Raw genomic sequence first — 55,156 nt, 5'->3', positions numbered from 1 at the left:
ACGTTCCAGTCGCTGGAGAGGGCGAGGACCGCGCCGGCCGCGTGCAGGCTGCGCAGCGGCCAGGCCTTGTGCCAGCGCTCGGGGCCGACGTTCTCGGCCCAGTCCTGGCCGGGTCCCGCGATGTCGGGGGCGGCGTGCCGGGGCTGCATGCAGGCGACGACGCCGAGCTCGGCGAAGCGCGGGGTGTCGGCCGGGTCGAGGCACTCGACGTGGACGACCTGGTGGCGGGCGTCGCGCGGTCCGTTGACGGCGCGGGCCCGCTCGACGGCGTCGAGGACGGTGCGGATGCCCCGGTCTCCGGTGGCGTGGACGAAGCACTGGAAGCCGCGCGCGTCGAGCCGGGTGAGCAGCTCGGCGAACTCCTCGGGCGGGTAGAAGGTGTCGCCGCGGTGGTGGGAGCAGCCGGCGTACGGCTCCAGGAGGGCAGCGGTGCGGGGTTCGACGACGTCGTCGATGTACAGCTTGAGCGGGCCGACCCGCAGCCGGTCGTCGGCGTACTCGTCGGCCGCCGTCTCGAAGTCGTCCAGGTCCGCTTCGGTGGTGCCGCGCGGGTGGAAGAGCGCGGCGACGATCCGGGAGCGGAGCCGGCCCTCGGCGCGGGCGCGGTCGAAGAGGGCGAGGTCGTCGAGGGAGTTCTGCGGTTCGACGACGGTGGTGATGCCGTAGCCGATGGCGTCGTCCAGGCTCTTGGCGAGCCGTCCGTACTGCCGGTCGGGCGAGGCCCAGGGGAGACCGAGCTCGCGCAGGGCGCGGTGGCCCTCGCGGGACAGGCCCTTGACGGCGAAGTCCTTGACGAATCCGGTGGGCTCGCCGGTGGCGGGATCGGTGACGGCCCGGCCGAAGGGCAGCTCGGTGTGGTCGCGGTCGACGCCGAGGCGGCGGAGGGCGGCGGTGTTGAGCCAGGCGGTGTGGACGTCGTAGCTGAGGACGAGGGCGGGGGTGTCCCCGGTGGCCGGGTCGAGGTCGGCGGCGGTGGGCATCCGCCCGCCGGGGATCGCGGAGTAGTCGAAGGCCTCGGCCTCGATCCACCCGGCGTCCGGGTGGGCCGCGTGCCAGGTGCGGACGCGCCGGTGGATCTCGTCGAGCGTGCGGGCTCCGGCGAGCTGGACGCAGGCGTCGTCGGAGCCGAGGCGGACGTGGTTGTGGGCGTCGACGAAGCCGGGCAGGACGAGCCGCCCGCCGGCGTCGAGGATCCGGGTGTCCGGGCCCGTCCAGTCGGCCGCCTCGGCGTCGGCTCCGATCCAGACGATCCGTCCGGCGCGGACGGCGAGGGCCTGGGCCTCGGGGAGCGCCGGGTCGACGGTGTGGATGCGGGCCCCGGTGAGGACGAGGTCGGCGGGGGCGGTGCGGTTCATGGGGGTGTGGCTCCGTGTCGTACGAGAAGAGTCGGGGGTTGCCGGATCGGCGTTATCGGATCGGGGTCACCGTGCGGCGGGCGAGGAGGACGTACACCGCGGCGGAGACGACCGCGCCGAGGAGCGTGAGGTCCGCGCCGCCGAGCGGGGCGACGAGGGGGCCGGTCCACAGTTCGGAGTCGCAGGTGAGCGCGGAGAAGAGGAGGCCGGCGAGGAGGGCGGTCATGCCCGCCGGGTGCCAGCCGGAGCGGTACCCGTAGGCGCCGCCGGTGTCCGCGTGCAGGGCGGCGGAGTCGTAGGTGCAGCGGCGGAGCACCATGTCGGCGAGGAAGACCCCGCCCCAGGGGGCGAAGACGATGATCAGGAGGGAGAGGAAGGAGAGGAGGGAGGTGGTGAAGTCGGTGAGGAAGAGGGCGCCGAGGGAGCCGGCGGCGGTGACGGCCGCGCTGATGACGATGGCGCGGGCCCGGCTCCAGGGGATGCCGAGGACCTGGAGGTTCAGGCTCGACGAGTAGAGCGTGATGATCGAGTTGGTGACGGAGCCGCCGAGCACCAGGGCGAGGAAGAGGGGCTGGAACCAGCCGGGGAGGAGGCTCTCGGTGCCCGCGACGGCGTCGGTCATGTCGGTCTGGGTCGCGGCGGCGACTCCGGCGACGCCGAGCGCGACGGAGGAGACGAAGCCGCCGAGGGCGCCGCTCCAGGTGAGGGCCTTGAGGCTGGTGGTGCGGGGCAGGTAGCGGGTGTAGTCGGCGGGCATGGGGAGGTACGAGAAGGGGCCGGCGAGCATGACGACGAAGGCGAGGCTCCAGCCGGAGGCGCCGGGCGCGGCGGCGGGGGCGGAGGTGTCGGTGCCGGGCAGGACGAGGACGAGCAGGGCGGCGAAGCCGGCGGCGAGGACGTACGCCATCCAGCGCTCGGCGAACTGGACGGTGGCGTGGCCCCAGAGGGCGACGGCGAAGGTCAGTGCGAGGGTGACGGCGAGCGCGAGGGCGCGGGCGGCGGGTCCGCCGTGCCAGCCGAGGTCGGTGAAGAAGGCTTCGAGGGCGAGGGTGCCGACCACGGTGTTGACGATGGTGTAGCCGATGCTGACGATCCAGTTCAGCAGGCCGGCGGGCCAGTTGCCGCGGCGGCCGAAGGCCGCGCGGGAGATGACGAGGGTGGCGGTGCCGGTGCGCACGCCGCTGAGGCCGGCCGCGCCGATGGCGAGGAAGGAGAGGCCGCCGAGCACGACGACGGCGGTGGCCTGCCAGAAGGAGAGCCCGAAGGCGACGGCGAGGGCGCCGTTGATGACGTAGGTGAAGGTGAGGTTCGAACCGAACCAGAGCCAGAAGACGTCCTTGGCCCCGCCGTGCCGTTCGGCGTCGGGAATGGGGTCGATCCCGTGTTCCTCGACCTGGAAGACCTCGTCGGTCGCCGGCCGGCCCGTGGTCACGGGCGCCGTCTCGCGTTCGAGCACACCGCACTCCTGTCCTGATGATGCCCTGACGACATCTTGAATGCCGTTCTAAGTTTTAGAACGGCATTCAAGATGCGTGAGGGTTCTCGCCGCGTCAAGACCCCCGGAGGTTGCGGTTAAGGTCGACCCCGGACACGGGCACGACGGAACGGCAGGACGGGGACGGCGGCGGTGGCAGGCGCGGCACGACGACGGGACGGGAACGTCACCCAGGAGCGGATGCTGGAGGAGGCCATGGCGGCGATCGCCGAGGACGGCCTCGCCTCCCTCACCATGTCGGCGCTCGCCGAGCGGCTCGGCACCAGTGGCGGCCACATCCTGTACTACTTCGGCAGCAAGGACCTGCTGCTGCTCGCCGCCCTCCGCTGGAGCGAGGCCGCGCTCGCCGAGGAGCGGCGCGCGCTCCTCGCCCGGCGGATCACGGCCGAGCGCAAGCTCGACCTCTTCCTGCGGCTCTACCTCCCGCGCGGCCCGCGCGATCCGCGCTGGACCCTGTGGATCGAGCTCTGGGCCCGCACCCCCGGCAACGCGGCCCTGCGCGAGGCCCAGGCCGAACTGGACACGGGCTGGCAGGAGGACCTGGAGGCCCTGCTCGCGGCGGGCGTGGCGCGACGGCGTTTCGCCCCGCTGGACGCCGCCGCCCGCGCCTCCGAACTCCTGGCCCTCCTCGACGGGTTGAGCACCCGCGTGGTCCTCGGCCAGGAGACGGGCCGGGACCCCCGGCCCGCCCTGGAGACGGCGCGCTCGGCGGCGCGCGCCCTGGTCCCTCAGTATCCCCCAGGAGGGCAAGGTAAAGTGACGAGCCGTCAGCCCCGGTAGGCCTCCAGGAGGCGGAGCCACGCCTCGCTCAGTGTCGGGTACGCGGGGACCGCGTGCCACAGGCGCGCGATCGGCACCTCGCCCGTGACGGCGACGGTCGCCGAGTGGAGGAGCTCCCCGATGCCGGGCCCCACGAAGGCCGCGCCGAGGACCACCTCCCGGTCCAGGTCGACGACCATCCGGGCGTGCCCCCGGTACCCCTGGGCGTAGAGTCCGGCCCCGGCGACGGACCGCATGTCGAGGTCCACGGCCCGGACCCGGTACCCGGCGCGCTCCGCCTCGGCGAGGGTGAGCCCGACCGAGGCCGCCTCGGGGTCGCTGAACACGACCTGCGGCACCGCCGCGTGGTCGGCGGTGGCCGCGTGCGCGCCCCATTGTCCGGTGTCCAGGGAGGCGTCGCCCCGCGCGCGGGCCGCGATCGCGGCACCCGCGATCCGGGCCTGGTACTTGCCCTGATGGGTCATGAGCGCACGGTGGTTGACGTCGCCGACCGCGTAGAGCCAGTCGCTCCCGGCGACCCGCAGGGTGTCGTCGACGTCGAGCCAGGAGCCAGGCGTCAGACCGACCGTCTCCAGGCCGATGTCCTCGGTGCGCGGCTTCCGGCCGGTCGCGAAGAGCACCTCGTCGCCCTCCACGTGGTCACCGCCCTCCAGGACCACGGTGACCGGTCCGCTGCCCCCGTCGCGCACCACCGCGCTCACCGCCACGCCCGTACGGACGTCCGCGCCGCGCGTGCCGAGCGCGGCGGCCACGTGCTCGCCGAGGAAGGGCTCCATGCGCGGCAGCAGCCCCCCGCCCCGTACGAGCAGGGTCACCTTCGAGCCGAGGGCCTGCCAGGCGGTGGCCATCTCCACGCCCACCACTCCCCCGCCGACCACGACGAGCCGCTCGGGCACCCGGTCGGAGCTGGTCGCCTCCCGGCTGGTCCAGGGGTGCGCCCCGGGCAGTCCCGGCAGCTCCGGCAGGAGGGGGCGGGTGCCGGTGCAGACGGCGACCGCGTGCCGGGCGGTGAGCACGTGCCGCTCGCCCTCGGGGCCCGCGACCCCGACCCGGCGCGGCCCGAGGAGCCGGCCGTGGCCCCGGAAGACCCGGACGCCCACGGAGTCCAGCCAGTCGACCTGGCCCTCGTCCTTCCAGTGCCCGACGACCTCGTCCCGGTGGGCGAGGACCTCCATCGCGTCCAGCGGCCCGTAGACCGACTCGCGCAGACCGGCCACCTTTCGGGCGTCGGAGCGGGCGATCGCGGGGCGGAGCAGCGCCTTGCTGGGCATGCACGCCCAGTAGGAGCACTCGCCGCCGATCAGCTCGCTCTCGACGATCGCCGCGGTGAGGCCGCCGGCCCGCACCCGGTCGACGACGTTCTCGCCGACCGGGCCCGCGCCGATCACGACGACGTCGTAGGTGTGCTCGTCTTCCACCGTTCGTGTCATGGCTCCCAGTCTGGTGCCGGAGGCACGGAATAGCGCGGCTCGATACGCCGTTGTGCCGGGCGAGTCCCCAGGGGACCGTGAGGACACCGCCAGGAGACCCGAAAGGTAGGCAGCATGAGCACCGTAGAGCTCACCAAGGACAACTTCGACGAGATCGTGAGCGGGAACGAGTTCGTGCTCATCGACTTCTGGGCTTCGTGGTGCGGTCCCTGCCGTCAGTTCGCCCCCGTCTTCGAAGCGGCCTCCGAGCGGCACCAGGACCTCGTCTTCGCCAAGGTCGACACCGAGGCACAGCAGGAACTGGCCGCCGCGTTCGAGATCCGCTCGATCCCCACCCTGATGATCGTCCGCGACAACGTGGCCGTCTTCGCACAGCCCGGCGCCCTGCCCGAGACCGCACTCGAAGACGTCATCGGACAGGCCCGACAGCTGGACATGGACGAGGTCCGCAAGTCCATCGCCGAAGCCCAGCAGAAGTGACCCACCGCGAGAAGGGGTACGGGAGAACCTCCCGTACCCCTCTCGCATGCCGCGCGGGCCTCGACATGCCGTGCGCAGGCCTCGTGTGCCGTGTGCGGGGCGCCGGACGCGCCCAGCGAGGGCCCGTGCTCGCCGCGCGGGAGCGGTGGGACGGGTGAGTCTCACCGGCGGGCTCGTGGACGGCTCGTCGCTGCCGGGACGGACGGCCCGCACGATGGAGGGCGGAGGGTGAGCGGTCCGGTTCCGTGCCGCGCCGGATCCGCACGGCGGGCCCGGCGCGGCTCAGAGGAGCGGATCGGCCTCGGTGCCCGCGGGCTCCGGGGCGGTCGCGTCCTGCTCCCGCCACGAACGACCGGAACAGCCGGGCGGGAAGGCGGGAAACAGATGGCCGGCGATGTCGATGCGCCAGAGGTGGGCGCTGGAGCAGTCGCAGACGAAGGTTCCGGCCTTCGGCGTGTACGCGCCGGGTGTGTGCTGCTCGGTGGGGGTCACGGGGATCACCTCGTCGAATCGGAGGGGCGGTTCGGCACTGATTGGCCTGGTTCCCACCGCCCGGATGCACGGTGCGCCCGAACGGGTCCCTTTTCCGGCAGGCGCATCCGCGGGGGGCGGGAGGAGCGGAATCAGCCGGGCAGAGCCACCCCCTACGAGGAGGCAGTCATGCAGATTCTGATCGGCGTGGTCGTGGTCGCCGTGCTCATCGGTGCCTTCGTGTTCGGCTCCAGGGTCCGGGACGGGGAGAGCGGGCCCCCGTCCCCCTCGTCCCACCCGCTGCGGCCCTCCACGGACAGGCTGCCGGGCAGGATGTCGGAGTACCGTCGGCCGGCCGAAGTGCCGCGTACCGACGGAACGCGTCGGCTCCGCCCGTATCAGCTGAGGGCCGGCACGGAGACCTCCCCGCTCCCCCCGCGGGAGTAGGCGCCGCAGCCGCCCCCGGGAGCGGGGCGCGCCGTCCGTACCCGTACCGGTTCGGTCGCCGCGGGGCGCCGGGCCGGTGGTGGGCGCCCCCGCGGCTCGTCGTCCTCCCCTCGGCGGATGCGGGCGACGAGCGGTCGCGTCGTTTCCCGGGGGAGACGGGAGCTCGTTTCCCGGGGGAGACGGGAGCTCGTTTCCCCCCGGGGACAGGGGAGCTCGTTTCCCCCGGGGACACGGGGGCGTACCCGTCCCGGGGAAGTCGGTGACCCGTACGAGCCGCTGCCGCCCCGGAGGTCCCGCCTCGTGGCCAGGCGCCCGCCCGGCCCCTTCGGGCGGAGCCGTCGGGTGTCCGGGCGGGGCGAGCGTCTGCTGCTCGGGGGGTCACAGCACGCTCGACGTCCCCTTCCGCCGCCGGTGCCCGTGCGGATGCACGCGGAGGACGCGGTTCTCCGCCGCCCCGGCTCATCGATGGCTCATCGATCGAGGCGGACGAGGGAGGCGTTCAGCGCGGTGGCAAAGGCGCACCAGGCCGCGTAGGGCCACAGGGCACGTGCGGCGATCGGGTCGGTACGGGCGGTGCGGCGGATGAGCTCGGCGTTGCTCAGGTCGAGCAGCACGGTGCCGACCAGGCCCGCCCGAGGGCTGCGCAGACGGAAGAACAACCAGTTCCAGGCGGCGTCGAGCGTCAGGTTGACGGCCAGGCTCACGGCGAGCCGACGTCGCTCCCGGCCGTGGACGCGGCCTCCCGCATGGCCGCCCGCGAAGGCCACGGACGCGTACAGCGGGGTCCACACCGCGCCGAAGACCCACGCGGGCGGCTGCCACGCGGGCTTGCGCAGTGAGCGGTACCAGGGGGTGTCCGGATCGACGGCGGCGGCACCGGCCGTCGCCGCCGCGGCCACCGCGACCGCGGCCGTCGCGTAGCGCCGTATCGGCGCGTCCGCCGGCCGGGGGGCGGGGGCGCCGCCGGTGAGCCTCATGGGGACGTCCTTCCTGCCGCGTCGCCCCGCCGGGCCTTCCGCCCGGTCCGGGTGGCGCGGCGCCGTGTGCGTTCGCGGAGGCGCTTCCTCCCCCCGTGTACCCCTGCCCCGGTCGTACACCCCTCCGCCCGTCGGCGACAGGAGTCCTGCACACGGACATCGGACATCGGACATCGGACAAGCCAATGCAGAAACGATGCGAGTTGCCCCTCCGCATCGTTTCTTCCATGGTCGGAGGAGCGGCGCACCAGCCACTGAGGAGTAGCCATGAACGCTGTTCTGCAGGCCCCTTCCACCGCACCCGACGGGCTCGCCACCCCGCGGGTGCCCGCCCGGCCGTCGTCTCCCGAGGTGACGGACACCGAGCGGGACGACGCGGCGCTGGCCGCCAGGTTCCGCGACGGCGACGAGGACGCGCTGCGGGAGGCCTACCACCGCTGGGCTCCGACGGTCCACGCGCTGGCCCGGCGGTCCCTGGGCAACGCGCAGGACGCCGAGGACGTCACCCAGCAGGTGTTCCTGTCCGCCTGGCGCAGCCGGGAACGGTACCGGCCCGATCGAGGCGCCCTCGGCGGCTGGATCGTCGGCATCACCCGGCACGTCGCCTTCGACGCGGTCTCCGCCCGGACCCGCCGCTCCCGCATCGAGCAGTCGGTCGCCCTGGCGCAGCACGACGACATCGGGCAGCACCACGCCGACGAGAGCCAGAAGGCCGTCGACCGGATCCTCGTCCAGCACGGGCTGGCCGAGCTCTCCCCGGTGCAGCGGCGGCTCCTGGCACTCGCCGTCTACGGCGACCTCACCCACGCGCAGATCGCCGAACGGACCGGTCTCCCCCTGGGTACGGTCAAGAGCCACATCCGCCGCGGCCTCCTGGCGCTCCGCCGCATCCTCCAGGAACGCTGAAAAGCCCGGTGCGGGATTCTCGGACGGGAGGACGTCATGACGGACGGCACGACAGCGGGCAGCACGGACGGCCCGACGGGTGGCGGCAGGGTGCTCGTCGTGGGCGCGACCGGTGCCGTCGGAGGCCTGGCGGCCGGGATGCTGGCCGACCGCGGGGCGTCCGTCGCGCTGGCGGGCCGTGACCGGGCTCGCCTCCAGGAGCGCGCCGGCCGGTTGGGGGGCTGTCCGGCGCGCTCCTTCGACGCCTACGACCTCGACGCCTGTACGGACCTGGCGCCCTGGGCGGCACGGTCGCTGGGCGGTCTCGACGCCGTGGTCGTGGCCGTGGGCGTCGCGGGTTTCGGCCCGGCGGAGGACGTCCCCGACACGGCCGCCGAACACCTGATGACGGTCAACGCGCTCGCGCCCATGGCCGTGGTGCGGGGAGCCCTCCGGGTCCTCGGGGCGGCGAGCGTCCTCGCGGTCGTCACCGGCGCCGTCGTCGACAGGCCGATGCGGGGCACGGCCGACTACACAGCGGCGAAATCCGCGCTCGCGGCCTGGCTCGGGGTGGTGCGCCGGGAGCAGCGCGGCCGTGGGATCTCCGTCGTGGACGTGCGCCTGCCCCCTCTCGACACGGGCTTCGCCGACCGCGCGGTGATCGGCAGACCCCCCGTGCTCCCCCCGGGGCTCGATGCGGCCACGGAGGTCGATCGGCATCTCGTCACGCCGGTCCTGACCCACGAGGAGCCGAAGTGACCGACGCTCCGGCGCCGCACGCGCCCCTGTGCCCCGAGTGCATCGAAGAGCCTCTCGCGTCGTTGTCGCGTCCTATGGTGGACGACATGTCCGAAGTCGAAGCCGCCCACGGCATCACCACCGGCGCCGTCGCCCGTCGCCTCGGCGTCTCTCCGACCACGGTGCGTTCCTGGGAGCAGCGTTACGGAATCGGCCCCGCCGTCCGGAGGAGCGGGCGGCACCGGCGGTGGATGCCGCAGGACATCGCCCTTCTCGAGGAGATGTGCCGCCTGACGGCGACCGGCGTGCCTCCCGGCGAGGCCGCGCGCGTGGTCCTCGGGAGCAGCCCCTCCGCGGCGGGCGACGAAACCCCGCCTTCCGCCACGGAGCCCTGGGACGCCCCCCGTACGGACGGACGTCAGCCCGGCTCGGGCAACGGGCTGCCGCTCGGTGACGTGCGTCAGGAGTGCCGCGGTCTGGCCCGGGCGGCGGTCCGGCTCGACGCGCCGTCGATGGAGGCACTGCTGGACCAGGTCGTCCGGGACCACGGCCTCGTCACGGCGTGGGAGGAGGTGATGGTCCCCACCCTGCACGCCGTCGGACGCAAGTGGGAGTCGTCGGCCGACCGTTACGTGGAGGTGGAACACCTGCTGTCGTGGCAGGTGTCGACCGCCCTGCGGCGCGCGACGGTCACCGCGCCCTCAGCGGCGAAGCAGCCCCCCGTACTGCTGGCGTGCATGCCCTCGGAGTCCCACACCCTGCCGCTGGAGGCGCTCGCCGCCGGTCTGGCCGAACGGGGGCTGCCCCTCAGGATGTTCGGCGGCGCGGTTCCCGCCGAAGCCCTGGACGCGGCGGTACGCCGGTCGGGCCCCGCGGTGGTCGTGCTGTGGTCGCAGGCGCGCTCGACGGCGAGCCAGGCGTTGGCACGGCACGTGGCCGGCACGGCGTTCGGGACCCGGGGCGCCCGGACGAACCCCCTCGTCCTGCTGGCGGGCCCCGGCTGGGCGGGACCCGCCCCCGGCGGCGGCCTGCTGAGGCCCGGAGGCCTGCGGGAGGCGCTCGACGTGATCTCCGGTGTGTACGGGGAGGCCGCCCGCCCCGGCGAGGGGTGAGCGGCACCGTCCGGCGAAGCGGCGGACGCCCCGGTCCCGCCCCGCCCGGTCCGGCTATCCGTCGAGGTCGCCCCGGGCGACGCTCTCGCCGGAATGGGCCGGGTTCCCGTCGTACCGCTGCGCCGAGACGTCGATCACCGGGTAGCCGGACAGGTCGACGCCCTCGGGGAGGGGCAGGGTCGCGCCGCCGTCGGGTCCCAGTGTCCCGACGGCGATGAGCTTCCGATGGCTCCGGTCCATGAGCCACACCTCGAAGTACCCGTCGGTCTTGGGCAGCCCGCTGACGGACACCCGCACCTCGCGCCCGGTGCCGGGCCCCCCGACCACCTGCGCCGTACCGGTGACGGCCGGCGTTCCCGGGGAGGTGAGCCGGCTGAGCGGCGCGGCGGCGACTCCCGGCCGGTCGTCGTCGAGCTGCCACCAGGTCACGGAGCTTCCGACCGCGGCCCCCACGGCCAGACACACGGCGGCCGGCAGGAGGGCCCGGCGGGACGGCCACGTCCGTCGGCGCCGGGGCGGGAGTCCGGTGCCGGGCGGCCGGTCGCGTGCGGTGCCCGCCGGTGTCGGCTCCTCGTCACGGCGCTTCTTCCGCGGGTCGGCCGGGTGCGGGTCCGACGGCCCGCCGCGATGCGCCGCGCCGAGGTCCAGTTCGGCGGCGATGGCCCGCCACACCCGATCGGGCGGGGGCGCCAGGACGTCCTCGGTCGCCACCGCCCGTGCCGCGCGCACCACCGCGCGCAGCTCGTCGAGTTCACGACGGCAGCGCGGGCACCGGTCGAGGTGTTCTCGTGCCCGCGGGGGAAGCGGGCCGTCCGGCGCGAGCACGAGGTCGATGAGTTCATCGGCGCCGAGGTGTCCGGCCATGTCCGCCTCCCGGGGAGCCTTCGGCCTTCCTGTCGGCGGACCGCGGGGGAACCGCCGTGACGACGGGGGTCTTCCGGTGGCCGCCGGCGTCGGGTCGTACGGCGGCAGCCGGGTGGGGAAGCGTCGGCACCGGTCCGCCCGTCCCGGCGAAGGCGGCTGGGGGAAGGCGTTCCCCGTCCACCCGGGCACTGCTCACCACGCGGTGGAGGACGGTCGGTGCACCGGTCCTGTGGACCGCCGCCCGGTCCCCGGGCCGGACGTCGACGAGCGCGGCGAAGGCCCCGGGGTCTCCCGTGTTCCGCCGCGCCGGGGCGGCGCCGCCGTCCCGGAGAGGGACACCGGGATCGGTGGAGCACCCTCGCACGCGTCCTCCTCTCGGTCGGCCGTGTCGCGGTAGTGGTCGCCGAGCGCGCGGGCCATGGCCCCCACCGAATAGGAACTCCTGACCAGCAGCCTCGCCCTGCGGGCGAGTTCCGCGGCGCGCCGGTCGTCCGTCCCCACCAGACGTGTCAGACCGGCGCCGAGCGACCGCACGGAAGAGGTGTCGATCAGCAGGCCGTTGTGCCCGTCGACGAGGTAGTGCGGAACTCCGCCGCGCAGGGGGCCCGCGACGAGCATTCCGGCGTCCATGGCCTCCAGGACCGCCAGCCCGAATTCCTCCTTGGCACTCGGGCAGACGTACCGTGCCCGGATTCCGCTCGCCGGATCGGCGAGGGTCCGTTCGAGCAGCCGCACATCGGAGTTGGACAGGGCGGGCAGCATGAGGATCCGGTTCCTGGCGTCGGGACAGGAGGCGAGGGCCTCCTCGACATCGGTGCGCACGCGGTCCTCCGCCGGCCCCGGCGTCCCCGGGCTCCCGCCCACGAGGACGAGGAGCGATTCCTCGTGGCAGCCGGACTCGATCCAGGCACGGACCAGGACGTCCTGCTGCTTCACGGGATGCAGCCGTCCGACGCTCAACAGCACGGTCGGCGCCGGCACGCGGGCGTCCTCCAGGGCGGCCGAGATCGGCTCGACCAGCCGTCGGCGGCGGACATCGACGCCGGGCCCGGGCCGGTACGGCGCGATGCCCTCGGGCGGTGCGCCGATGCCGGCGGTCCCCCGGCCCCCGGCCAGCTGGGGAAAGTGGGACAGCAGTTCGGCCGCTCCGCCGTCGCGTCCCGCGATGCCGACCACCCGGTCGGCCCGTGCGGCCAGGCAGTCCCCCAGGAACACCCGGTGCAGATCGTGCCGGACGGCGGCGGGATCCGCACCCGGTGCGCCGTGGCGCTCGGTCATCTGCCGGTGCGGGTCGGGAGTGGCGGTGAAGACCAGGCGGGCGCCGATCCTCCGGGCGGCTTCGGCGAGGGCGAGGGAGCCGTCGTCGGAGTAGCGGACGTGCAGGACGTCGACCCGGGGTCGCAGGGAGCCGAGAAGCCGGGCCGCCCACCACGCCGTCTCCTCGCGGTGGTCTCCCGTGTCCTCGGGGCCCGGCGGGCGGTCGCTGTCGACCGGCAGCCTCAGGATCCAGTGGCCGGGCGACCGCCGGCGCAGCAGCACCGGGTCGGCTTCGAGTTCCGGTCGGCACGCGGTGACCGCGGTGACGACTCCCGCGATGCCGTCGGTGCGGGCGAGGGAGTCGCCGAGCGCGCCGAGGAGGACGCCCAGCCCGCCGCTCAGTCCCTCTCCCGGCCGGTCCAGGCTGCCCATCAGCATGGCCTGGGCGACGAGGACGCCGGGACGCCCGCCCGTCGTTCCGGCCCCGGCCGCACCCGGGTGGCGCAGGGCGTCCAGGAGCAACCGCTCGTAGGCGTCGTGCTCCCCCGTGGCGGACGCCGGCTCGGGCACCTCGTGCCCGGCGGAGACGAGCAGGCGCCACGCGGCGTGCCGGACCCGCCGGTGCGGGCCGCGGGCGAAGCGTGCGAGGTCCTCCACCGGCAGGGGCAGAAGGCGTCCGACGGCGGCCAGATCGAGCAGGAACGACGTCGTCTCCGGGTCGCGGCCGCGCGACAGGCCGCCGCGGAGGGCGGCGGTCGCCCGGTGGACCCCGTGCCGCCGCAGGCTGTCCGGCCAGACCGCCGCCACGGCGCTCCTCGCGTGGGCGCCTCCGGCGATCGACCGGACGCACGTCTCGGGCGAGGGGACGTCTCCCGTCCGTATCCCGCTGCGCAGCCGGGCGAGGGCGACGTCGTGGACGGAGGCCGATCCGGGGCGGGCCCGCGGCGGGTCGAACAGCGCGTACTCCGCCTCGACCAGCTCGGCCAGCAGACCACCGGCCGCCGGGCTCCGCCGGACCGGTGGCGCGTGACGGCCCGCGCGGACCGCGTGCCAGTAGCGCTGCCGGGCCGCCACGAAGGGATCCGGCTCCTCGGGACGGCCCGGCGCGCTCGGACGGCGTTCCGCCGGGGTCGGGACGTCCGGACCTGGACGGTTCATGAGGACTCCTGGTGACGAAGGGCGCGACCTGTTGTGTTTCGCCCGTGTCGCGACTCGTGGATGCGGCACGGGGCCGCGCACCGTCCCCTTCGTGGCGCGCGGGCCGGTCCGCGGGCCGCGGGGCCCCGCTCCTTCGCCGTGCATCCCGCATCCGTCCGACGTCCCCCGGGGGAATCCAGGCGGTGTGAGGGGCTCGGTGCGGTCCCCGTCCGACAGGAGGCAGGCATGGCACGCGTCGTGGTGGTCAGTCCCCCGTTCCACTCCCACGCACAGCCGATGTCGGTCCTGGCGGGCTCGCTGGCGCGGGCGGGCGCGGAGGCGTACCTGGCCTGCGGCCGGCCCTTCGCTCCCCTGGCCCGGGCGGCGGGGGCGCGCTTCGTCCCGCTCACCGTGACGCGGAACGCCAACACGGGCGTCGCCCGGAGCACCGCGCAGGGCGACCGGGAGGCGGCACGGCTCGAGGAGTTCCTCGCCTCGACCCGCGAAGGGGCTGTCGCCGCGCTCCTCGCCCAGTCCCGGCACCGCCGCGAGGACATGCTGTCCGATCCGGATCTCGTGCTGGCCGGGATGCGGGCGCTGCACGAGCGTCTCGCCCCGGACTGGTACGTGGTCGACCAGCTCAGCTATCCGGTGACGCTGGCCCTGCACTGTCTGGGGCTTCCGTTCGCGACCTTCTGCCCCGGCCACCCGACGTATCTTCCGCACGCTCCGGAGGCGCTTTTCGGCGTCCCGTACGCGTGGCCCTCGGCGACCCGCCCCGGGGACGACGAGCTGGCGGAGCTCCGGAGGGCCGCCCGGGCCACCGAGAGGGCGTTCACCCGCGAGTTCGCGCGGGTGGCGCGGCGGCACGCTCCGGAGCGCGAGGCACCGGGCCGGGCCTTCGCCCTCGCGTCCCGGCGGGCGGTCGTGTTCAACTACCCGCCGTTCCCCTGGCTACCGGAGCGGAAGGGGCCGGGGCCCCGGTACGTGTACGGCGGACACTGCGTCGTCCGGGAGCCGTACGGCCCGGACAGCGGCTGGGAGGACGGCTGGGAGAAGATCCTCGGCGCGCTGCGGGCGCGGGCCCGGCACGTCGTCCTGGTGGCCCTCGGCACGTTCCTGTCGGCCCGGGACGACGTCCTGGAGACCGTGGTCCGCGGAATCCTCTCCGAGGTGCCGGACGCCGCGGTCGTGGTCGCGGCGGGCGACGGGGTGGAAGCCCTGGCACACCTGGCAGGACCCAGGGTGCACATCGCGCGCACCGTCCCCCAACGCCGGCTGCTCGGGCACGTGGACGCGATGGTCCACCACGGCGGCAACAACTCGTTCACCGAGTGCGTCGCCTCGGGCGTCCCGGCCCTCGTGCTGCCCTTCTCCAGCGACCAGTTCTCCATCGCCCACGACGCCGAGCGGGCCCAGGTGGGCGTCTGTCTCAACCCGGTGCGTCTGACCGGGGCCGGGGCGGGCGCCGCGGTGCGGCGCCTTCTGCGGGAGAGGCCCCGGGGTTTGGGCCGCTGGACGGCGGCCCTGTCCGGACGGGGGCCCGACTGGGCGGCCCGGCGGCTCCTGCGCGCGATGCGGGAGCGGCCGGACGGAACCGATCCCTCCCGCACACCGGCGCGATCCGCCGGGGAGCACGCGTGAGCGCTCCGCGCCGGACCTCCGGGGTCCGGTCGCGGCCCTCGTCCACGGCACCCGCGGAGGACGGTCCGGCGCGCGACCGCCCGGGGTGGTGACCGCGTCGCGCGCCGCGTTCCGGCGCCGGCGGTCGCACCGGGCCGAGGCGCGCCCGGTGCTCCCTGCGATGCGCCGTCACACGGCCGGGACGGCTGGCGACGGCGAATTCGGCGCGCCGCCACGGCGCGGCTGCATCCGTGGGGAGCCGCGCGGGGGAAGCCTGGTGCGGACGGTCCTCCGCCTGTGGCGGGTGTACCGGGGCGGGGCCGGCCGGCCGCCCGCCCGACGTCGAGAACGGAGCGGGCCGCGAACCATGACGCACAGCAGCGACATCGTCGTCGTCGGCGCGGGAGCCGCCGGTCTCTCGCTGGCCTGGCGGCTGCTCGCCCCGCCGCCCGGTGTCCGGGCCCCGGAGGTGGTCCTCGTCGAGGCGCCCGCCGGCCTGCGGCCTCCCGAACGCACCTGGTGCTTCTGGGAGGCCGGAGCGGGCGACTACGACCCGCTGCTCACGGCGAGTTGGCGACGGCTCCGGGTCCGCGCCCCCGACGGCGGCGGTCCCGCCCGCGACCTCGGCGGGCTGCGCTACAAGATGTTGCGCTCCTCCGCCTTCGAGCGGGGGCTGCGGGCGCGCCTGGCCGGAGTGCGCAGGATCGAGGCCGTCGTCGAGCGCGTCGCCGACCGGCCGGACGGCGCCGAGGTGGTCTGCCGCACCTCGGACGGCGCCGTGCGCACCCTGCGCGCCCGCTGGGTCTACGACTCTCGTCCCCCCTCCGTACCGCCGCCCGCGCGGGTGGCGCTGCTCCAGCACTTCCGGGGCTGGTTCGTCCGCTGCGAGCGCCCCGCGTTCACCCCCGAGACCGTCGAGCTGATGGACTTCCGCACGCCCCAGCCCGAGCACGGACTCTCCTTCGGGTACGTCCTGCCCCTCGGTCGGCACGAAGCGCTCGTGGAGTACACCGAGTTCGGCCGGGCGCCCCTTCCCCGGTCGTCGTACGACGAGGCGCTGCGCCACTACGCGGAGCGCGTGCTCGGCCTGGGACCGTACCGGGTGACGGCCACGGAGCAGGGGGCCATCCCCATGACCGACGGCAGGTACGACCGCCGGCCGGGTCGGCACGTCTTCCGCATCGGCGCGGCCGGCGGGGCCGTGCGCCCCTCGACGGGGTACGCCTTCGCCGCGATCCAACGGCAGTCCCGCGCGGTGGCGGACGCCGTGCACAGGGGCCGCACGCCCGTGCCGCCGCCCGCCCATCCCGCGAGGCTCCTCGCCATGGACGCCGTCCTGCTGCGCGGGCTCGACACCGGCCGCATCGACGGGCCCGCCTTCTTCACCCGGCTCTTCGACCACGTGCCCGCCGCCCGCCTGCTGCGCTTCCTCGACGGCACGACCCGCCCCGTCGAGGAGTTCGCCATCGGCCTGCGCACCCCCGTGTCCGCCATGCTCCGCACCGCCGCCGAGCTGCCCCTGCTCGCCCGCCGCACCCGACCGTGAACTCCGAGGAGAATCCCCATGAGCGCCCACGACCGCGCACCGGCCGCCCGTCGCGGCCGCGATCGCAAGGCCGTCGTCCTCCCCGCGCCCCCGGGACGGCCCGCCGCCGAAGGCCCCCGGCCCCGGTGCGCGGTCGTCGGCGGCGGCATCGCGGGCATCGCCGCCGCGACGGCACTGGCCGAGCGGGGCGTCCGCGTCACCCTGTACGAGCGGGAGACGGCCCTCGGCGGCCGGCTGGCGGGCTGGCCCACCGAGCTCGCGGACGGCTCCGCCGTCACCATGAGCCGCGGTTTCCACGCGTTCTTCCGCCAGTACTACAACCTGCGCGGCCTCCTGCGGCGGGTCGACCCCGGACTCGACGGGCTCCGCCCGCTGCCCGACTATCCGTTGCGGCACAGCTCCGGGCTGCACGACAGCTTCGCCCGGGTGCCGAGGACGCCGCCGTGGAGCGCCGTGGGCTTCACCGCGCTCAGCCCGAGCTTCGGCGTGCGGGACCTGGCGCGGATGAACCCCCGGGCCGCGCTCCCCCTGCTCGACGTGCGGGTGCCCGAGATCCACCGCCGCTACGACGACGTCAGCGCCCTGGAACTGCTCGACCGCATCCGCTTCCCCGCGGCGGCGCGCCACCTCGCCTTCGAGGTCTTCTCCCGGAGCTTCTTCGCCGATCCGGCCGAACTGTCCGCCGCCGAACTCGCCCTGATGTTCCACATCTACTTCCTCGGCTCGTCGGAGGGGCTCCTCTTCGACGTGCCGGACGAGCCCTACCCGCAGGCGCTGTGGGACCCCCTCGGCCGCTACCTCGAGGGCCACGGCGTCGACATCCGTACGGGCACCGCCGTGACCGGCCTTCGTCCCGACCCGCGGGGAGGCCATCTGATCGACACCGCGCGGGCGGCCTCCGAACACGCCGACGCGGTCGTCCTGGCCCTGGACACCGCGGGGCTGCGGACCCTCACGGCCGCCTCTCCCCACCTGGGCGACGGGGCGTGGCGCGCCCGGATCGGCCGGCTCCGCACCGCGCCGCCCTTCCTCGTGTCCCGGATCTGGCTCGACCGCCCCGTCGCCGCCCACCGGCCCGGCTTCCTCGGCACCAGTGGTTACGGGCCCCTGGACAACATCAGCGTGCTCGACGCGTGGGAGGGCGAGGCCGCGCGCTGGGCGGCGAAGACGGGCGGATCCGTACTCGAACTCCACGCCTATGCCGCCGATCCGGCCACTCCCCCGGAGGTGCTCTCCCGCACCCTGTCCGAGCAGCTGCGCCGCGTCTATCCGGAGACGTCCGCCGCGCGCGTCGTCGACCGGCGGGACGAGTGGCGGCAGGACTGCCCGCTCTTCGCGGTCGGCGGCGGCGCGGACCGGCCCACCGTCGACACCCCCGACCCGACCGTCACCGTCGCCGGCGACCTGGTCCGCACCGACCTCCCGGTCGCCCTCATGGAACGGGCCGCCACCACCGGCTTCCTGGCGGCCAACGCCCACCTACGGCGCTGGGGTCTGCGCGGGCAGACGCTGTGGACCGTTCCCGACCGGGGCCGGTCCGGACTCCTGCGGCTCCTGGCCCGCCACTTCGGCGAGGGCTGACGGACGAACGCCGCCAGGCCTGCGCCGGGCACGGCCGGTCCCGGCGCCCCGGCTCGGCCGACGGTCCTCCGAGCGGCTCAGCCGGGGAAACGGCCGACCGGTCCTCCGAGCGGCTCAGCCGGGGAAACGGCCGTCCCTGCGCAGGACGAAGCGGCGTTCGGCGTACGCGAGGTCGTCCCGCCACAGCCGACCGGCGGTGGCCCGCATGGCGGGCCGCAGCAGCGGGGCGAGCGCGCGGGCCAGCGCGAACCCCCGCCGGTCCGAGCCGGCGACGACGGCCTCCACCACGGCGGTCCTCGGGCGCCGGGCGCCGGGCGGGGTGAGCGGGGTCGCGTGCGTCTCCACCACCGAGCCCTCTCCCTCACCGGCCACGACGCGCATGACGACGGTGCGCGGGTCCGGCGCCTCGAAGGCCGCGCGCACCGGGACCACGACCCGTCCGGCCACCTTGAACGACACGTCCACCAGCAGGACGTCGTCGGTGTCGCCGTCGCCGGGAGCGTCCAGGACGGTCAGGTCCACGAACGAGTACGGGTGCAGCCAGGCGCCGTGCCAGGGGTCGAGGCGGTTCGCGACCACGTCCTCCGGTTCGCAGCCGCCCACGCCGGTGTACACCGCGGCGACCGCCCCGCCCGCTCGCGGCCGGGCCGGCACGGCGGGGCGCTCGGTCGGCGGCTCGCCGCCGACCCGGTCGAGCCGTACCCACAGCAGGACCCCGTCGTCGTGCACCGGCCACGGCGACCACCCGGCGAACGGCGCGCCGTCGAGGGCGAGGCCGTGCCAGTGGCAGATCAGCCGGCCGCACCGCACCGTGCCGTCCCTGAGCGGGGCGCCGAGGTGCGGGCAGGCCCCGGGCCCCGCGTGGGGCTCGCCGTCCTCGTCGCGCCACAGCACGATCTCGGTGCCGGCGACGGTCCGGCCGAGCGGCCCGCGGGCCGTCAGGTCCGAGGCGGCGCCGACGACGAACCAGTTCCCCGTGGGGCGGGCCCGGGCCCGGTCGAGTGCCTCCGCGATGCCCGCGGGTCGGGCGTCCTGCCAGGTGGGGCGCTGGCGTTCCCAGGCGACGGCGTTCCGGCGCAGCCGCAGCGGCAGTACCGCCCTCCGCTCCGGGCGCCCGGCGGGCCCGGCGGGCCCGGCGGGAGTCCGCTCGGCCGGTCCGCCGCCCCGCCGTCCGACCCGCCCGCCGGACTTCCCGGCGACCGGTCCGCCGGGGTTCCGCCCGTTCCGCCGGTTCTGTCCGCCGGTCCCGCCCCCGTCCTGCCCGGCCCTCGTCCACCCGTCCCGCCCGCCGTGCGTCCCGTTCTCCGTGTTCACGTCCCGTCCTTTCCCTGACCCGCCGTCAGCACTTCCTCGTCCGTCGTCGCGACGGCCGCCCCGTCGTGCGTCCCGCCGGTGCCGTTCCCTGCGTGGGCGGCCCGGCCCGAGCGCCGGGCGGCGGTGCGCGCGGCGAGTGCCCCGGCCAGACCGCGCAGTGCCACGGCCGCCCTCCGGCGCCGTCCCACGACGGACCTGCGGTGCACGACCGCGTAACCGTCCTCCTCGATCGCCGCCAGGATGTCGCGGTACAGGACGAAGGCCGTGCGCACGCACGGCGCCGACACGGGGTCCAGTCGCCCGATCCCCGGCTCGGCCGTTCGGTAGACGTCCCGGGTCAGGGCCGCGGCCGTGCGCAGCGCCGAGGTGATCCGCGCGTCCCGGAGCCCGGTGCGCCTGCTCCAGAGCAGCAGCTCCCGGTCCACCCCGTGCGCCGCCAGCAGGTCGAGGGGCAGGTACACCCGCCCCCGGTCGAGGTCCTCGCCCACATCCCGGAGGAAGTTCGTCAGCTGGAAGGCCACCCCGAGCGCGGCGGCGTACGGCTCCGCCTCCGCCCGGGGCACCACGGTGCCGAGCACCGCCGTCATCTGCAGCCCGATGACGGCGGCCGACCCGTGCATGTAGGCGGTCAGGTCGGCGTAGGTCGGGTACTCCTCGACCCACAGGTCGCTGCGCATGGACGCGAGGAAGTCGGTGAAGTGACGGGCCGGGATGCCGTACCGCGCCCGTGTGTCGGCCGCCGCCCGCACCACGGGTTCGTCGGTCTCCTCTCCCCGCACGGCACGCAGCCACTGCTGCTCCAGCGCGTCGAGGGCAAGACGGCGTTCGGCCGTGGAGGCCGTGGCCCCCAGGTCGTCGACGATGTCGTCCGCGTGCCGGGCGAAGCCGTAGAGGGCGTGGACGGCGGCGCGCCGGTCCACCGGCAGCAGCCGCGTGGCGAGGAAGTAGGTCTTGCCGTGCCGGGCGTTGAGCCGGCGTCCCGTGGTGTAGGCCGCCCGCAGCGACGGATCGGTGATGCCCGCCGCGTCGAGCTCCCGTGCCGTCATTCCGGCCGCCCCTTCCCCGTCACGCGGGCCGCGGCGAGCTTCCCGGAGATCAGCACGGTCGGCACGCCGACGCCCGGGGTGGTGCCGCAGCCGGCCAGGACGGCGTTCTCCGTGCCGGCCACGAGGTTCCGCGGCCGGAAGGGGCCGGTCTGGGCGAAGGTGTGGGACACGGAGAAAGGGGTTCCGGCCGCGTGTCCCAGGGCCGTCCACTCCGCGGGCGTCACCAGGCTCTCCTCCTGGACGGAGGCTCCGAGTCCGGCCAGCCCCCGGCGCTCCAGTTCCCGTACCAGCTCGTCGCGGTAGCGCGGTCCGAGTTCGCCCCAGTGGGCGGCCCCGGGGCCGACGGCGGTGTTGGGACACGGCGCCAGGACGTAGTGCAGGTGCCGTCCCGCCGGTGCCAGGGACGGGTCGGTAGCGGTGGGCCGGGTGATGAGCAGCGAGGGGTCGGTCATCAGCCGTCCCTCGTCGATCAGTTCTCCGAACACGGTGTTCCAGGACCGTCCGAAGGACAGGGTGTGGTGCTCCAGTTGGGGCCAGGTACGGTCCGTGCCGATGTGCAGCACCACCGCGCTCGGCGCGTGCCGCAGCCGGACGGGGCGCCGCGGGGACCGTCCCAGGAGCCGGTAGGAAGCCGGCAGTTCGGGGGTGAGGACGATCGCGTCGCAGGCGATCCGGTCGTGCTCGGTGACCACTGCGGTCACGCGCCGGCCGGCGCGCTCCAGCCGGGTGACCGACTCGCCGTACCGGAACTCCACGCCCGCCCGGGCCGCCGCTTCCGCCATGGCCACCGGGACCGTGTGCATCCCGCCGCGCGGGAAGTGGACCCCGGCGACCGTGTCCATGTAGGCGATCACGGCGTACGCGGCCAGTGCGCGGGACGGGGCGACCCCGGCGTACAGGGCCTGGAAGGAGAAGACCCGGCGCAACCGCTCGTCGGAGAGGAACCGTCCGACGGCCCGGTCGAGGCGCCCGAATCCGCCGAGCGCGGCGAGCCGTGCCAGGTCCGGGTGGAGCAGGCGCAGCGGGGAGTCGAAGTTGGCGTCGATGAAGCGCCGCATCTGCACGGCGTACAGCTCCTGGAGCCAGCGGCGCAGTCTGCGGTATCCCAGCGCCTCCCCGGCGCCCGCGAAGGCGGCGACCTCGGCCTCCATGGCCTCGGCGTCCGTGTGCACGTCGAGGCGGCTGCCGTCGGCGAAGAGCGCGCGGTACGCGGGATGCAGGGGTACGAGGTCGACGCGGTCGGCCAGCGAGTCCCCCACGGCCCGGAACGCCTCGTCGAGGACGTCCGGCATGGTGAGGACGGTCGGCCCGGTGTCCACCCGGTAGACGCCGAGGTGCAGCCGTCCCGCCCGGCCGCCCGGCACCGTGTCCCGTTCCACCACGGTCACCCGCCTGCCCGCGCCCGCCAGGTGCAGCGCGGCGGCCAGGCCGGCGAGGCCCGCCCCCACGACGACGACATGGTCCGTAGGACCGGTCAGGGTCTTCAACGGGCTTCTCCGATCAGAACGGGGCCGGCGGTGTCGCGCACGGCCGTGGGCGCCACCGGCACCGGCCGTCCGGCGGTGCCCGGGCCGCAGGCGGCGCGCAGCAGTCCGCCGATCCGGTCCGCCGCGTCCCGTGACAGGCCGGCTTCCCGGACCTCGTCGACCCCGCGGTCGCACAGCTCCCGCACACGCCGGGAGACCAGCTCGCGCGCGCCGCAGGCGTCGAGAAGCTCCAGCACGCGCTCCACGTCCTCCGCCCGGGCGCGCGGCGAGCCCACCACCTCGTCCAGGAGCCGCAGTCCCGCGTGGTCGCGGTCGCGCGCGCACAGGTCCCGTGCGACGGCCAGCAGATAGGTCGCCTTGCCGTCCCGGAGGTCCTCACCGACCGGTTTCCCGGTCGACGCCGGATCCCCGAAGGCTCCTCGCAGGTCGTCGTGGAGCTGGAACGCCAGCCCCGCCGATCGTCCGGCGGCGCGCAGACGGCGTACGGTCTCCTCGGGCGCGTCCGCGAGCACCGCGCCCAGCGCCAGGGGGTGGGCCACGGTGTACCTGGCGGTCTTGAGCACGGCGGAACGCACCGCCCGGGCCGCCGACGTGGCGTTCGTGACCTGGCCGTGCAGGTCGAGGTACTGGCCGGCCACCATCTCCGTGCGCATCGCCCGCCAGACGTCCGCCGCCCGGCCCTCCGCCGGTGCCCCGCGCACGGCCTCCGCGAACGCGTCGTCGGCCCAGGCGAGGGCCAGGTCCCCCGCGAGCACCGCGGCCGCCCCGCCGAACGTGCCGCACGGCGACGCGCGTCCCGCCGTCCCGTACTGGTCGTCTATGCCGACGTGCACGGCGGGACGTCCCCGTCGCAGCGGTGAGCCGTCCATGACGTCGTCGTGGATGAGGGCGCAGGTCTGGATCAGCTCCAGCGCCGCCGCGACCCCCAGGGCCCTGGGCGTCTCGGAGACGCCGCCCCCGCAGCCCCGCATCGCCCACCACAGGAACGCCGCGCGCAGCCGTCTGCCGCCGGTCAGCGAGAAGCGGGCCACGCGGTCGGCGATGTCGGCCGCGAAGACGGGATCGATGGCCTCGGCCTCCTCCAGCCTCCGCTCCAGCAGGTGACCGAGGCACTCCCCGACGGTCGCGCGCACGTCCCGGTCGACGTCGAACGGATCGCATACGCGCATCGCAACTCCCCTGGGCGGCGGCCTGAACCGGGCGGCTCCCGGCTCGCCAGTGATTCGGTACCTCCTCCCCTCGCGGATGCACCGCCCTTTGGGCCGTGCGGACCACACCAGACATCCGAAGGGCGTGCCGGACCGCGCCCGTCGGCGGGCGGACGTGACACTCGGAGCGCACGCGCACTCACCCCGTCGGAGGCACCGTCATGGTCCTGCTGAGAGACACCGAGCTCGCGGAGGCCTTCGACCACGCGTCCGGGACGTACGACCGCATGACCTCGGCCAGTCCCGGCTACCACCGGCACCTGCGCCGCTCGGCTCGGCGTCTCGCCCTCCCGAGCCGGGGTGCCGGGCGGACCGTGCTCGACCTCGGCTGCGGCACCGGTGCCTCGACGGCCGCCCTCCTGCGGGCCGCGCCGTTCGCCTCCGTCACCGGGGTCGACGCTTCCGGCGGCATGCTCGCCCGGGCGCGGAGCAAGCCCTGGCCCGGGCGGGTGACCTTCGTCCACTCCCCGGTCGAGGACATGGCCCGGGCCGGTGTCACCGGACCCTACGACGCGGTGTTCGCCGCCTACCTCTTCCGCAACGTCGCGGATCCCGACGCCGTCCTCGGCCGGGCGCGCGAGGTGCTGCGCCCCGGCGGGCGGCTCGCCGTCCACGAGTACGCCCTGAGCGGCCGCGCCGTCGACCGCGTCCTGTGGTCGGCGGTCATGGGGGCCGTGGTGCTGCCCTGGGGCAGGAGCCACGGCGACGGGGCGCTGTACCGGCATCTGTGGCGCAGCGTGCTCGACTTCGACACGGCGGGCGCGTTCGCGGCCCGGATCCGCCGCGCGGGGTTCACGGACGTCCGCGTCCTGCCCCAGCCCGGCTGGCAGACCGGCATCACCCACACGTTCGTGGCGACCCGGCCCTCGATGCCCCCGTCCCGGCGCTGACGGCGCGGAGGCGGTCGGCGCGGCCCGTCGGCCGAGGGGTCGTGGCCCCGGTTCATGAGGGAGCGGCGCCCCCGGGTGTCACGGACGTCCCCCGAGGGCCGCTGGGCCGGGTGACGGCGGATGCGGCCGTGCGCCTCCGCCGTGTGCCGGTGGTCCGTGTCCGGCAGGTCGCCCTTGTTCTTGCGCAGGCTGCCGACGGTCGCGCGGCCCGAGGCGTGCCCGGCCGGTGCATCCGGGTACCCTCCTGCGGCGGAACCACGGCCGACGCACCCGGTGCGGGAGGGTGCCGCCGCCGGGCAGCGGGCCGGGGAGGCGGAACCGAGCGGTGCCGAAGGAACGGAGTGGAGCGAAGTGGGCAGGCGACGAGGCCCCGAGGAACCGGAGCGGCAGCCCGAGGGACTGTTCGGCGTGGAGGACCTCGTGGCCGCGGCCGCGCCGACCGCGGCGGAGGCGGACCGCCCGTTCCGTGACGGACCGGAGGCTCGGCGGCTCCTGCGGGTGACCGAGATCCACGCGGAACCCGCCGCCGCCGCTTCCTGGAGGGGACGCCAGATCATCGCGCGCTTCCCCGACGCCCGGCTCGTCGAGACGGACTCCCACTGGCGCATCCCGCACCTGCACGGCAACGAGGGGAACGTGCGGCGCTGGGTGCGGACCAAGCGGGAGGTGCTGGTCCTCGGCGAACGCGCGTCGTTCGCGATCCGGCCGAACGGACGGTCCGCCGACTGGATCGCGCCGGGCCTGTCCAACGGCTGCGCCATGGCCTGCGCGTACTGCTACGTCCCCCGGCGCAAGGGATTCGCCAACCCCGTCACCGTGTTCACCAACGTCGACCGCGTCCTCGGCAGTCTCCGGCGCCACATCACCGCCACCGGCCCGAAGACCGAACCCAACCAGTGCGACGAACGGGCCTGGGTCTACGACATCGGGGAGAACGGCGACTGCTCGGTGGACGACCTGATCAGCGACAACACCGCCGACCTCGTCCACGCCTTCCGCCACTGGCCCACGGCCAAGGCCTCCTTCGCGACCAAGCTGGTCAACCCCGACCTGCTGCGGCTCGATCCCCAGGGCCGCACCCGCATCCGGTTCTCCCTCATGCCGCCCGAGGACTCCCGCCTCCTCGACGTCCGGACCAGCCCCGTCCCCGCCAGGATCGGGGCGGCCGCGGACTTCGTGGACGCCGGGTACGAGGTGCACTTCAACCTCTCCCCCGTCGTGGTCCGCCCCGGATGGCGGCAGGCCTGGGACGAGCTGCTGCGCATGATGGACGACGTGCTGCCGCCACGGGTGAAGGAGCAGAGCGCGGCGGAGATCATCATGCTCACCCACAACCAGGGCCTGCACGAGGTCAACCTCGGCTGGCACCCCCGCGCCGAGGACGTGCTGTGGCGGGAGGAGCTCCAGGAGCCCAAGCAATCGGAGAACGGCGCGTGGAACGTGCGGTACCGCACGGCGGTCAAGCGTGAGGCCGTCGAGGCCCTCTCCCGCATGATCGGGAACCGCGCGCCCTGGCTGCGCGTGCGCTACGCCTTCTGATCCGGCCGGCGAAGGGGCGGCCAACGCCCACGGCCCGCCCGTCAGTTCGTGCCGGCGCCCCTGCCGGACGGAGGGGATCCGGACGACGGCGAGGGAAAGCGCTCGGTCCGTCCGCCACCGTCCGTGCACCGTTTCGCTCGATGGCCGATCACGACGCAGTCTTCGCGCGTTCGCGGGGTTAGGCTCGGCGTGGCGCCCCAGCGTTCCCGCGCCGTCCCGGGCATCAGCCGGAACCCCATCATTCACGCACGTCGGAGGCAGACAGCATGAGCACCGTAGAGCTCACCAAGGACAACTTCGACGAGATCGTGAGCGGGAACGAGTTCGTGCTCATCGACTTCTGGGCTTCGTGGTGCGGTCCCTGCCGTCAGTTCGCCCCCGTCTTCGAAGCGGCCTCCGAGCGGCACCAGGACCTCGTCTTCGCCAAGGTCGACACCGAGGCACAGCAGGAACTGGCCGCCGCGTTCGAGATCCGCTCGATCCCCACCCTGATGATCGTCCGCGACAACGTGGCCGTCTTCGCACAGCCCGGCGCCCTGCCCGAGACCGCACTCGAAGACGTCATCGGACAGGCCCGACAGCTGGACATGGACGAGGTCCGCAAGTCCATCGCCGAAGCCCAGCAGAAGTGACCCACCGCGAGAAGGGGTACGGGAGAACCTCCCGTACCCCTCTCGCATGCCGCGCGCAGGCCTCGCATTCCGTGCGCGGGGCGCCGGACGTCAGCGCTCCAGGACCAGCGCGAGGCCCTGGCCGACGCCGATGCAGAGCGCCGCGAGGCCCGTGCCGGAGCCGGCCGCGGCGAGCTGGTGCGCCACCGAGCCGGCCAGCCGGGCGCCGGACGCGCCCAGCGGGTGCCCGATCGCGACCGCTCCACCCCGAGGATTCACGATTTCGGGGTCCAGTTCCGGCCATTCCGCGAGGCAGCCGAGGGACTGGGCCGCGAAGGCCTCGTTGAGCTCGAAGGTCGTCAGGTCCGCGAAGGAGCGCCCGGCCTTCTCCAGTGCCCTGCGGACCGCCTCGACCGGACCGAGGCCGAACAGCTGGGGCTCGATGCCGGTGACCGCGGAGGTGCGGATCCGGGCGAGGGGCTCCCGGCCGGTCTCGCGCAGCCCGTCCTCGTCGACGAGGAGCAGCGCCGCCGCGCCGTCGTTGAGCGGCGAGGAGTTGCCCGGTGTGACCGTGCCGCCGTCGGGGCGGAAGGCGGGCTTCAGCTTGGCGAGGACCTCCATGGACGTGTTGTCGCGGATGCACTCGTCGCGGGTCAGCTCCACGCCGGGGTAGGGGACGACCTCGTCGTCGTACAGCCCCTTCGCCCAGGCCTCGGCCGCCTTGCGGTGGCTGGCGAGGGCGAAGGCGTCCTGCTGCTCGCGGGTGACGCCGTGCTTGTCGGCGACGAGCTCCGCGCCCTCGCCCAGCGCGACCGTCCACTCGGCGGGCATCCTCGGGTTCGTCATGCGCCAGCCGAGGGTCGTGGAGTGGAGCTGCTGGTGGCCGGCGGGGAAGGCCCGCTCGGGCTTCTGCAGGACCCAGGGGGCGCGGGACATCGACTCGACGCCGCCCGCGATCGCCACGGAGGCGTCGCCGAGGGCGATGGCGCGGGCCGCCTGTATGACGGCCTCCAGGCCGGAGCCGCAGAGGCGGTTGACGGTGACGCCGGGGACGGTGACGGGCAGTCCGGCGAGGAGGACGGCCATGCGCGCGACGTCGCGGTTGTCCTCGCCCGCGCCGTTGGCGTCGCCGAAGTAGACGTCGTCCACGCGCGCGGGGTCGAGCGCGGGCGAACGGTCGACGAGCGCGCGGACGACATGGGCCGCGAGGTCGTCGGGGCGCACGGAGGCGAGGGCGCCGCCGAACTTCCCGATCGGAGTGCGGACGGCGTCGACGATGTAGACGTCGCGGATGCTCATCGGTTCTCTCTTCCACGTGACCTGCGAACGACTCTGTTCGCCTGGTGAAGCAATCTTCGCCCCCTTGGGCGCGCAGAGTCTCTGTCCGATGGGCCTCGCTGTCAACGGGCCGATTCGGGCCACGGCGGGGAGAACGTCACAGCTCAGTCGCGTGCGGCGGGGCGGACCAGCGCCGTGAGGCCGTAGTCGAGCTCGCTGCCGTCGACGAGCAGCGCCTCGACCGTGCGCGTCTCGGGGTCGATGTCGGCCCTGATGCCGTGGCCCTCGTAGATCGGGTAGCCCGACTCGCCGTGCCGTCCGGTGGCCTCGACGACGGCCGAGCGGACGGCGCTGTCCGCGACGGCGGCGCCGCCGCGGTCCTCGACGTGCTCGGGCACCAGCAGGATCTCGAACCGCTTCGGAACAGTGCTCATGCACCGAAGCTAAGCGCTGGACCGGCCTCGCGCCGGGCGACGCCCCCCAGGCGCCGGAGTCCGGCCCGGCTTCCGTCGAACGACGCCCTTGGAGACCGGGCCCGGTCCGGCCCACGCCCGGGTGCCGCAGGCCTCGGCTCGACCCGCGCCCGGCGACGCCCCCGGATGCCGCGGGTCTCAGCTCGACTCGCGTCGGACGACCCGTGAGTCCAGCAGGGAGCGGGAGACGGGCGGGGCGTCCGGTTCCCGTACGGCGCGGTCGACCAGTTCCGCCAGCTCGCGGCCGAGCACCATGTCGATCCGTACGGTGCTGAGCCGGGGCCGCAGCAGCCGGCCGAGGAGCAGATCGTCCGCGCCGACCACCGCGGTCTCCCCCGGCACGGAGATCCCGGCGTCCTGGAGCGCCCGCATCAGGAGCATGGCGTACTCGTCGTTGTACGCGAAGACGCCGTCGAGCCCGAGCTCGCGCCACCGCGCGGCGAGCTCGGCCGCCGCCTCCTCCTCGTACCGCAGCGGCAGGGGCACGACGGTGGCGCCGGTGCCCTCGGCGGCACGGCGCGCGCCGTCGAGGCGGGGGCCGGAGAACATCGCGAGGCCCGGGTCCTCGGGCACGACGACGCCGATCCGGCGCCGGCCGGTCTCCAGGAGGTGCTCGGTGGCCACCTCGCCGACCCTCCCCTGTTCCAGGACGAGGGCGTGGGTGCCCTCCACGCGCTGGGCGCCGAGGGTGATCACGGCCCGGGCCCCGGACCGCTTGAGGATCTCGACGCCCTGCCCGGTGAGCTCGACCTCGCCGAGGGAGACCACGGCCACCGGCCGCAGCTCGGCCCAGGCGCGGGCGGCCTCCTCGGCCTCCAGGCCGACGCTGCCGTACTGCACGACCGTGTAGTCGAGGCGGCGCAGGGCCCACTGGAAGTCGTTGAAGAACTGGCTGTAGAGCGGCCCGACGGGAACGTGTGAGCTCGGGATCAGCACCATGCGGCTGTGGCCCGCGCGCAGGCTGCGGGCCGCGGCGTGCGGCACGTAGCCCAGTTCCTCGGCCGCCTCGCGCACCCGCTGCCGGGTGGGCTCGCTGATGCGGACGGCCGAGGTGTTGTTCAGGACGTACGAGACGGTGGCCCGGGAGACGCCCGCGAGGCGCGCGACATCGGCGCTGGTGGGGACCGCTCGCCCGGAGGGGCGTTCGGGGGAGTGTTCGGTTGGCTGGCTCATCGATCCGGCATCTTTCCAGAACGATCCGGCGCAGGGTCTGGCGGATGGCCGGATTTGGGTGCTACACAATGCCAACACGTGTCACTGACACGTGTCACCTCCCCGTTCCATCCGCTTCTCGCCCCCGCATCGGGCGATCTCCTCAGGAGGGCAAAGTGGCCCTTTCCTCCCCCGGGACAGGCCCCGAAACGGGCACCACCAGCGCGGGCGCCTCCAGCCCCGCGGGCACCGCCGGCGCGGGCGTCCCCGGTCCCGCCGTCACCGATCCCGCCGCCCCCGTCGCCCCCCGGCCGACGCGCGGTCTGCTGCCCCTGCTGTTCACCGGCAACACCGCGATGTACGCCCTGTACATCGGCGTCCCCGGCATGCTCCTCGCGCTCCAGATCGAGGCCATCGACCCCGTCGACAAGGTGGCGAACTTCGGCCTCGTCTCCGGTATATCCGCGATCTTCGCCACCGTCTTCAACCCGGTCGCGGGCGCCCTCTCGGACCGCTCGGGCCGTCGCAACCCCTGGATCCTCGCCGGCGGTCTGCTCGCCCTCCCGGTGATGCTGCTCCTCGGCAGCGTCCACACGGTCCTGCTGGTGACCATCGCCTGGTGTCTCGGCCAGGCCGTCATGAACATCTACCAGGCGGCCCTCACCTCCGTCGTCCCCGACCGGGTCCCCATGGCCGCGCGCGGCAAGGCCTCCGCCGCCGTCGGCCTCGGCCTCCCCGTCGGCTCCACGGTCGGCGCCCTCGTCGGCGCGGCCTTCTCCGAGCACTACCGCACCGGCTACCTCGTCTTCGGCGCGATCGTCGCCGCCACCGCCGTGCTGTTCACCGCCTGCGCCCGCGAGGAGCGCATGCCCCCGAAGGCCCCGATGCCGGTCAAGGAGCAGGTCGCGGCCTTCGGCAGCGCCCTGAAGGACCACGACTTCCGCTGGGCCTTCATCGGCCGTGCCCTGCTCGTCCTCGGCTACTTCGCCGTGGCCGGCTTCCAGCTGTACATCCTCAAGGACCACACCGACCTGCCTGCCGGGCTGAGCGCCGAGGAGGCGGTGGCGATCCTCATGCCGGTCAACTCGGTCGCCATGGTCGTCTCCACCGTCCTCGGCGGCTGGCTCTCGGACCGGTTCGACCGCCGCAAGCTCTTCGTGGGCGCCTCCGCCGCGCTCGCCGCGCTCGCGCTGCTCATCCCGGCCCTCTCGACCAGCTGGACCGGGATGCTGGCCTTCTCCGTCGTCAACGGGCTCGGCTTCGGCTGCTACATGGCCGTCGACACCGCCCTGGTGACCATGGTGCTGCCCAAGGCCGAGGACGCCGCGCGGGACATGGGCGTCCTCAACGTCGCCAACGCCGGCCCGCAGATCGTCGCCCCCTTCGTGGCCTCGCTCATCGTGTCGCTGAGTGGCGGATACACGGCGCTCTTCCTGGTCGCGGCCGTACTGTCGGTGTTCGGCGCACTGGCCGTGCGCCCCATCCGCAGCGTGCGCTGACCCGTCGGCGCCCGCCGCGCCCCGTCCGCAGCGGCACCGGCCCCGCCGGTGCCGTCCGAACACCGCAGGAGAGGCGGCACCGTGCGCCTGCACACGACCACGTGGGGGTCCGGTGACCGGACCGCCCTGCTCGTCCACGGCATCATGGCCGACCACCGCACCTGGCGCCGGGTCGGACCGGCCCTCGCGGAGCACGGCTACCGGGTGATCGCCGTGGACCTGCGGGGGCACGGGGCGAGCGACCGGGCCGCGGGCCCGGAGGCGTACCGGCCCGAGGACCACGCCGACGACCTGGTGGAATCCCTTCCGGCCGGCGCGGAGCTGGCGATCGGCCACTCGCTCGGCGGGCTCGTCCTGGCGCGGGCGGTGGAGCGCCTGGCGCCGGGCCGGGCGGTGTACTCCGACCCGGCGTGGCACCTGGCGGCCGGCCCCTGCGGCTACCGGGCCGACCTCTTCGTCCGGGGCAAGTCGATGACCCGGGAGCAGATCAAGGGGTTCAACCCGCACTGGTCCGACGAGGACGTCGACGTCGAGATGGCATCGGTACGGGACTGGGACGAGCGGAGCGCCCACGGCCTCACGGCGTTCGTGGGCGCCGACCTGTGGCCGGAGCGGCCCGTGGTGCCCTCCCTCGTCACCCTCGCCGATCCGAGCACGCTGGTCCGGCCGGAGCACGCCCGGATGCTGGAGGAGCGCGGCTTCGCCGTCCGTACGGTGAAGGGGGCCGGGCACACGATCCACCGGGACGACTTCGACGGGTTCATGTCCGCCCTGGACGGGTGGATCTGACGTACCGTTCAGCCATGGACGACACGTCGATGGACAGCTCGATGGTGGGACTGCTCGGCCGCGTGACCGGCACCGTCGGCCCCGGCCTCGTCGGCGAGGTGATCGTCCGGATCCGCGGCGGCGCCGAGCACTTCCTCGCGCACCCCGCCTCGCCGAAGGAGCGGATCGAGGTCGGGACGGTCGTGATGGTCATGGAACATCTCCCTCCACGCACCGTCTATGTCACAGCCGCGTACGACAATTGACCGAACCGTTGAGCCGTGCCCGTCACGGGCGCACACTCCCTTCACCGGATCCGCACGGCTCCGGTGAAGGGGGACCTTGTCCATGGGCATCGGCATTCTGGCGGGAGTCGTCGCAGGCGCCCTCGCCGTTCTGATCGGTGTGTTCAAACTGATGTGGCGCGTCGCGGAACCCAACGAGGCGCTGATCATCTCCGGTTCCAACCACAAGAACGAGGGTCTCGGCGCGGGCATGGGGTTCCGCATCGTGACCGGTCGCGGCACCCTCGTGCTCCCCGGCGTCCAGGCGGTGCGGAAGCTCTCGCTGGACCTCAACGAGACGCAGCTGTCCGTCGAGTGCGTCACCCACCAGGGCATTCCGCTCAAGGTCCGCGGCGTGGTGATCTTCAAGGTCGGTGACGACTTCGTGTCGATCGCCAACGCCGCGCGCCGCTTCCTCGACCAGCAGAAGCTGATGAGCGAGCGGGTGCACATCGTCTTCGCCGGTCATCTCCGCGCCATCGTCGGCGGGTTGACCGTGGAGGACATGATCCGTGACCGGGAGAAGCTGACCGGGCAGGCGCGTTCGGCCTGTGGCACGGAGATGGAGAAGCTCGGTCTGATCGTCGACTCGCTGCAGATCCACGAGATCGAGGACCCCACCGGGTACATCAAGAACCTGGCCGCCCCGCACGCGGCCGCCGTCCAGCGGGACGCGCGGATCGCGCAGGCGGAGGCGAACCGGCGGGCGACCGAGGCCGAGCAGCAGGCCGCGGCGCGCATGTCGGAGGCGACCCGCGACAGCGAGATCCTCCAGGCGGGCTACCAGGCCGAGCGGGACCAGGCCTCCGCCCGGGCGCGGCAGGCCGGCCCGCTCGCCGACGCCGCCTCGCGCCAGGAGGTCGTCGTCCAGGAGACCCGGGTCGCCGAGCTGGAGGGCCTCCGCAAGGAGCAGCAGCTCCAGGCGGAGGTCCGCAAGCCGGCCGACGCGATGGCGTACGAGACCCGGACGCTGGCCGAGGCCGAGCGTGACGCCCGGATCTCGGCCGCCGAGGCCGAGGCGAAGGAGACGGAGCTGGCGAGCGCGGCCAAGGCGACGGCGACCCGGCTCACCGGTGAGGCGGAGGCGGCGGCGCAGCACGCCAAGGGACTCGCGATCGCCGAGGCCACGCGCGCGAAGGGCCTGGCGGAGGCCGAGGCCATCAAGGCGCGGGCGGCGGCGCTCGCGGAGAACCAGGAGGCGGTGGTCGCGCAGCAGCTGGCCGAGAAGTGGCCGGAGATCGTCTCGGCGGGTGCCTCCGCCTTCGGGAACGTCGACCAGATGGTGCTGCTCAACGGAGCCGACGGCATGGCGGACGTCTTCGCCAAGGCGCTGACCATGGGCGGGACCGGTCTCGGCCTGGCGCGGCAGCTCCTCGCCACGATGAGCCCGGCCGCGCAGGAGAAGCTGGGCGGGGCGGCGCTGTCGGTGCCGCCGGCACGGACCGAGGAGAGCGTGGAGATCCCGGTCGTCGAGGGACGGTGAACCGTGCGTGAAGGGGCCCGGTGCCGGACGGCACCGGGCCCCTTCACGTCATCCGCTCGGTCTCACTCGACCTCGCTCGACCTCAGTTGTGACCGAACCTGCGTTCCTTGCGGTGGGACGCGTGCTCGACGAAGGGCATCTGTGCCGTTCTCGTGGGGGGCGGCGCGCTCTTCTCCTTCGCGGCCGCTTCGGTGCGGTGCTCATGGCCGCCGGTACGGGCTCCCCGGTTCGTCCGGGTCTGTTTCTTGCCCACGATCGTGCCTCCCGTGACGGGGGTGGGACGGTGGTCCGTGTCTCCTCAGCCTGGCACGCGACCGGAAGAACCGCACGTCAGAGCACTCCGAACCGCCCCTGCCCGACGCCCGCACCCACCGCGACGGCGCCCTCCCGTACTCCCGTGTGGGGCCCGCGCCCGCCTGGGCGGTTCCCACCCCCGCGCCCCCGTTGTGGGCAATCGTTCCGCTGGGGCGGAACGGGTGGGCACAACGGACCCGCGCCCTGCCGGCGCCCGAGGCTCCCGCGCCTGAACGGTCACCACCGGTGCGCCGCACACGGGGTGCGGGTCAAGGCGCGGAACGCGGAGGCGCCGCTGAAGGGCGCCGTCCCGTGTGCCCACCCGTCCCGCCCCAGCGGGACGATTGCCCACACGGCGGGTGGGAACCGCCCAGGCGGGCGGAGGCACACACGGGGGCGCAGGGGCGGGCACCGCCCGCGGCGGAGGTGGTGGTCAGGTGGGGGTTTCGAAGGTTCGGTGGAAGGCCGTGAGTGTGGGGGTGCTCTGCGCGCGGTCCAGGATCGCGAAGACGATCTCCTCGAAGTGGCCGGCGAAGCGGCCGTCGCCGGTGAGGAGGTTCTTGAAGGCGCCTGCGACGTCCGCCGGATCGTTCTGGAAGACGCCGCACCCCCAGGCCCCGAGGACGAGCCGCCGGTACCCGGTCGCCGCCGCCGTCTCCAGGACCCGCTCGGCGCGGGACGCGAGCGCGGCCGGCAGCCGGTGCGCGAGGTCGGGGGTGCGGCGGCGGACCACGCCCGCGTTGGGCGCGGGAGAGGTGAGGAAACCGACCGTGAAGGGTTCGGCGAGCAGCGCGCCCCGGTCGTCGCGGAAGACCGGCACCCGGGGCGAGTGGATGACCCGGTCGGTGTAGAAGGCGTCCCGCTCCTCCCGGTGGTGGGCGTAGTAGTCGGGCGCGCGCAGCAGGGTGGCGTGGAGGGCGGAGGACCGGCAGAGCGCCTCCTCCTGGGCCTAGGCGCCGTTGAGGTAGCCGCCGCCCGGGTTGCGGGCGGAGGCGAAGTTCAGGACGGCGACCGGGCGGGCGGGGTCGGTCCGGGTCATCCGGCGGGCCGCGGCCAGGCTGCTCTCGGGGGTGACGGCGAGGGTGGGCGTGCGGTCGGTGTCCGGGGTGACCGGGACGGGCTCGGGGCCGTGGAGGCGGGTTCCGGCCAGGGCGGCCTTCAGGTCCTCGGCGAGGGAGACGGTCCGGCCGTCGGGGGCCCGGTAGTGGCCCGCGGCGACGATCTCCTCGGTCTGCCGCGCGATGGCGCGCAGTCGTGCACTCATGTGTCCCAGCATGATCGTTTCGTTTCGGTGGAGACAAAGGGTTTTCCGGGACTGCGGGGAATTTCGGACGGTCAGGGGTACAGGGGGCGCGTGGGGGCCGTGCGAGGCCCTCTTGCACGCCGGTCGGTGGTGGCTTTAGGTGGAAGCAGCGGCTCACCGGACCGGGTCCCCGCAGGACCCCGAGGACCAGGAGGTGCACGGATGTCGCCGAGCGGCATACGACGCGGCGGCCCCCCTCTCACCGAGGGGGAGGCAGAGGACCTGCTGCGATGTATCTGCTTCAAGACCGGCCCGCCCCGCACGGTGGGGGTGGAGCTGGAGTGGCTCGTGCACGAGCTGCGGGATCCCCGACTTCCCGTACGGCCGCCGAGGCTCGCGGCCGCGCTGGACACCGTACGGGCACTGTCCCTGGTGTCGGCCCTCACGTTCGAACCCGGCGGGCAGCTGGAGCTCAGCTCGCGCCCGGCCGGGTCCCTCATGGAGTGCCTGGACTCGCTCGCCGCCGACCTGGCCGCGGTGCGGGCGGCGCTCGGGCCGCTCGGCCTGACCCTCAGCGGTTACGGGGTGGACCCCTGGCACGCGCCGCGCGGCCGGGTCCTGCACGAGCCCCGGTACGACGCGATGGAGATCGCGCTCGCCCGGACCGGGCCGGCCGGGCGGGCGATGATGTGCGAGTCGGCCTCGGTGCAGGTCTGCCTCGACGCGGGTCTGGAGGAGCCCGGTCCGCTCGGTTACCACCGGCGCTGGCAGCTCGCCCATCTGCTCGGCGCGGTCCTGGTGGCCGCCTTCGCCAACTCCCCGGTGCACGGCGGTCGCCGGACCGGCTGGCGTTCGACGCGGCAGGCGCTGTGGGCGGAGCTCGATCCCTTGCGGGCGCTCGCGCCGCCGCCGGACGGGGAGCCGCGCGCGGAGTGGGCGGCGCACGTCCTGGACACCCCGGTGATGTGCGTACGGGCCGAGGAGGGGCCGTGGGCGGTGCCGGAGGGGCTGACGTTCCGGGAGTGGCTGCGGACGGGCCTCCCCCGGCCGGCCGACGCCGACGACCTGCGCTATCACATGACGACCCTGTTCCCGCCGGTGCGGCCGCGCGGACACCTGGAGCTGCGGATGATGGACGCACAGCCCGGCGCGGACGGCTGGATGGTGCCGGTGGCGGTGACGACGGCCGTCTTCGACGACCCGGAGGCGGCGGAGAGCGTGTACCGGGCGGTGAAGCCCCTCGCGGAGCGGGCGGGCCCGGGTCCCGCGCCGCGCAATCCGCTGTGGCTGGCGGCGGCCCGTGACGGTCTCGCCGATGCCGAGCTGCACGCCGCCGCCCGCGCGGTCTTCTCCGCCGCGCTCGACGCGCTGCCCCGGATCGGGGCGAGCGAGGGGGTGCGGCGGGCGGTCGCCGCCTTCCACGAGCGGTACGTGATCCCCGGCGGCTGTCCTGCCGACGACCTCCAGGTGGTGACGTCATGACCGCGACCGACACGGGTGCCGGTCCCGAGGCCCTGCGGCGGCGGGCCCTGGAGGCCCTCACCGCGGCGCGGGACCGTACCGCGCTCCTCACCTCCTGCGTGGAGGACGGCGAACTCACCGCACAGCACTCGCCCTTGATGTCACCGCTCGTCTGGGACCTGGCGCACATCGGCAACCAGGAGGAGCAATGGCTGTGGCGGGCCGTCGCGGGCCGCGAGGCACTGCGGCCCGAGATCGACCCGCTGTACGACGCCTTCCAGCACCCGCGCGCCTCCCGTCCGTCGCTGCCGCTGCTCGCCCCCGGCGAGGCGCGGGCCTATGCCGCCGACGTACGGACCCGGGTCCTCGACGTGCTGGAGAGCACCCCGCTGGAGGGTCGGCCGCTGGTGGACGCCGCCTTCGCGTTCGGGATGATCGCGCAGCACGAACAGCAGCACGACGAGACGATGCTGATCACCCATCAGCTGCGGAAGGGGCCCGCCGCCCTGACCGCTCCCCCGCCGCCCGTCCTGCGGTCCGGGCCGCTGCCCACCGAAGTCCTGGTGCCCGGAGGCCCGTTCACCATGGGCACGTCGGACGAGCCGTGGGCCCTGGACAACGAGCGGCCGGCGCACCCCCGTCTCGTCCCCGCCTTCCACATCGACACCACGCCCGTCACGAACGGCGCCTACCTCGCCTTCATGGCCGACGGCGGCTACACGGACCGGCGCTGGTGGCGGCCGGAGGGCTGGGCGCAGATCCGGGAGCACGGCATCACGGCCCCGCTGTTCTGGCGGCGGGACGGCGGGCAGTGGCTGCGCCGCCGGTTCGGGGTGACGGAGCCGGTGCCCGAGGAGGAGCCGGTCCTGCACGTCAGCTGGTACGAGGCGGACGCCTACGCGCGCTGGGCGGGGCGGCGCCTCCCGACCGAGGCGGAGTGGGAGAAGGCGGCCCGCCACGACCCGGTCACCGGGCTCTCCCGCCGTTACCCGTGGGGCGACGCGGATCCCGGCCCGGAGCACGCGAACCTCGGGCAGCGGCACCTGCGGCCCGCGGCGGCGGGCAGCTATCCGGCGGGCGCCTCGCCCCTCGGCGTGCGGCAGCTCATCGGGGACGTGTGGGAGTGGACCGCCAGTGACTTCCTGCCGTACCCGGGGTTCGCGGCCTTCCCGTACAAGGAGTACTCGGAGGTGTTCTTCGGGCCGGAGCACAAGGTGCTGCGCGGCGGTTCGTTCGCGGTCGACCCGGTCGCCTGCCGGGGGACCTTCCGCAACTGGGACCTGCCGGTGCGGCGCCAGATCTTCTCCGGCTTCCGGACGGCGCGCAGCGCGGAGCTCGACTGATGTGCCGTCATGTCGCGTACGTGGGTGGACCGGTGGCGCTGGGAGAGCTGCTGGTCCGGCCGCCGCACGCCCTGCTGCGCCAGTCCTGGGAACCCCGTACGCAGGACAGCGGCGTGGTGAACGCCGACGGGTTCGGCGTCGGCTGGTACGCCGAGGGGGACCCGGTGCCGGCCCGGTACCGGCGGACCGGCCCGATCTGGGGCGACCTGTCCTTCGCGGACCTCGCCCGCGTGGTGCGCTCCGGGGCCTTCCTCGGGGCGGTCCGGGGGGCCACGCTCCCCGGCGCCGACGGGGAGGCCGCCGCGGCGCCGTTCGCCGCCGGGCCGTGGCTGTTCAGCCACAACGGCGCGGTCGACGGCTGGCCCGACTCCCTCACGGCGCTCGCCGGGACGCTGTCGGCCGGTGAGCTGCTGCGTCTGGAGGCGCGCACCGACTCGGCGCTGCTCTGGGCGCTCGTGCTGCACCGGCTGCGGGCCGGGGACGCGCCGGGGGCGGCGCTCGCCGACACCGTGCGGGAGGTCGCGGCGGTGTCGCCCGCTTCCCGGCTGAACCTGCTGCTCACCGACGGCGAGCGGATCGCCGCGACCGCCTGGCGCAACAGCCTCTGGTACCTGGCGGGCCCCGGCCTGGTGGCCGTGGCCTCCGAACCGTACGACGACGATCCGCGCTGGCGGGAGGTGCCGGAGCACACGCTCGTCACCGCCGACCGCACGGATGTCACCCTCACCCCGCTCAAGGAGCCGTCCGCGTGAGCCCGTTCCAGCTGACCCGCACCCTCGCCCCGGACGCCGCCGGCGCCGATCTCCGTGCCGACGTCCTGCACGGTCTGACCCGCTCCCCCAAGGAGCTGCCGCCCAAGTGGTTCTACGACGCCCGGGGCAGCGAGCTCTTCGAGGAGATCACCCGGCTGCCCGAGTACTACCCCACGCGCGCGGAGCGGGAGATCCTGGCCGCGCGGGCGCCGGAGATCGCCGCCGCGACGGGGGCGCGGACCCTGGTGGAGCTGGGTTCCGGTTCCTCGGAGAAGACGCGGTTCCTGATCGACGCGCTGCTGCCGGGACTGGACGCGTACGTGCCCGTGGACGTGAGCGAGTCCGCGCTGACCGGGGCGGCGGAGTCGCTGCTCGCGGACCGGCCGGAGCTGTGGGTGCACGCGCTCGTGGCCGACTTCACGCGGGGCCTCGCGCTGCCGGGGACGCCGGGGCCCCGTCTGGTGGCCTTCCTCGGGGGCACGATCGGCAATCTGCTGCCCGCCGAGCGCGGCACCTTCCTGCGTTCGGTCCGCTCCCTGCTCGCGCCGGGCGACGCGCTGCTGCTCGGCACGGACCTGGTGAAGGACGAAGCGACGCTCGTGGCCGCCTACGACGACAGCGCCGGGGTGACGGCCGCGTTCAACAAGAACGTCCTGTCCGTGATCGACCGGGAGCTGGGCGCGGACGCCGATCCGGCCGCCTTCGACCACGTGGCGGTGTGGGACGCCGATCGGGAGTGGATCGAGATGCGGCTGCGGGCCCGCCGCGCGCTGACCGTGAAGATCCCGGAACTGGATCTCGTGGTGCCGTTCGCGGCGGGCGAGGAGATGCGGACGGAGGTGTCGGCGAAGTTCCGTCAGGCGGGTGTACGGGAGGAGCTGGCGGCGGCGGGCCTCGAACTGGCCCGCTGGTGGACGGACGACGAGGGCAGGTTCGCGCTGTCCCTGGCCACGGTCACCTGAACGACGGCTCGTTGGGCCGCGGCGGCCAGGGCGCGGCGGTCTGGGTACCGCATACTGGATATCGGATCCAGTATGCGGACATCGGCGACGATCCGCCGAGCCGTGACGACCCGCCACAGCGACGCTCCCAGCGGATCGTCGCCGACGTACGCCGCGGCCCCGGTGGGCCGGTAGTCGATCCGTACCGGCAGCACCGCGCACCCGCTGTCCAGCGCGGCCTGGAACGCCGCCGGGCGGAAGCGCCCCCCGGCCCGCCCGCACCAGGTCGATCCCTCGGGGAAGACGACCACCCGGCCCCCGCCGGCGAGCACCGCGGCCATGGCCCGGACGGTGCCGGGCAGGGCCCTGAGCCGGTCGCGTTCGATGAAGAGGGTGCCGCCGAGTGCGGCGAGCGGGCCGAGGACGGGCCAGCGACGGACCTCCGTCTTGGCCACCATCCGGCCGGGCAGCACGGCCGCGAGGAGGGGGATGTCCAGCCAGGAGACGTGGTTGGCGACCACGAGGAGCGGACCCGTGACCGCGCCGGCCGTCCCCTCGTACCGCGCGCGCACCCCGAAGGCGCGGACCACCGCCCGGACCCAGCCCCGCACGAGGGCGAGCCGGACGGCCGCCGGGAGCAGCCCCGCGACCGGGGCGAGCAGGACGCCGAGGAGGACGGCGCCGGTCCCGGCGGTCAGCCGGGCCACGGCGAGGAGCGCGCCGGCCCGCCCGTCCGGGCCGCCGGGCCCGGTCTCGGGGTGGGCCGCGCAGTGACCCGGAGTGCAGGGCGCCGTGGGGAGCCACGGCGGGAGGGCCGTGGAGCCGTTCACCGGGCCGGGACGAGCGACAGGAAGTGGTCGAGGTAGCGCGGGTTGGTGCGGCGCAGCGAGAGCAGCACGTAGAGGTCGGCGACGCCGAAGTCGGGGTCGTGCGCGGGGGCGCCGCAGACCCAGGCGCCGAGCCGCAGGTAGCCGCGGAGCAGCGGCGGGAGTTCGGTGCGGCCCTCGGGGCGGGCGATCCCGTCGGGGCTCCACAGCTTGTGCGGGGTGACCCAGTACTCCTCGGGGGCGAGGTGCTTGGCCTTGACGGTGTCCCAGGTGGCGGCGGCGAGGGTGCCGCCGTCGGCGAGCGGGATCGAGCAGCAGCCGGCGAGCCAGTTGTGGCCGGTGCGGGTCATGTAGCGGGCGAGGCCGCCCCAGATGAGGGCGATCACGGCGCCGTTGCGGTGGGCGGGGTGGACGCAGGAGCGGCCGACCTCCACCAGGTCGTGGCGGACGGGGGTGAGCCGGGTGAGGTCGAACTCGCTCTCGGAGTAGAGGCGCCCGACGGCGGCTGCCCGGTCGGGCGGCAGGATCCGGTAGGTGCCGACGACCTCGCCGGTGCTCTCCTCCCGTACCAGGAGGTGGTCGCAGTACGCGTCGAAGGCGTCGGTGTCGAGGCCGGGCTCGGGGCCGTCGAGCCGGGCGCCCAACTCGCCGGCGAAGACCTGGTGGCGCAGCCGCTGGGCGGCCCGGACGTCCTCCTGGTCCCGGGCGAGACCGACGACGTACCGGGGTGTGGGCTGCTCGGCCGGGGCATGGGGCTGCGCGGGGACGGCCTGGGGCTGCGCGGGGACGGCGAGCGTGGGCGTCGGTGCGGGCATGGCGGGCTCCTCCGGCGGGACGGAAGGGGAAGGGGCGGGACCGGGCCGCGTGAGCGGTGGCCCGGCTCCTTGTTTCTTCCGTCACCGGCTGGATTCGACATGACCGTCCGGGGGCTCGCGGGTGTGCGAACGCTGAATGCTATTCGGCGAGGGTCTCCGTGATCGCGGCCGAGGCCTCCTTCGCCGCCTTGACGGGGTCCTCGCCCTGGAGGACGGCCGTCATGTACGGCTTGATGGGGTTGTCGGCCTCGACGTCCGCCCACTGCGGGGAGTTGGGGGTGGCCCGGCCGCGTGCGGCGCCCTTCGCCATGGCGGCGGTGGCCTCCTGGCCGGCGACGACGGAGGCGAGGCCCTTCTTGTTGGGCACGTAGCCCATGGTGCGGGCGAGTTCGGTCTGCCACTTCTCGCCGGCGAGGGCCTTGACGACGTCGAGGGCGGCACCGCGCTGGGGGGCGTTCTCCGGGATGATGAGGTCGGAGCCTCCGGTGAAGACGGCGCAGGGACGGTCGGCCGTCTTGCCGGGTATCGGGAAGTAGCCGAGCTTGTCCTTGAGGCCCGGGTCGGCCTTGAGGATGGCGGCGACGGCGCTGGGCGTGGCGATGAGCTGGGCGACGTCGCCCTTGGCGAAGACGTCGGCCTGCGGCGGGGTCTGCTCGTCGGCGTCCTTCGGGCCGGAGCCGAGGGCCTGGAGCTTCTTGTAGAAGGTCATGCCCCGCTGGGCGCCCGGGCTGTCGAGCGCGCCGGTCCACTGGCCGCCCTTGTCGACGGCGAGTTCGCCGCCCTCGTCCCAGATGAAGCCGGCGAGGGTGTACCAGTCCTGTCCGGCGAGGTAGATGCCCTGGGTGCCGTTCGTGTTGAGCTTCTCGGTGTCGTCGAGCCAATCGGCCCGGGTGGCCGGCGGCGTGTCGATGCCCGCCTCCTCGAACAGGTCCTTGTTGTAGATGACGATGCGGTTGGCCGCGTACCAGGGGATGCCGTACTGGGTTCCGGCGATGCTGCCGGGCTCGGCGAGGCCCGGCAGCCAGTCCTCGCGGCCGAGGTCGCGGACCGACTCCAGGGTGAGGTCGAAGAGCTTGTCGGTGTCGGCGTACTGGGCGACCTGGGTGTTGCCGACCTCGATGACGTCGGGGCCGCCGGAGCCCTGGATCGCCTCGGTGACCTTCTTCCCGATGCCGGTCCACTCCTGGATGGTGAACTCGAGCTCGACGCCTTCGTGCTCCTGCTCGTACGCCTCGGTGAACCGCTTCAGGAAGTCCTCGCTGACGCTGTCCCTCATGAGCCAGACGTTCACGGTCCTCGGCCCGTCGTCGCCGCCCGGGAGCATCCCGCAGCCGGCGAGGAGGAGCGCGGTGGCGGCTGCCAGGGGGCAGGCGAGATGGCGGTTCTTCACGTGGGTCACCTTCTGCTCAGGTTCAGCACAGGGTCGTGCGCATGGGGGGCTGACCCGGCATGGGGGGACCGAACGGGGTGTTCGCGCGGGTATGTGGCCTGGATTCTGGTCTGGACCAACGGGATGGTCAAGTCCTTGACGACCTCGTCGCGCACCGGGCGGGCGATCCGCTCCGTCACCCTCGGTGGTTACCCGTGAGTCGCCCGGCCGTCGTCGTGTCGCGCGCCGCCGCGCCCTGGGGCACCGTGGAGGGACCGCACCGAGAGGAGTTCGGCCCCCATGTCGAATCACACCTACCGCGTCACCGAGATCGTCGGCACCTCCACCGAAGGCGTCGACGAGGCCATCCGCAACGGCATCAACCGCGCCTCGCAGACCCTGCGGGGACTCGACTGGTTCGAGGTCACGCAGGTGCGCGGCCACATCGTCGACGGCGCGATCGAGCACTACCAGGTCGGACTGAAGGTCGGCTTCCGCCTGGAGGACGGCGACACGCTGTCCTGACGTCGGACGTCGGGGGCGGGGGGCGCTGCTCCGGCTTCCGGACGGTCGGGGCGAGGGCGTAGTGATCCGACCTCCGGACGGCCGGGGCGAGGACGCGAGATCCCACCCTCCCCGGCCGGGTCACGGCATGGGCCTGACCGGCCCCGGCCCCGGCAGGCACCTCGCCCGGCCCCGGCCCCCGGGCCCGACCACGTACGGGCGCCCTCGGGGGCGGGCGCGCTCAGGCACGGGCGCGCTCAGGTGCGGCCCTCCTCCTCCTGAGCCTCCCTCAGCGCCTCGGAGGGCTGCGCCCAGCGGGCCCGTACGACACGGAAGCCCGCCGCCTCCGCCGCGTCGCACACCGCCAGGTCGTCGTCGACCAGCATCCTGACCGTGCGGTCGGCGGCGAGGCGGCGCAGGATCTCCACCTTGGTCACCCGGGCCGGCCGGAAGTCACGGTTGCGCCGCATGTGGACGGAGCCCTCCGGCAGCCCTTGCCCGGCCAGCCACTCCACGGTCGCGCGACGGCAGCGCTCGGGCCGCCCGGTGAGGTAGACCACCTCGCACTCCTCGGCCGCCTCGCGGCACAGCGCGATGCCCTCCTCCAGCGGCGGATCGTCGGGCGCCGCCGCGAAGAAGCCCTCCCAGTCCTTGGGCCTGCGCTCCAGGAAGTGCTGGCGGTGCGCGGTCGCGGCGAGGGTGTTGTCGAGGTCGAAGACGGCCAGGGGCCTGTTGTCCGATGTCACGGGCCCAGCGTAGAAGCCGCCCGGCGGGGGCGCCCCGGGGTTGCGTGCGGGGGCAGCCGGGCTGGAGGGCGGCGGGGCGGAACGCCACGCCGGAACCCCGTCGAGCCGCCGACCACGGCACACCGGCGGGCAGGGGTCGGATCGTCACCTAAGATTCAAGGCGGCCGCGGGGCCGTGGCCCGTCGCTGTGTGCGACGGCCGCGGAACGGCCGACCCGCCGGCCGAGGCGAACGGTCCGGTCCGGTCCGGAACAAGGTCCCGGGCCTGACGCTCCTCATGACGTTGATCACGAGAATCCCGGGAATCGTGGGACCACCGACGTGCGTCTCAGTGGTGCGGGAGGCCCGGCTCCCCCGCCCACGAGAAGAAGAGCCCAGGGAGAAGTGAGGTATGTCGGTGATCTGCGTCGGAGGCATGATCGGGATCGGCAAGACCAGTGTCGCCGAACTGCTCGCCAAGGAGCTGGGCAGCGAAGTCTTCTACGAGAGCGTGGACGACAACCCGATCCTCCCGCTCTTCTACTCGGCGAGCCCCGAGGAGATCCAGGCGAAGCGCTACCCCTTCCTGCTGCAGCTCTACTTCCTGCAGACGAGGTTCGCCGCGATCAAGGAGGCGTACAAGCAGGGCGACAACGTGCTCGACCGCTCGATCTACGAGGACTGGTACTTCGCCAAGGTCAACCACGAGCTGGGCCGGATCAGCTCCCTCGAGATGCGGGTGTACGAGGGGCTGCTCGACGAGATGATGCGCGAGATCGACGGCCTGCCGTACCGCAAGGCACCCGACCTCATGGTCTACCTCAAGGCGGACTTCGAGACGGTGCTGCACCGCATCGGGCTGCGGGGACGCGACTTCGAGCAGGACGAGAGCCTCGTCGAGTACTACCGGACGCTGTGGTCCGGCTACGACGACTGGGTGCACAAGCACTACTCGGCCAGCGAGGTCCTCGTCATCGACATGAACCGCACGGACGTGGTGAACAACCCCGACGACGCGGCCCGCGTGGCGCGCGAGGTGAAGGACGCCCTGGCAGCGGCGGCCGGACGCCGCGTCTGAGCCCGCGCCCCGCGACCGGCCCCGTGCCCGAGCCCCGTCGGCTCGGACACGGGGCCGCGTCCGCCGCGCGGCCTGCCGACCGGATCGCCGTTCCCCTGAGGCCGGCCGGACACCGCCCCGGGGGCGCCCACTTGGGTCCGGTTGCCTGACGAGTCGCTCCCGTACGATGCCGAAGCGTCCTCACCCCGGCGGGTACGCCGTGCGTCACCAGGGCACGATGCCGGCGTCGTCGAAGAACCGGCCGGTCGGGCCGTCGTCGGGCAGGGTCGCCAGCTTGATGGCGATCGCCGCGCCCTGCTCGGGGGTGCGCACGCCGCGGAAGCCGTTGAGATCGGTCGCGACGTAGCCGGGGCAGCCGACGTTGATCAGGACGTTCGTGCCGCTCAACTCCCGGGCGTATTGGAGGGTGACGGCGTTCAGGAACGTCTTCGACGGCGCGTACGCCACGGCCACGGGGCCCGCCGTCCGCTCTGGATCCGGTCCTGACTGCCGGGTGAGTGAGCCGACACTGCTGGACATGTTCACGATCCGCGGTGAGGCGGAGCGCCGCAGCAGCGGCATCATCGCGTTGGTGACGCGGATGACGCCGACCACGTTGGTCTCCACGACCGCTCGGACGGTGGCGGGGGCGGTCCGGGTGGGCTCCTGCGGCATGTCGCCGGCGATGGCGGCGTTGTTGACGAGCACGTCGAGGCGTCCGGCCTGTCCGTCGATCAGCCGGGCGGCGGCGGTCGCGCTCGCGTCGTCGGTCACGTCCAGCGGTACGCCGAACGCGTCGATGCCGGCGGCGCGCAGCTTCTCCACCGCGGCGCTTCGGCGCCGGTCGTCGCGGGCGCCGACGCCGACGCTCCAGCCGAGGGCGCCCAGGCCCGCGGCGATCTCGTAGCCGATTCCCTTGTTCGCGCCGGTGACCAGCGCGATCGTCCGTTCAGTCATGGAAACGATGCTGCCCCCGGGGGCCGGGGGGCGTCCAAGACCGATCGAGTGGGCGACGATACCGTCAGGGTATGGATCCGGAGTACCGTGGCCGGATGGAGACCCGGGAACTGCGCTACTTCGTCGCTGTCGCCGAAGAGCTGCACTTCGGGCGGGCCGCGCAGCGGCTCGGGATCGCGCAGCCGCCGCTGTCACGGGCGATCCGGCAGCTCGAACGCCGCCTCGGGGCAGCACTGCTGGACCGGACCAGCCGCGTCGTCACGCTGACCGAGGCCGGCTCGGTGCTGCTGTCCGAGGGCCGGGCGGCCCTCGACGCGGTCGACGCCGCCGAGCGCCGGACCCGCCGCGCCGCCCTTTCCGCGACCGGCCGCCCCGGCCTGGTCCTGGTCACCAAGGCCAGCGCGTCCAGCGAACTGCTGGCGAGACTGCTCGACGCGTACGCCGCCGAACCCGGCGCGGTCCCCGTCGACGTCATCCTGTGCGGCCCGGCCGAGCAGGAACGACTCCTGCGCGAGGGCCGGGCCGACGTGGCGCTGCTGCACCGGCCGTTCGACTCGACGGCCGGGCTCCACACCGAAGAGCTCAGCACGGAGGGCCAGGTGGCGGTCCTGCCCGCCGGACATCCGCTCACCACCCGGACCCATGTGCACATGGCCGACGTCACCGGGCTGCCGGGCCTGCCCCTGCCACGCTGGCCCCACCCCGACGGCACCTACCCGCCCGGCCCCGGCCCGCAGGTCCGCGACCACGCGCAGTTGCTGCAACTCGTCGCACTCGGCCGGGCCTGCGCGGTCTCACCGGAGTCGTGCCGAGCCCACCTGCACGGCGGCCTCGCCGCCGTGCCCGTGCTGGACGCGCCGAAAGTCACCACCGTGATCGCCTGGCCACCGCACAGCCGGTCCAGAGCCGTCGCCGACCTCGTCCGGACCGCGACACGTCTCCAATAGGGCCTGTCTGACCATTCTCGTCGGCTCCTCGGGTGACAGCGAGTCGCCCGCGGGATGCGGCCGCAGTCGGACGGGGCCGTCCGGCCCGCGAAGCGGTCGTCGAGCCGGTCCATCGCGACGGGGGCCCAGACGACGGGCACGCCCGTGTGGCTGAGCAGTTCGTACTGCCGGTACTTGACGGCGGTGTCGCCGGTGGCGCAGTACTGCCGGGCGAGCGCGCGCACGTCCCCGGCGACCATGACGCCGGGGACGGTCGGGGCGGCGGCGGAGCCGAGGTTGATCCGGTTCACCGCCGTGACGAGCCCGGGAACCGTGTTGAGGTTCTCGTACTCGGGCTTCGCCATCTTCTTCCAGGTCAGACCCGGGTAGTGGCCGAGGGCGTCGACGATGGAGCCCTCCTCCAGCTCCGCGTACACCTTCAGGCCGTGGCTGTTCAGGCAGGGCTTGACGTCGGTGCCGAAGGAACGGGAGACGCCGATGACCGCCATGGGGATGACGCCCGACCAGGAGAGGGAGCCGGCCACGTACTTCAGATCGTGCGCCGGGGTCACGCTGCATGCCGCGCTCGCCGCCCATGACGCGGTCAGGCGCGGCGAACCCGGCGCCGGCCCCTCGCGTCGTCAGGGCTGAACGGCCGGCCGTGCCGCTCACCGGCGCGGCCACCGCGGCCCACACGCGGTGCGGGCCGCGGACCGCCCACCGCACCCTCACACGCGCCGGTCCGGGCCAGGCCCTCCCGTGCTCAGCGGCGGGCGTCCGCGCCAGGTGACGCGCTGGAGCCGCGGACCACCAGCCGGGTGGGGACCATGACGGTCCGGGCGCGGGTGCGGTCGCCGTCCAGGCGGGCGAGGGCGGTCCTGGCCGCCGCCTCGCCGACGGCAGCCGGGTCCTGGGCCACGACGGTCAGGGCCGGTTCGAGGACGTCGGCGAGCGGGAGGTCGTCGAAGGCGACCAGGGCGATGTCCTTGCGCCCCGCGCGGGTGAGCTGGGCGATGACCCCGAGGGCCATGACGTTGTTCGCGGCGAACAGGGCGGTGGGGGGGTGCGGCAGGCCGAGCAGGGCGGTGGTCTCGGCGGCGGCCGTCTCCGGGCTGTGGGCGCCGGTCACCAGGGTCCGGTCGTAGGGCAGGCCGGCCTCGTCGAGCGCCGAGCGGTAGCCGGCCAGCCGCTCGCGCCGGGTGTAGAGCTTGGCGGGGAGGTCTCCGATGAAACCGATCCGGCGGTGGCCGCGGGCGATGAGGTGGGAGACGCCCTCGTGGACGCCGGTCCGGTTGGAGCTGACCACGCAGTCGGCGGACAGTCCGACTCCAGGCCGGTCGAGGAACACCACCGGCAGACCGGCCGCGCGCGGCGCCTTGAGATGGCTGTGATCGGCTCCGAACGCGGGGACGACCATCAGCATGCTGACCCGCCGGGCGAGGAAGGTCTGGATCAACGCCCGCTCCCGGTCCGGGTCTTCGGCCGAAGAGCCCATGAGGAGGGTGAGTCCCCGGCTGCGCACGACGTCCTCGATGCCGCCGGCGACGGTGCCGAAGAAGGGGTTGCCGAGGTCGGGCACGACCAGGCCGACGGTGGTGTCGGGGCCTCCGACCCGGATGTTGCGGGCCATCAGGTTCGGCTGGAAGCCGAGCTTCGCGACCGCGGCGAGCACGCGCTCGCGGGTCTCCGGGGAACTCGGCCCGTCCTCGTTGAGCACCCGGGACACCGTCTTGGCGCTGACGCCCACTTCCCTGGCGACGTCGGCCAGTGTGGGGCGGCGGTTCGCGGCCATGTTCCACCGTTCCTGTGCGTCGGTCGGGACCGGCCCCTGCCCGGGGCCGGTCCCGCTGTCCTGCCTGTGCGGCGCCCCTGTGGTCCGCGCGGCGTCGCCCCTGCGGCGACTCAGTGGGCGGACACGCCTGCCGCCTCGGCGGCATCCGCGTCGGCAACGACGGTACCTCCATCGTCGCCCACCCTGAGCGCCCCCGTCATGATGGCGACGACCTCCGCCATGGAATGGTCGGACGGCTTGATCAGCGCCTCGCGACGGCCGAGCCGGTGGATGTGGATGCGGTCGGCGATCTCGAAGACGTGCGGCATGTTGTGGCTGATCAGGACCACGGGCATGCCCTTGTCGCGGACCCGGCGGATCAGGTCGAGGACCTGCCCCGACTCCTTGACGCCCAGCGCGGCGGTGGGCTCGTCCATCACGACGACGCTCTTGGCCCAGGCGACGGAACGCGCGACCGCCACGGCCTGGCGCTGACCGCCGGACAGCGTCTCCACCGGCTGCGTCAGCGACCGCAGTCCGATCTTGAGGTCGGCCATGTGGGCCGCCGCCTCCTGGCGCATGCGCTTCTTGTCGAGCATGCGCAGCGCGCTGCCGAGGAAGCCCGGCCGGCGCAGTTCGCGTCCGAGGAACATGTTCGAGGCGATGTCCATGGACGCGGCGACGGCCAGGTCCTGGTAGACGGTCTCGATGCCGTGCTGCCGGGCGCTCTGCGGCCCGGTGAACCTGATGGGTTCGCCGTTCAGCCGGATCTCGCCCTCGTCGGGGGTGAGCGCACCGGTGAGGGCTTTGATCAGGCTCGTCTTCCCGGCGCCGTTGTCGCCGATGACGGCGAGGACCTCACCGGGCAGCAGGTCGAAGTCGGCACCGTCGATGGCGGTGACGTGGCCGTACCGCTTGACCAGGCCGCGGGCCTGGAGCACGGGCGTGACATCGGCGGGGCTCATCGTGACTTCCTCCGGGAGATCTGGTCGACGGTCACGGCCAGGATCACCAGCACGCCGGTGATCAGGGTCTGGTAGATGGAGGCGACGCCCATCAGTTGGAGGCCGTTGCGGAACACACCGACGATGAGGACGCCGATGAAGGTGCCGAGGACGGAGCCGCGCCCGCCGAAGAGGCTGGTGCCGCCGAGGACGACGGCGGTGATGCTGTCCAGGTTGTCGGTCTGGCCGGCCTGCGGGTCGCCGACGCCGGTGCGGGAGATCAGGAGCAGCGCGGCGATTCCGTAGACGACTCCGGCCAGGGTGTAGAGGCCGATCGTCAGCCGGGAGGTGCGGATGCCGTTGAGGCGGGCGGCCTCGGGGCTGTTGCCGAGCGCGTACACGTGCCGGCCCCAGGACGTGCCGCTCAGCGCGTAGGCGAAGAGCAGGAACAGGGCGATCGTCACGAGCGAGCCGTAGGTGATGTCGGTGTTGCCGAGCGGGAACGTCTCGCCGAGGGCGGTCAGCGGCGCGGGAAGGTCGGTGATCGTCTGCTCGGCCGAGTAGACGTGGGTCAGGGCGAACGCCACGTTCAGCATGCCGAGGGTGACGATGAAGGGCGGGAGGGGGATCAGCTGCACCAGGAGGCCGTTGACCAGGCTGAAGCCCGCGCTGACGACCAGGCCCAGGGCGATCGCGACGAGGGGCGGCAGACCGCCCTCGGCGGCCGTCTTGGCGATGACGATGCTGCCGAACGCCATGACGGCACCGCAGGAGAGGTCGATGCCTGCGGTGAGGATGATCAGGGTCTGGCCGATGGCCAGCGTGCCCACGACCATGACCTGCTGGACGATCAGCGAGAAGTTCCCGCCGGAGAGGAACTGCTCGGTCGTCAGGGAGAAGAAGACGCAGGCCAGCAGCAGGGCGACGAGGGGGCCCGTGGTCGGTGTGGTGAGCAGCCGGCGGACCGTGGTCGGCCCTTTCAACTGGTCGTAGGGCAGGGGTGTGGCAGTCATGGTGGTCCTTGCCGGTGTCGATGGTCGGCGGTGGTCGACGGTGGTCGACGGAGCGGGTTTCGTCAGGGGTACGTGGCGGAGGACGGTGCGCCGAAGGAGGCGTCCGGGTGCGTGCCCTGAACCGGGGGCCGGGAGCGTCCTGAGCCGGGGTTCAGCCCCAGCACTTCTCCAGGCCGTACGCGGTGTTCTCGGCGTCGACGCCCGGCTTCGCCGCGTCGGTGATGAGCGTGACGCCGGTGTCCGTGTAGCCGGAGGCCTTCTTGCCGCCCTTGGCGAAGTCGACGACCGCCTTGACGCCCTGGGACGCCATTTCGAGCGGGTACTGCTGCGAGGTCGCCGCGATCTTGCCTTCCTTGACGGCCTTCGTACCGGTGCAGCCGCCGTCGACGGAGACGACCAGGACCTTCTTCTCCAGGCCCTTCGCCTTGAGCGCGGTGTAGGCGCCCAGCGCGGCCGGTTCGTTGATCGTGTAGACGACGTTGACGTCCGGGGACTTCTGGAGGCAGTTCTCCATCGCCGTCTGGCCCTTGGCCTGGTCGCCGCCGGTGTCCTGCGAGCACACGATCGACGGGTCGCCCTCCGCGACGCCGAAGCCCTTGAGGAAGCCCTGGTGGCGCTGCACGCCCACCGCGACACCGGGCGCGAGGTCCAGGGTCGCGATCTTCGCCGCCTTGCCGCCCATGGCGGCCCTGGCGTACCGGCCGATGAGCTCGCCCGCCTTGACGTTGTCGGTGGCAAAGAGGGCGTCGGTGGCGTCCTGGGGCTCGGTGGGGCTGTCGAGTGCGATGACCAGGATGCCCTTGGCGCGTGCCTTCTCGAGGGCGGGGACGATCGCCTTGGAGTCGTTGGGCGTGATGAGGATGCCCTTCACGCCGGAGTTGACCATGTTCTCGATGGCGGTGACCTGGCCCGCGTTGTCGCCGTCGAACTTCCCGGCCGCGCTGACGAGTTCGACGCCGTTGTCCTTCGCGGCCCGCTCGGCGCCCTCCTTCATCTTCACGAAGAACGGGTTCGTGTCCGTCTTGGTGATCAGCCCGACCTTGGTCCCACCGCCGCCGGCCCCTCCCTGCGCACCGGAGCCGCAGGCCGTCAGGGTCAGCGCCGAGAGGGCGGCGAGCGCGGTGGATCCGAGGGAGACGCGGAGGGCGCGGTTTCTGCGAAGCATGACTGATCTCCTGCTGAACGAGGGCGGAACGGCCGCGCGGATCGAGGGACTGCGGCGCGAGGGGACTGCTGCTGTCGAGCGCGCTGGTGCTGTCGAGCGCACCGGCGGCGGTGTCATCGTTGACTGATGTCATCGTTGACACCGCTTGCGGAGGATGATGAACTCCGTCACCCGGAAACGTCAATGCCTTGACCCCGTCACAAATCGGCAACGTCGCCCGCACCGCCTCACATCGGGAGCAGCGCTCTCCGTGAGGTCCCTCGAAGGCCCCTTGCGATCGCAGCCTTCCCGCGCTGCCCACCTGGAGAGAACGAGCCATGAGCCTGCCCCTGGTCACCGTCCTCGGAGAATGCGTCGCGGACGCCTTCACCGTCCCCGCTCCCCTGCCGGGCGAACTCGCCCTGCGCATCCTGCCGGGCGGCGGTCCGGCGAACACGGCCGTGGCGCTCGCTCGCCTGGGCACGCCCGCCCGCTTCCTGGCGCGGCTGTCCGACGACGTCTTCGGCCGCCTGTTCCGCGGCCACCTGGAGGCCTCGGGCGTCGACCTCTCGGCTGCCGTACGCGCACCGGAGCCCAGCACGCTGGCCGTCGCCGAACTCGACGCCCAGGGCCGGGCGACGTACTCCTTCCACGCCCGGGGAACCGCGGACTGGCAGTGGACGGCGGACGAACTCGCCGCGGCGGACCTCGCCTCCACCGCCTGCCTGCACTCGGGCTCCCTGGCCCTGGTGCGCGAGCCCGGCGGCACGGTCGTGGAGGAGTTCCTCGCCCGCGCCTCCGCCACGGCCACGGTCTCCGTCGACCCCAACGTCCGGCCGCTGCTCGTGGGACTGGAGGTCTACCGCGAACGCCTGCCGCGCTGGTGCGCGCTCGCGGACGTCCTGCGGCTGAGCGAGGACGACCTGGAACTGCTGCTGCCCGGGCACACGATCGAGCGGGCCTGCGACACCTGGCACGCCGCGGGCGTCCCGCTCGTCGTGATCACCCGCGGGGAGCACGGCGCGGTCGCCTCGCTGGACGGCGAGCGGGTCGTCGTACCGGCGCCCCCGACCGACGTGGTCGACACCGTCGGCGCCGGCGACTCCTTCACCGCGGGCCTCCTGCACCATCTCGGCGCCCGGGGGCTCCTCGGTGGGCGTCTGACGGAGCTGCGGGTGGACGACGTCTTCGACGCCTGCGCCTTCGCCTCCCGGGTGGCGGCGCTGACCTGCGGTGTCGTCGGGCCGAATCCGCCGTGGGCGAGCCAGTTGCGGCTGCGGGCGCCCGCGGCCGGACGCACCGCGGGCTGAACGGGCGGTCGCACGGACTCGCCCCGGGGCATTGACGCGCCGCCCGGAGCCCGCACATCATCACTCCCCAGCGGATGTCGTCGCCGTCATGTGTCATCGATGACATCCCGTTCCCGGGCCGCCCCCACCGCCCGGCACTGCGCATCCCCCGGCGTCGCACCACCGCAACGGACGCGAACACGACGCCGCCGTCCCCAGTGCAGGAGAAACCATGAGCCCAGCCCCCGCCCGCCGTCGTGTCCCGCTGCGCCTGGTCGCCGCCGCGGCCGCGACCTGCGCGCTCGCCGTCACCGCCGTCGCCCCGCCGCCCGCGGCGGCGGAGGCCGGCCGTCCGTACACGGAGACGTACCGCCCCCAGTTCCACTTCAGCCCCGCGAAGAACTGGATGAACGACCCCAACGGACTGGTCTGGTTCAAGGGCGAGTACCACCTCTTCTACCAGTACAACCCGAGCGGCGACACCTGGGGAAACATGTCCTGGGGCCACGCCGTCAGCAAGGATCTGGTGCACTGGCGGGAACTCCCCCTCGCCATCCCGCACGACGACGAGGAGATGGTCTTCTCCGGCAGCGCCGTCGTCGACCGCGACAACACCACGGGGTTCGGGACCAGGGAGAACCCCGCGATGGTGGCCGTCTACACCAGCCACTTCAAGAACGGCGGCAAGCAGGCCCAGTCCCTGGCGTACAGCACCGACCGCGGCCGCACCTGGACCAAGTACACCGGGAACCCCGTGCTCGACATCGGGTCGAAGGAGTTCCGCGACCCCAAGGTCCAGTGGTACGCGCCCACCAGGAGCTGGCTGATGACGGTGTCGCTGTCCGCCGAGCACAAGGTCCGGTTCTACTCCTCCAAGGACCTCAAGAGCTGGACCCGTCTGAGCGACTTCGGCCCGCAGAACGCGGTGGGCGGCGTCTGGGAGTGCCCGGACCTGTTCCCGCTGCCCGTCGACGGCGACCCCGAGCGCGTCAAGTGGGTGCTCGTCGTCAACATCAACCCCGGTGGCATCGCCGGTGGTTCGGCGGCCCAGTACTTCGTGGGCGACTTCGACGGCAAGCGGTTCACTCCCGACGACGACGGTTCCTACACGCCTCCGCCCGGAGTGGTGGTGCAGGACTTCGAGGGCCCCGACTACGGCACCTGGCGGACGACCGGCACCGCCTTCGGCGACGGACCGGTCCCGGCCCCCGCGCCCGGGACGTCGGGCACGAGCGGCTACGAGGGCAAGGGGCTCGTCGACAGTTTCCACGCCGGCGACGCCGAGACCGGCACCCTCACCTCACCTCCCTTCACCGTCGACAGCCCGTACCTCAACTTCAAGGTGGCCGGCGGCCGTCACCCGCACGTCCCCGGCTCCGTGACGGGCGACTCCCCCGCGCCCGAGGGACGGGTTCTCGCCGACTTCGAGCAGGACGGCTACGGCTCCTGGACCGCCACGGGCACCGCCTTCGGCAGCGGCCCCGCACGCGGCACGCTCCCCGGGCAGACCACGGTGACCGGCCAGAACGGCGACGGCCTGGTGAACAGCTTCCTCGGCGGCGACGCGACCACGGGCACCCTCACTTCGCCCGGGTTCACCCTCACCGCGAAGCACGTCAACTTCCTCATCGGCGGCGGGAACCACCCCTCCGGATCCGACACGCCCACCGCCGTCCGACTCGTCGTCGACGGCAAGACCGTGCGCAGCGCCACCGGTTCGGACTCGGAGGAGCTCAACTGGGCCTCCTGGGACGTCGGCGACCTCGCGGGCAGGACCGCGCACATCGAGGTCGTCGACCGGAACACCGGCGGCTGGGGCCACATCCTGCTCGACCAGGTCATGCTGTCCGACACCCCGGCGCGCCCGCGCTCGACCGAGACGGCGGTCAACCTCCTCGTCGACGGGGAGGTCGTCCAGAGCGTGACCGGCGGGGACGGCGGGAGCCTGGACTGGGCCTCCTTCGACCTGCGCGCCCACCGGGGGAAGCAGGCCACCGTCCAGATCGTCGACATGAACAGGGGCGGCTGGGGCCACATCCTGGCCGACCACTTCGTCGCCGCCGACCGGCCGGCGGTCCCGAGCGTCCGGCGGGCCTCCTGGGTCGACCACGGCAAGGACTACTACGCGGCCGTCTCCTGGGAGAACGCCCCGGACGGCAAGCGCCGCATGATCGGCTGGATGAACAACTGGCAGTACGGCAACCAGATTCCGACCTCTCCCTGGCGCAGCGCGCAGAGCGTTCCGCGCGAGATGGCGCTGCGCACCGTGAACGGCCGGATCCGGCTCACCCAGCGGCCGGTGTCCACGCTGGAGTCGCTGTACGCCGGGCCCGCGGTCGGGGTCCGCGACCTGAACATCGCGGAAGGCTCCGCACCACTGGCAGGAGGCCGTGCCGACGGCAAGGCGCTCGACATCCGGGCCACGTTCTCCCCGGGGGACGCCGAGCGGTTCGGGTTCACGGTCCGCGCGGGCGAGGGGCAGGAGACGGTCATCGGCTACGACACCACGACCCAGGAGCTGTACGTCGACCGGACCCGGTCGGGTGCGGTCGACTTCCACGGCGACTTCCCC

50 protein-coding genes and 3 pseudogenes (2 of these 53 only partly in view) are annotated in these 55,156 nt (G+C 73.9%); 27 read left to right on the top strand and 26 right to left on the bottom strand.

Features of this window, described 5'->3' with window-relative positions:
- Together ACIGW4_RS14975 and ACIGW4_RS14970 are read right to left on the bottom strand one after the other, a co-directional pair.
- On the bottom strand, window positions 1-1,355 hold the 5' portion of the coding sequence (locus tag ACIGW4_RS14975) for an amidohydrolase (protein WP_123456798.1). Its footprint begins 307 nt before the window's first position; only the first 1,355 of its 1,662 coding nucleotides appear in the window; it begins with the start codon at window positions 1,353-1,355; the stop codon falls past the left edge of the window.
- Window positions 1,356-1,407: 52 nt separating this feature from the next.
- The gene (locus ACIGW4_RS14970) at window positions 1,408-2,811 is read right to left on the bottom strand and encodes a cytosine permease (RefSeq protein ID WP_359589551.1); all 1,404 of its coding nucleotides are present in this window, start codon (window positions 2,809-2,811) and stop codon (window positions 1,408-1,410) included.
- A 171-nt stretch (window positions 2,812-2,982) separates the two neighbouring features.
- On the opposite strand from ACIGW4_RS14970, the gene ACIGW4_RS14965 reads away from it, so the two are divergent.
- On the top strand, window positions 2,983-3,630 hold the full coding sequence (locus ACIGW4_RS14965; RefSeq protein ID WP_399580676.1) for a TetR/AcrR family transcriptional regulator: 648 nt from the start codon (window positions 2,983-2,985) through the stop codon (window positions 3,628-3,630).
- Here the strand turns inward: ACIGW4_RS14965 and ACIGW4_RS14960 are convergent.
- The gene (locus tag ACIGW4_RS14960; RefSeq protein ID WP_399580674.1) at window positions 3,618-5,060 is read right to left on the bottom strand and encodes a dihydrolipoyl dehydrogenase family protein; all 1,443 of its coding nucleotides are present in this window, start codon (window positions 5,058-5,060) and stop codon (window positions 3,618-3,620) included. The two genes, ACIGW4_RS14965 and ACIGW4_RS14960, sit on opposite strands and share 13 nt — an antisense overlap.
- Window positions 5,061-5,174: 114 nt before the next feature.
- Between ACIGW4_RS14960 and trxA (ACIGW4_RS14955) the strand changes: the two genes are divergently transcribed.
- Window positions 5,175-5,540, top strand: coding sequence for a thioredoxin (gene trxA, locus ACIGW4_RS14955; protein WP_123456780.1), 366 nt, complete (start codon window positions 5,175-5,177; stop codon window positions 5,538-5,540).
- 282 nt (window positions 5,541-5,822) lie between these two features.
- Here trxA (ACIGW4_RS14955) and ACIGW4_RS14950 read toward each other — a convergent pair whose 3' ends face one another.
- Complete coding sequence (locus ACIGW4_RS14950) at window positions 5,823-6,032, bottom strand: hypothetical protein (RefSeq protein ID WP_398707108.1); 210 nt, start codon at window positions 6,030-6,032, stop codon at window positions 5,823-5,825.
- On the opposite strand from ACIGW4_RS14950, the gene ACIGW4_RS14945 reads away from it, so the two are divergent.
- Window positions 5,952-6,458 (top strand): DUF6479 family protein, encoded by a 507-nt coding sequence (locus tag ACIGW4_RS14945; RefSeq protein WP_398707079.1) that lies wholly within the window; start codon window positions 5,952-5,954, stop codon window positions 6,456-6,458. The two genes, ACIGW4_RS14950 and ACIGW4_RS14945, sit on opposite strands and share 81 nt — an antisense overlap.
- 470 nt (window positions 6,459-6,928) lie before the next feature.
- On the opposite strand, the gene ACIGW4_RS14940 is transcribed toward ACIGW4_RS14945, so the two are convergent.
- The gene (locus tag ACIGW4_RS14940; protein WP_398706357.1) at window positions 6,929-7,435 is read right to left on the bottom strand and encodes a TspO/MBR family protein; all 507 of its coding nucleotides are present in this window, start codon (window positions 7,433-7,435) and stop codon (window positions 6,929-6,931) included.
- A 267-nt stretch (window positions 7,436-7,702) separates the two neighbouring features.
- Here ACIGW4_RS14940 and ACIGW4_RS14935 point away from each other — a divergent pair, with 267 nt between their 5' ends.
- The 3 genes from ACIGW4_RS14935 (at window position 7,703) to ACIGW4_RS14925 (ending at window position 10,170) form a co-directional block, all read left to right on the top strand.
- Window positions 7,703-8,341, top strand: coding sequence for an RNA polymerase sigma factor (locus tag ACIGW4_RS14935; RefSeq protein WP_399580672.1), 639 nt, complete (start codon window positions 7,703-7,705; stop codon window positions 8,339-8,341).
- 36 nt (window positions 8,342-8,377) lie between these two features.
- Window positions 8,378-9,079: an SDR family NAD(P)-dependent oxidoreductase gene (locus ACIGW4_RS14930; protein ID WP_399580670.1), complete on the top strand. Its 702-nt coding sequence runs from the start codon at window positions 8,378-8,380 to the stop codon at window positions 9,077-9,079.
- Between the two features lie 86 nt (window positions 9,080-9,165).
- A complete protein-coding gene (locus ACIGW4_RS14925) occupies window positions 9,166-10,170 on the top strand; it encodes a MerR family transcriptional regulator (RefSeq protein WP_399580667.1) in 1,005 nt (334 codons plus the stop codon).
- Window positions 10,171-10,224: 54 nt separating this feature from the next.
- Here the strand turns inward: ACIGW4_RS14925 and ACIGW4_RS14920 are convergent, their stop codons facing one another.
- Together ACIGW4_RS14920 and ACIGW4_RS14915 are read right to left on the bottom strand one after the other, a co-directional pair.
- The gene (locus tag ACIGW4_RS14920; protein WP_399580665.1) at window positions 10,225-11,034 is read right to left on the bottom strand and encodes an anti-sigma factor domain-containing protein; all 810 of its coding nucleotides are present in this window, start codon (window positions 11,032-11,034) and stop codon (window positions 10,225-10,227) included.
- A gap of 192 nt (window positions 11,035-11,226) precedes the next feature.
- Window positions 11,227-13,449 (bottom strand): glycosyltransferase family 4 protein, encoded by a 2,223-nt coding sequence (locus ACIGW4_RS14915; RefSeq protein WP_399580662.1) that lies wholly within the window; start codon window positions 13,447-13,449, stop codon window positions 11,227-11,229.
- Between the two features lie 225 nt (window positions 13,450-13,674).
- On the opposite strand from ACIGW4_RS14915, the gene ACIGW4_RS14910 reads away from it, so the two are divergent.
- From ACIGW4_RS14910 to ACIGW4_RS14900, 3 genes are all read left to right on the top strand, one after another.
- Window positions 13,675-15,072, top strand: a complete 1,398-nt coding sequence (locus ACIGW4_RS14910; protein ID WP_399580659.1) for a glycosyltransferase — start codon at window positions 13,675-13,677, stop codon at window positions 15,070-15,072.
- Between the two features lie 346 nt (window positions 15,073-15,418).
- Entirely contained in the window at window positions 15,419-16,597 is a 1,179-nt protein-coding gene (locus ACIGW4_RS14905) for a lycopene cyclase family protein (RefSeq protein WP_399580656.1), read from the top strand.
- Window positions 16,598-16,615: 18 nt separating this feature from the next.
- Window positions 16,616-18,178, top strand: coding sequence for an FAD-dependent oxidoreductase (locus tag ACIGW4_RS14900; RefSeq protein WP_399580654.1), 1,563 nt, complete (start codon window positions 16,616-16,618; stop codon window positions 18,176-18,178).
- 114 nt (window positions 18,179-18,292) lie between these two features.
- Here the strand turns inward: ACIGW4_RS14900 and ACIGW4_RS14895 are convergent, their stop codons facing one another.
- The 4 genes from ACIGW4_RS14895 to ACIGW4_RS14880 all read right to left on the bottom strand — a co-directional run bounded on the left by ACIGW4_RS14895 (window position 18,293) and on the right by ACIGW4_RS14880 (window position 23,194).
- Window positions 18,293-19,264, bottom strand: a complete 972-nt coding sequence (locus ACIGW4_RS14895) for a DUF5914 domain-containing protein (protein WP_399580853.1) — start codon at window positions 19,262-19,264, stop codon at window positions 18,293-18,295.
- Window positions 19,265-19,488: 224 nt separating this feature from the next.
- Entirely contained in the window at window positions 19,489-20,538 is a 1,050-nt protein-coding gene (locus tag ACIGW4_RS14890; RefSeq protein WP_399580652.1) for a phytoene/squalene synthase family protein, read from the bottom strand.
- Window positions 20,535-22,025 carry a phytoene desaturase family protein gene (gene crtI / locus ACIGW4_RS14885; protein WP_399580649.1) on the bottom strand — a complete coding sequence of 497 codons (1,491 nt, stop codon included), beginning with the start codon at window positions 22,023-22,025 and terminating at the stop codon, window positions 20,535-20,537. The genes ACIGW4_RS14890 and crtI overlap by 4 nt, the downstream gene beginning before the upstream one ends.
- On the bottom strand, window positions 22,022-23,194 hold the full coding sequence (locus ACIGW4_RS14880; protein WP_399580646.1) for a polyprenyl synthetase family protein: 1,173 nt from the start codon (window positions 23,192-23,194) through the stop codon (window positions 22,022-22,024). Before ACIGW4_RS14880 ends, crtI begins: the two co-directional genes overlap by 4 nt.
- A gap of 200 nt (window positions 23,195-23,394) precedes the next feature.
- Between ACIGW4_RS14880 and ACIGW4_RS14875 the strand changes: the two genes are divergently transcribed.
- Window positions 23,395-24,123: a class I SAM-dependent methyltransferase gene (locus ACIGW4_RS14875; protein ID WP_399580645.1), complete on the top strand. Its 729-nt coding sequence runs from the start codon at window positions 23,395-23,397 to the stop codon at window positions 24,121-24,123.
- Window positions 24,124-24,188: 65 nt separating this feature from the next.
- On the opposite strand, the pseudogene ACIGW4_RS14870 reads toward ACIGW4_RS14875, so the two are convergent.
- Window positions 24,189-24,482: pseudogene (locus ACIGW4_RS14870) on the bottom strand (DUF3140 domain-containing protein); the annotation flags it as partial.
- Here ACIGW4_RS14870 and ACIGW4_RS14865 point away from each other — a divergent pair.
- On the top strand, window positions 24,475-25,662 hold the full coding sequence (locus ACIGW4_RS14865) for a spore photoproduct lyase family protein (RefSeq protein WP_399580642.1): 1,188 nt from the start codon (window positions 24,475-24,477) through the stop codon (window positions 25,660-25,662). The pseudogene ACIGW4_RS14870 and the gene ACIGW4_RS14865 overlap by 8 nt on opposite strands.
- Window positions 25,663-25,928: 266 nt before the next feature.
- Window positions 25,929-26,294, top strand: a complete 366-nt coding sequence (gene trxA, locus ACIGW4_RS14860; protein WP_123456780.1) for a thioredoxin — start codon at window positions 25,929-25,931, stop codon at window positions 26,292-26,294.
- Between the two features lie 90 nt (window positions 26,295-26,384).
- On the opposite strand, the gene ACIGW4_RS14855 is transcribed toward trxA (ACIGW4_RS14860), so the two are convergent.
- The 3 genes from ACIGW4_RS14855 to ACIGW4_RS14845 all read right to left on the bottom strand — a co-directional run bounded on the left by ACIGW4_RS14855 (window position 26,385) and on the right by ACIGW4_RS14845 (window position 29,197).
- Entirely contained in the window at window positions 26,385-27,572 is a 1,188-nt protein-coding gene (locus ACIGW4_RS14855; protein WP_398706335.1) for a thiolase family protein, read from the bottom strand.
- Between the two features lie 143 nt (window positions 27,573-27,715).
- Entirely contained in the window at window positions 27,716-27,985 is a 270-nt protein-coding gene (locus ACIGW4_RS14850; RefSeq protein WP_399580638.1) for a hypothetical protein, read from the bottom strand.
- Window positions 27,986-28,162: 177 nt separating this feature from the next.
- Entirely contained in the window at window positions 28,163-29,197 is a 1,035-nt protein-coding gene (locus ACIGW4_RS14845; RefSeq protein ID WP_398706333.1) for a LacI family DNA-binding transcriptional regulator, read from the bottom strand.
- Window positions 29,198-29,352: 155 nt separating this feature from the next.
- Between ACIGW4_RS14845 and ACIGW4_RS14840 the strand changes: the two genes are divergently transcribed.
- The 4 genes from ACIGW4_RS14840 to ACIGW4_RS14825 all read left to right on the top strand — a co-directional run bounded on the left by ACIGW4_RS14840 (window position 29,353) and on the right by ACIGW4_RS14825 (window position 33,210).
- On the top strand, window positions 29,353-30,675 hold the full coding sequence (locus tag ACIGW4_RS14840) for an MFS transporter (protein WP_399580635.1): 1,323 nt from the start codon (window positions 29,353-29,355) through the stop codon (window positions 30,673-30,675).
- 81 nt (window positions 30,676-30,756) lie between these two features.
- Window positions 30,757-31,464, top strand: a complete 708-nt coding sequence (locus ACIGW4_RS14835; protein ID WP_123456776.1) for an alpha/beta fold hydrolase — start codon at window positions 30,757-30,759, stop codon at window positions 31,462-31,464.
- Window positions 31,465-31,478: 14 nt separating this feature from the next.
- On the top strand, window positions 31,479-31,709 hold the full coding sequence (locus ACIGW4_RS14830; RefSeq protein WP_185094714.1) for a hypothetical protein: 231 nt from the start codon (window positions 31,479-31,481) through the stop codon (window positions 31,707-31,709).
- 82 nt (window positions 31,710-31,791) lie between these two features.
- The gene (locus ACIGW4_RS14825; protein WP_123456775.1) at window positions 31,792-33,210 is read left to right on the top strand and encodes a flotillin family protein; all 1,419 of its coding nucleotides are present in this window, start codon (window positions 31,792-31,794) and stop codon (window positions 33,208-33,210) included.
- Between the two features lie 727 nt (window positions 33,211-33,937).
- On the opposite strand, the pseudogene ACIGW4_RS14820 reads toward ACIGW4_RS14825, so the two are convergent.
- Window positions 33,938-34,768: pseudogene (locus ACIGW4_RS14820) on the bottom strand (TIGR02452 family protein).
- A gap of 201 nt (window positions 34,769-34,969) precedes the next feature.
- Between ACIGW4_RS14820 and egtA the strand changes: the two are divergent.
- From egtA to egtD, 4 genes are read left to right on the top strand one after another with little or no spacing between them, the layout of a single operon-like run.
- Entirely contained in the window at window positions 34,970-36,229 is a 1,260-nt protein-coding gene (gene egtA / locus ACIGW4_RS14815; RefSeq protein ID WP_399580633.1) for an ergothioneine biosynthesis glutamate--cysteine ligase EgtA, read from the top strand.
- The gene (gene egtB / locus ACIGW4_RS14810) at window positions 36,226-37,551 is read left to right on the top strand and encodes an ergothioneine biosynthesis protein EgtB (RefSeq protein WP_398706316.1); all 1,326 of its coding nucleotides are present in this window, start codon (window positions 36,226-36,228) and stop codon (window positions 37,549-37,551) included. Before egtA ends, egtB begins: the two co-directional genes overlap by 4 nt.
- The gene (egtC, locus tag ACIGW4_RS14805; RefSeq protein ID WP_123456771.1) at window positions 37,551-38,303 is read left to right on the top strand and encodes an ergothioneine biosynthesis protein EgtC; all 753 of its coding nucleotides are present in this window, start codon (window positions 37,551-37,553) and stop codon (window positions 38,301-38,303) included. The genes egtB and egtC overlap by 1 nt, the downstream gene beginning before the upstream one ends.
- Window positions 38,300-39,265 carry an L-histidine N(alpha)-methyltransferase gene (gene egtD, locus ACIGW4_RS14800; RefSeq protein WP_399580631.1) on the top strand — a complete coding sequence of 322 codons (966 nt, stop codon included), beginning with the start codon at window positions 38,300-38,302 and terminating at the stop codon, window positions 39,263-39,265. The genes egtC and egtD overlap by 4 nt, the downstream gene beginning before the upstream one ends.
- On the opposite strand, the gene ACIGW4_RS14795 is transcribed toward egtD, so the two are convergent.
- From ACIGW4_RS14795 to ACIGW4_RS14785, 3 genes are all read right to left on the bottom strand, one after another.
- A complete protein-coding gene (locus ACIGW4_RS14795) occupies window positions 39,160-40,074 on the bottom strand; it encodes a lysophospholipid acyltransferase family protein (protein ID WP_399580628.1) in 915 nt (304 codons plus the stop codon). The genes egtD and ACIGW4_RS14795 overlap by 106 nt on opposite strands.
- Window positions 40,071-40,886, bottom strand: coding sequence for a GNAT family N-acetyltransferase (locus ACIGW4_RS14790; protein ID WP_399580626.1), 816 nt, complete (start codon window positions 40,884-40,886; stop codon window positions 40,071-40,073). Before ACIGW4_RS14790 ends, ACIGW4_RS14795 begins: the two co-directional genes overlap by 4 nt.
- Before the next feature lie 139 nt (window positions 40,887-41,025).
- Window positions 41,026-42,276 (bottom strand): extracellular solute-binding protein, encoded by a 1,251-nt coding sequence (locus ACIGW4_RS14785; protein ID WP_399580623.1) that lies wholly within the window; start codon window positions 42,274-42,276, stop codon window positions 41,026-41,028.
- A 279-nt stretch (window positions 42,277-42,555) separates the two neighbouring features.
- On the opposite strand from ACIGW4_RS14785, the gene ACIGW4_RS14780 reads away from it, so the two are divergent.
- Window positions 42,556-42,780 carry a dodecin gene (locus tag ACIGW4_RS14780; RefSeq protein ID WP_123456767.1) on the top strand — a complete coding sequence of 75 codons (225 nt, stop codon included), beginning with the start codon at window positions 42,556-42,558 and terminating at the stop codon, window positions 42,778-42,780.
- A 236-nt stretch (window positions 42,781-43,016) separates the two neighbouring features.
- Here the strand turns inward: ACIGW4_RS14780 and ACIGW4_RS14775 are convergent, their stop codons facing one another.
- Window positions 43,017-43,505 (bottom strand): hypothetical protein, encoded by a 489-nt coding sequence (locus tag ACIGW4_RS14775; protein ID WP_123456766.1) that lies wholly within the window; start codon window positions 43,503-43,505, stop codon window positions 43,017-43,019.
- Window positions 43,506-43,895: 390 nt separating this feature from the next.
- Here ACIGW4_RS14775 and ACIGW4_RS14770 point away from each other — a divergent pair, with 390 nt between their 5' ends.
- On the top strand, window positions 43,896-44,561 hold the full coding sequence (locus ACIGW4_RS14770; protein ID WP_123456765.1) for a deoxynucleoside kinase: 666 nt from the start codon (window positions 43,896-43,898) through the stop codon (window positions 44,559-44,561).
- A 204-nt stretch (window positions 44,562-44,765) separates the two neighbouring features.
- On the opposite strand, the gene ACIGW4_RS14765 is transcribed toward ACIGW4_RS14770, so the two are convergent.
- Window positions 44,766-45,497: an SDR family NAD(P)-dependent oxidoreductase gene (locus tag ACIGW4_RS14765; protein WP_398706307.1), complete on the bottom strand. Its 732-nt coding sequence runs from the start codon at window positions 45,495-45,497 to the stop codon at window positions 44,766-44,768.
- A gap of 95 nt (window positions 45,498-45,592) precedes the next feature.
- Here ACIGW4_RS14765 and ACIGW4_RS14760 point away from each other — a divergent pair, with 95 nt between their 5' ends.
- Window positions 45,593-46,444 (top strand): LysR family transcriptional regulator, encoded by an 852-nt coding sequence (locus ACIGW4_RS14760; protein ID WP_398707073.1) that lies wholly within the window; start codon window positions 45,593-45,595, stop codon window positions 46,442-46,444.
- Between the two features lie 134 nt (window positions 46,445-46,578).
- Here ACIGW4_RS14760 and ACIGW4_RS14755 read toward each other — a convergent pair.
- A pseudogene (locus ACIGW4_RS14755) lies at window positions 46,579-46,932 on the bottom strand (triacylglycerol lipase); the annotation flags it as partial.
- Here ACIGW4_RS14755 and ACIGW4_RS14750 point away from each other — a divergent pair.
- Window positions 46,832-47,074 (top strand): hypothetical protein, encoded by a 243-nt coding sequence (locus ACIGW4_RS14750; protein ID WP_399580865.1) that lies wholly within the window; start codon window positions 46,832-46,834, stop codon window positions 47,072-47,074. The pseudogene ACIGW4_RS14755 and the gene ACIGW4_RS14750 sit on opposite strands and share 101 nt — an antisense overlap.
- Window positions 47,075-47,186: 112 nt before the next feature.
- Here the strand turns inward: ACIGW4_RS14750 and ACIGW4_RS14745 are convergent, their stop codons facing one another.
- The 4 genes from ACIGW4_RS14745 to ACIGW4_RS14730 form a co-directional block, all read right to left on the bottom strand.
- Window positions 47,187-48,215 carry a LacI family DNA-binding transcriptional regulator gene (locus ACIGW4_RS14745; protein WP_399580618.1) on the bottom strand — a complete coding sequence of 343 codons (1,029 nt, stop codon included), beginning with the start codon at window positions 48,213-48,215 and terminating at the stop codon, window positions 47,187-47,189.
- Window positions 48,216-48,325: 110 nt separating this feature from the next.
- The gene (locus ACIGW4_RS14740) at window positions 48,326-49,159 is read right to left on the bottom strand and encodes an ATP-binding cassette domain-containing protein (protein ID WP_123456762.1); all 834 of its coding nucleotides are present in this window, start codon (window positions 49,157-49,159) and stop codon (window positions 48,326-48,328) included.
- Window positions 49,156-50,151, bottom strand: a complete 996-nt coding sequence (locus tag ACIGW4_RS14735; protein ID WP_399580615.1) for an ABC transporter permease — start codon at window positions 50,149-50,151, stop codon at window positions 49,156-49,158. The genes ACIGW4_RS14740 and ACIGW4_RS14735 overlap by 4 nt, the downstream gene beginning before the upstream one ends.
- Window positions 50,152-50,302: 151 nt before the next feature.
- Complete coding sequence (locus ACIGW4_RS14730) at window positions 50,303-51,316, bottom strand: sugar ABC transporter substrate-binding protein (RefSeq protein WP_359592190.1); 1,014 nt, start codon at window positions 51,314-51,316, stop codon at window positions 50,303-50,305.
- On the opposite strand from ACIGW4_RS14730, the gene ACIGW4_RS14725 reads away from it, so the two are divergent.
- The 3 genes from ACIGW4_RS14725 to ACIGW4_RS14715 all read left to right on the top strand — a co-directional run.
- Window positions 51,315-51,443 carry a hypothetical protein gene (locus ACIGW4_RS14725; protein WP_260174597.1) on the top strand — a complete coding sequence of 43 codons (129 nt, stop codon included), beginning with the start codon at window positions 51,315-51,317 and terminating at the stop codon, window positions 51,441-51,443. The two genes, ACIGW4_RS14730 and ACIGW4_RS14725, sit on opposite strands and share 2 nt — an antisense overlap.
- Window positions 51,444-51,633: 190 nt before the next feature.
- Complete coding sequence (locus tag ACIGW4_RS14720) at window positions 51,634-52,605, top strand: carbohydrate kinase (protein ID WP_123456759.1); 972 nt, start codon at window positions 51,634-51,636, stop codon at window positions 52,603-52,605.
- 211 nt (window positions 52,606-52,816) lie between these two features.
- A protein-coding gene (locus ACIGW4_RS14715) for a GH32 C-terminal domain-containing protein (RefSeq protein ID WP_399580612.1) crosses the window boundary here: on the top strand, window positions 52,817-55,156 show its 5' portion. The gene runs 222 nt beyond the window's last position; only the first 2,340 of its 2,562 coding nucleotides appear in the window; the start codon lies at window positions 52,817-52,819; its stop codon lies off the right edge, out of view.

The organism is Streptomyces sp. NPDC053513 (genome assembly GCF_044544765.1).
Classification (GTDB): Bacteria; Actinomycetota; Actinomycetes; order Streptomycetales; family Streptomycetaceae; genus Streptomyces; species Streptomyces litmocidini.
The sequence above is the reverse complement of the archived record's forward strand: the minus strand, read 5'-3'. Positions and strand labels throughout refer to the sequence as shown.

Coding starts and splice junctions, on each gene's coding strand:
- ACIGW4_RS14960 (WP_399580674.1), bottom strand. CDS start 5,060: ATGACACGAACGGTGGAAGACGAGCACACCTACGACGTCGTCGTGATC.
- trxA (WP_123456780.1), top strand. CDS start 5,175: ATGAGCACCGTAGAGCTCACCAAGGACAACTTCGACGAGATCGTGAGC.
- ACIGW4_RS14940 (WP_398706357.1), bottom strand. CDS start 7,435: ATGAGGCTCACCGGCGGCGCCCCCGCCCCCCGGCCGGCGGACGCGCCG.
- ACIGW4_RS14935 (WP_399580672.1), top strand. CDS start 7,703: ATGAACGCTGTTCTGCAGGCCCCTTCCACCGCACCCGACGGGCTCGCC.
- ACIGW4_RS14930 (WP_399580670.1), top strand. CDS start 8,378: ATGACGGACGGCACGACAGCGGGCAGCACGGACGGCCCGACGGGTGGC.
- ACIGW4_RS14925 (WP_399580667.1), top strand. CDS start 9,166: ATGTCCGAAGTCGAAGCCGCCCACGGCATCACCACCGGCGCCGTCGCC.
- ACIGW4_RS14920 (WP_399580665.1), bottom strand. CDS start 11,034: ATGGCCGGACACCTCGGCGCCGATGAACTCATCGACCTCGTGCTCGCG.
- ACIGW4_RS14915 (WP_399580662.1), bottom strand. CDS start 13,449: ATGAACCGTCCAGGTCCGGACGTCCCGACCCCGGCGGAACGCCGTCCG.
- ACIGW4_RS14910 (WP_399580659.1), top strand. CDS start 13,675: ATGGCACGCGTCGTGGTGGTCAGTCCCCCGTTCCACTCCCACGCACAG.
- ACIGW4_RS14905 (WP_399580656.1), top strand. CDS start 15,419: ATGACGCACAGCAGCGACATCGTCGTCGTCGGCGCGGGAGCCGCCGGT.
- ACIGW4_RS14900 (WP_399580654.1), top strand. CDS start 16,616: ATGAGCGCCCACGACCGCGCACCGGCCGCCCGTCGCGGCCGCGATCGC.
- ACIGW4_RS14890 (WP_399580652.1), bottom strand. CDS start 20,538: ATGACGGCACGGGAGCTCGACGCGGCGGGCATCACCGATCCGTCGCTG.
- ACIGW4_RS14880 (WP_399580646.1), bottom strand. CDS start 23,194: ATGCGCGTATGCGATCCGTTCGACGTCGACCGGGACGTGCGCGCGACC.
- ACIGW4_RS14875 (WP_399580645.1), top strand. CDS start 23,395: ATGGTCCTGCTGAGAGACACCGAGCTCGCGGAGGCCTTCGACCACGCG.
- trxA (WP_123456780.1), top strand. CDS start 25,929: ATGAGCACCGTAGAGCTCACCAAGGACAACTTCGACGAGATCGTGAGC.
- ACIGW4_RS14855 (WP_398706335.1), bottom strand. CDS start 27,572: ATGAGCATCCGCGACGTCTACATCGTCGACGCCGTCCGCACTCCGATC.
- ACIGW4_RS14850 (WP_399580638.1), bottom strand. CDS start 27,985: ATGAGCACTGTTCCGAAGCGGTTCGAGATCCTGCTGGTGCCCGAGCAC.
- ACIGW4_RS14845 (WP_398706333.1), bottom strand. CDS start 29,197: ATGAGCCAGCCAACCGAACACTCCCCCGAACGCCCCTCCGGGCGAGCG.
- ACIGW4_RS14830 (WP_185094714.1), top strand. CDS start 31,479: ATGGACGACACGTCGATGGACAGCTCGATGGTGGGACTGCTCGGCCGC.
- ACIGW4_RS14825 (WP_123456775.1), top strand. CDS start 31,792: ATGGGCATCGGCATTCTGGCGGGAGTCGTCGCAGGCGCCCTCGCCGTT.
- egtA (WP_399580633.1), top strand. CDS start 34,970: ATGTCGCCGAGCGGCATACGACGCGGCGGCCCCCCTCTCACCGAGGGG.
- egtB (WP_398706316.1), top strand. CDS start 36,226: ATGACCGCGACCGACACGGGTGCCGGTCCCGAGGCCCTGCGGCGGCGG.
- egtC (WP_123456771.1), top strand. CDS start 37,551: ATGTGCCGTCATGTCGCGTACGTGGGTGGACCGGTGGCGCTGGGAGAG.
- ACIGW4_RS14790 (WP_399580626.1), bottom strand. CDS start 40,886: ATGCCCGCACCGACGCCCACGCTCGCCGTCCCCGCGCAGCCCCAGGCC.
- ACIGW4_RS14780 (WP_123456767.1), top strand. CDS start 42,556: ATGTCGAATCACACCTACCGCGTCACCGAGATCGTCGGCACCTCCACC.
- ACIGW4_RS14770 (WP_123456765.1), top strand. CDS start 43,896: ATGTCGGTGATCTGCGTCGGAGGCATGATCGGGATCGGCAAGACCAGT.
- ACIGW4_RS14765 (WP_398706307.1), bottom strand. CDS start 45,497: ATGACTGAACGGACGATCGCGCTGGTCACCGGCGCGAACAAGGGAATC.
- ACIGW4_RS14760 (WP_398707073.1), top strand. CDS start 45,593: ATGGAGACCCGGGAACTGCGCTACTTCGTCGCTGTCGCCGAAGAGCTG.
- ACIGW4_RS14750 (WP_399580865.1), top strand. CDS start 46,832: ATGGAGCCCTCCTCCAGCTCCGCGTACACCTTCAGGCCGTGGCTGTTC.
- ACIGW4_RS14745 (WP_399580618.1), bottom strand. CDS start 48,215: ATGGCCGCGAACCGCCGCCCCACACTGGCCGACGTCGCCAGGGAAGTG.
- ACIGW4_RS14740 (WP_123456762.1), bottom strand. CDS start 49,159: ATGAGCCCCGCCGATGTCACGCCCGTGCTCCAGGCCCGCGGCCTGGTC.
- ACIGW4_RS14735 (WP_399580615.1), bottom strand. CDS start 50,151: ATGACTGCCACACCCCTGCCCTACGACCAGTTGAAAGGGCCGACCACG.
- ACIGW4_RS14725 (WP_260174597.1), top strand. CDS start 51,315: ATGACTGATCTCCTGCTGAACGAGGGCGGAACGGCCGCGCGGATCGAG.
- ACIGW4_RS14730 (WP_359592190.1), bottom strand. CDS start 51,316: ATGCTTCGCAGAAACCGCGCCCTCCGCGTCTCCCTCGGATCCACCGCG.
- ACIGW4_RS14720 (WP_123456759.1), top strand. CDS start 51,634: ATGAGCCTGCCCCTGGTCACCGTCCTCGGAGAATGCGTCGCGGACGCC.